The following is a 57671-nucleotide window of genomic DNA, read 5'->3' on the forward strand; positions in this document are numbered from 1 at the left end:
GGTAATCGAAGCGTGATCGAGCTGATCGAGCGTCATAAACAGTGAGCGCATTTCACGATCTAACCGTTTAAGCAAGAAACGACAGACGTCTTCCGGCATCTCAAAACCCCGCAGACGCGCGCGCAGCTGTAGCGCCTGCAGCTTATCTTCATCCGACAGCGGCTGTAGCTTGTAGATTTGCCCCCAGTCGAGGCGCGACGCCAGATCCGGCAACCCGAGATTCAGCTGGCGCGGCGGACAATCGCCGGTAATCAACAAACGCGTTTTACCCGATTCGAGGATCCGGTTATAGAGGTTGAAAATGGCCATTTCCCACGGCTCGTCGCCGGCCACGCACTCGATATTGTCAATGCAGACCAGCGAAAGCTGCTCCATCCCGTCGAGCACTTCCGGTACAAACCACGTACGCTTATCCAGTGGAACATAGCCCACCGCGTCGCCGCGCTGGGAAAGCTCCGCACAGGCGGCATGTAACAAGTGACTGCGCCCCGCCCCTTCGCGTGACCAGATATAGATGTACCCGCTATGTTCCTGCCGCAACACATTCTGTAAGGCAGCAAGAAGAGAAGGATTATCACCCGGCCAAAAACTCGCGAAAGTTTCATCATCGGGAAGATACAGTGGCAGAGAGAGCTGTGCCGGTGCGTTCAGATGGACCTCATCATAGGCTTACAGAAAAACGCGAAGAGTTTATCACGAAGTATGCCTCGAGAGAACCGGGCGGGATCGCCGCCCGGTTGCAGGATCAATGTTTTACTTCTTCACTGTCGGCCGCATCCAGCACAACCTCTTCCGGACGCAGGACGCTGATCAGTTTGAAAATCAGACTCAGACCCACGCCGACAATTGTCGCCAGCGCCATGCCTTTCAGCTCCGCCGCGCCAATGTGCACTTTCGCGCCGCTGACGCCAATGATCAGAATCACGGAGGTCAGAATCAAATTCTGCGCCTTGTTGTAGTCCACTTTCGACTCGATCAACACGCGGATACCGGATGCGCCGATCACCCCGTACAGCAGCAGAGAAACGCCGCCCATTACCGGCAGCGGGATAATCTGAATCGCCGCCGCCAGTTTACCCACGCAGGAGAGCAGAATCGCGAAGACTGCCGCCCCACCGATAACCCAGGTACTGTAGACGCGGGTGATCGCCATCACGCCGATGTTCTCGCCGTAAGTGGTGTTGGGCGTCGACCCAAAGAAGCCGGAGATCATCGTCGACAGGCCGTTCGCAAACATCGAACGATGCAGCCCGGGATCGCGGATCAGATCTTTTTTAACGATATTCGCCGTCACCACCAGGTGGCCGACGTGCTCGGCAATCACCACCAGCGCAGCAGGCAGAATGGTGAAGATAGCAAACCATTCAAAACGCGGCGTGTAGAACGTCGGCAGGGCGAACCAGTGCGCCTCGGCGATCGGCGTAGTGTCGACAACGCCCATCACGAAAGAGAGCGCGTAGCCGACCAGTACGCCGATGAGAATCGGGATAATGGCCATGAAACCGCGAAACAGCACCGAACCGAAAACCGTCACCGCCAGCGTCACCATCGAAATAATGATGGTTTTACTATCCGGCGACTGCCCGTCAGCCGGCAGCAGGCCGGCCATATTGGCAGCGACGCCCGCCAGTCCGAGGCCGATAACCGCGACAATGGCCCCCATGGCCGCCGGCGGGAACATCACGTCCAGCCAGCCGGTGCCGGCTTTTTTGACAATAAAGGAGACGATGCAGAACAGCGCGCCGCACATAATGAAGCCACCCAGCGCCACTTCATACCCCAGCGGCAACAGCAGCAGAACCGGGGAGATAAACGCGAAGCTCGATCCGAGATAGGCCGGGATTTTTCCCTTACAGATGAAAAGATACAGCAATGTCCCAATACCGTTAAACAGCAGGACGGTAGCCGGGTTGATATGAAACAGAACGGGCACCAGGACCGTTGCGCCAAACATAGCGAACAGATGCTGCAAACTCAGTGGGATAGTCTGTAAAAGCGGCGGTCTTTCACTCACCCCGATTGCGCGGCGCGTCATAGCGTTTTCCTCTAAGAGTCGTTTATTAGTTGCTGTGAGTTTGTTTTATTCAAAAAAAAGCCGACTCTTAAAGTCGGCTTCTTATTATCTATGCAATCACTTGGTACCAAAAATCTTATCGCCGGCATCGCCGAGCCCCGGAATAATGTATCCGTGCTCGTTGAGGCCCTGGTCAATGGATGCGGTATACATCTCAACATCCGGATGCGCTTTCTCCAGCGCGGCAATCCCTTCCGGCGCCGCCACCAGAACCAGCACCTTAATGCTGGAGCAGCCCGCTTTTTTCAGCAGGTCGATAGTGGCGATCATCGAACCACCGGTTGCCAGCATCGGGTCAACCACCAGCGCCATGCGTTCGTCGATATTCGACACCAGCTTCTGGAAATAAGGAACCGGCTCCAGCGTCTCTTCGTCACGATAGATCCCCACCACGCTGATACGCGCGCTCGGTACGTGCTCCAGAACCCCTTCCATCATCCCCAGACCGGCGCGCAGAATTGGCACAACGGTGATTTTCTTCCCTTTGATCTGCTCGATTTCTACCGGACCATTCCAGCCCTCGATGGTGACTTTCTCGGTCTGCAGATCGGCAGTGGCTTCATAAGTCAGCAAGCTACCTACCTCTGAGGCAAGTTCACGGAAGCGTTTGGTGCTGATGTCGTGCTCACGCATCAGGCCCAGCTTGTGTTTGACGAGCGGGTGTTTCACTTCCACAATCTTCATTCTCTTTCTCCTCTGAGGGGCAGCCACAAAAAAAATCGCGGGATTATACCGCTTTTTTCCATTTGCGCCATAGCCGATATGTTTGACCGGGATCAACCAAAATGCTTTGCGCTGCCTGAGCCAGTATAAAACAAAATAAAAAAACCCCGCGCAGGCGGGGTCGCACAAGGCTTGAGGGGAGTTTTACAGCGTTTCGCCGTTGCTGCTGATAACCTGTTGATACCAGGAGAAAGATTGCTTCCGGCTACGGTCCAGCGTCCCGTTGCCTTCGTTATCTTTATCGACGTAGATAAATCCGTAGCGTTTCTTCATTTCACCGGTACCGGCGGAAACGAGGTCGATACATCCCCATGGGGTATAGCCCATCAGGTCAACGCCGTCCTCAACCACCGCTTTTTTCATCTCGGCAATATGCGCGGAGAGATAATCGATACGGTAGCGATCGTTCACCGTGCCGTCAGCTTCGCGCACGTCAATGGCCCCAAAGCCGTTCTCAACAATAAACAGCGGCAGCTGGTAGTGATCCCAGAACCAGTTCAGGGAGTAGCGCAGACCCACCGGGTCAATCTGCCAGCCCCAGTCTGACTTCTGCACGTACGGGTTAGAGACCAGGCTTTGGGTCTCGTCATAATCCAGCAGCGGATTATCATCGGTCGCTTTAGTGGCAAACGACATATAGTAGCTAAAGCCAATATAGTCGACGCAGCCCTCGGCCAGCGCCTGACGATCTTCTGCGGTGATATCCAGCGCAAAACCGCGGCGCGCGAAGTAGTTCAGCAGATGCTGCGGGTACTTACCGCGGACGTGAACGTCGGTAAACCAGTAACGGCGATGCATGGCGTTCATTGCCATCATCATATCGTTCGGGTCGCAGGAGAACGGATAAATCGGGCACATGGCAATCATGCAACCCACCTGCAGCGATGGATTTATCTGGCGAGCGGCTTTTACCGCCAGTGCGCTGGCAACCAGTTCATAGTGCGCCGCCTGATACATCACTGGCTCGCGATCTTCATCCGGCAGATACTTCAGACCTGAGTTGGTAAACGGGGCAAAATCTTCATGGAAGTTAGCCTGGTTATTGATCTCATTAAAGGTCATCCAGTACTTCACTTTGTGCTGATAGCGATCGAACACCACTTTCGCAAAGCGGACGAAGAAATCGATCAGCTTACGGTTACGCCAGCCGCCATACTCGGTCACCAGATGGTAAGGCATCTCGAAGTGAGAGAGCGTAATCACCGGTTCAATGCCGTACTTCAGACATTCATCAAACAGGTCGTCATAGAACTGGAGCCCTGCTTCGTTAGGCTCCAGCTCATCACCCAGCGGGAAGATACGTGTCCAGGCAATCGAAGTGCGGAAGCATTTGAACCCCATTTCAGCAAACAGCTGAATGTCTTCTTTATAACGATGGTAAAAATCAATCGCCTCATGATTGGGATAATTTTTCCCCGGCAGTACGCCATCGGTGATTTCACGCGGCACGCCGTGTGCGCCGGCGGTCATCACGTCGGCCACGCTGACGCCTTTACCCCCTTCCTGCCAGCCGCCTTCCAGCTGATGCGCCGCCACCGCGCCGCCCCACAGAAAACCTTCTTTAAATCCAGACATGTTCTCTTCCTTATGAGCGATCGCCGTTAAGCGATCGGTTTTGCTGATTAAAATGGTAAACCGCCCCCATCAAACCGGCATCGTTGCCGTGGCTGACGGTGTCGAGATAGTCCGCGATACCGAACCAGGCCAGATGTTCGCGCAGCAGCGCCAAAAAGCCCGGCCGTTCCACAATGCCGCCGCCGATGAAAATGGCCTGCGGATCAAAAATGTTCACCAGGTTATACAGACCGGTACCGAGACCGTTGAAAAAGTCAGCCACCAGCCGCTGGCAAACCGCATCGCCCGCCTCGTAGCGATCGAAGATCTCTTCACCGGTTACCGCTTCCAGCGATTTACCGACATGCCCGGCATAGCGGTCGCGCAATACGCGCATCGTGCAGTTTTCATTCATTGAAGAGCGGCGCACATCGCGGGCGCCGGGGCGTTCGGTCTGCATATAGCCGAATTCGCCCGCGCGAAAACGCGCGCCATGCACCAGCTGGTTGTGACAAAAAATCGCGCCGCCGACGCCGGTGCCGATTGTCAGGACCAGAAAGTCACTCATGTCGACCGCCTTACCCTGCCAGCGCTCGGCGAGCAGGACGCAGTTAGCATCGTTTTCGATGGCGACCGGAAGCCCGGTCTGTTGTTCCAGCCAGCGCTTAATCGCAAAATTATCGAACTGACGGATTGCGCCGCCCATTTCGATAAAGCCGGTGTGCGGGTTGACATAGCCAGGCGCGCCGATCGCCACGCCTTCACACGTCGGGTGAGCAGCAATCCACGCCAGCATCGCTTGCAGTATCTGGTCGCCGTCGCTGTCAATAATCGACTGCTTACCTTTTTCAAGCAGTTCGCCCGCAGCGGTGCTGACGCCCATTTTTAACGCCGTTCCACCGATATCAAATGCGGCAATGTTCATCCCGTCTCTTCCTCCTGAATCCCCGCAGAATCAACCTTCGGCTCTCCTGAACAAAAAAAGAAACCGGTTTCAGTGGCATGATGGCTATTCCCGATGTCAGAGGCAAGTACAAGAATGTACCCGGTTTCATTTTCGTGAACCGCTTCAAATTTGTTCATATCGCAGCCGATTAACGCCGACTGCAAAGCAGGCTCGCAAACGTTTGCTTTCCCTGTTAGAATTGCGCCGATTTTTCTTGCTACCGCAAATGTGTGGAGATTTCGCAGTGACCGATAAAACCTCTCTCAGCTATAAAGATGCCGGCGTAGATATTGATGCAGGCAACGCGCTCGTCGACCGTATCAAGGGTGTGGTGAAGAAAACCCGACGCCCGGAAGTGATGGGTGGACTGGGCGGATTCGGCGCACTGTGCGCATTGCCGCAAAAATACCGCGAGCCGGTTCTGGTTTCCGGCACTGACGGCGTCGGCACCAAGCTGCGGCTGGCGATGGACCTGAAGCGCCACGATACTATCGGTATTGACCTGGTGGCGATGTGCGTCAATGACCTGGTGGTCCAGGGGGCAGAACCCCTGTTTTTCCTCGACTACTATGCAACCGGTAAACTGGATGTCGATACGGCAGCCAGCGTCATCAGCGGCATCGCAGAAGGCTGCCTGCAGTCAGGCTGTGCGCTGGTTGGCGGCGAAACGGCGGAAATGCCGGGCATGTACCACGGCGATGACTATGACGTCGCGGGCTTTTGCGTCGGCGTAGTAGAAAAATCAGAAATTATCGATGGTAGCAAAGTTGCCGATGGCGACGTGCTGGTCGCGCTGGCCTCCAGCGGTCCACATTCCAACGGCTACTCGCTGGTGCGCAAAATTATCGAAGTCAGCGGCGTCGATCCGCAGACCACCGATCTGAATGGTTCGCCGCTGGCCGACCATCTGCTGGCGCCGACCCGCATCTACGTTAAGTCGGTGCTGGACCTGATTGCTAACGTTGAAGTCCACGCGATTGCCCACCTGACCGGCGGCGGCTTCTGGGAAAACATTCCGCGCGTTCTGCCGGATAACACCCAGGCGGTCATCGACGAGTCCTCCTGGCAATGGCCAGAAGTGTTCAACTGGTTGCAGCAGGCCGGTAACGTCAGCAGCCATGAAATGTACCGTACCTTTAACTGCGGCGTCGGCATGGTTATCGCCCTGCCGGCAGACGTCGCCGACAGCGCCATCGCGCTGCTGAGCGAGAAAGGTGAAAACGCGTGGAAAATCGGCTATATCAAAGCTTCTGATTCCGAACAGCGTGTGGTCATTGAATGAAAAACATTGTGGTGCTGATTTCCGGTAACGGAAGCAATTTGCAGGCGATAATTGATGCCTGCGCCCGAAAGCAGATTAACGGCACCCTGAGAGCGGTATTCAGCAATAAGGCCGACGCGTTCGGCCTTGAACGCGCGCGTGAGGCCGGTATCCCGGCCCATGCGTTGTCGGCCAGCCAGTTTGCCAATCGCGAAGCCTTCGATCGCGAGCTGATGCATGAGATCGATGCTTATGCGCCGGATCTGGTGGTGCTGGCAGGCTACATGCGGATCCTTAGTCCGGCGTTTGTCGCCCATTATCAGGGGCGCCTGCTGAATATCCACCCGTCGTTGTTGCCAAAATACCCGGGGCTGCATACGCATCGCCAGGTACTGGAAAACGGTGATGAGGAGCACGGTACCTCGGTGCATTTCGTCACCGATGAGCTCGACGGTGGTCCGGTCATTCTGCAGGCCAAAGTGCCGGTTTTTACCGGGGATAGCGAAGACGAGATTACCGCCCGCGTGCAGACTCAGGAACATGCCATCTATCCGCTGGTGGTGAGCTGGTTTATGGACGGTCGTCTGCGCATGGAGGGGAATCAGGCCTGGCTTGATAACGCCCCTCTGCCGCCGCAGGGCCATGCGGCCGAAGAATAATCATCAGCGTCTCCGGCACTCGCCAGAGGCGCCTTTTATTGGTTCAGCGCCAGCCGCTTTCCCCCGGTTTTGTTCAAATCAGCGATGATTTTTGCCCTGTATATCTCCAGGCACGGCCTCGCTTTGCACACAATATGGGCACTCGCTCGCCATCGTTTTTATTCACAGCACATTGAAAGAAAACTGTCATACTTCTTTGACATAGTTGGACATTCAATGGCAAAGCTCGCCATAATGAAAAAGCAACATCAATCAACCGGAGTGTGAGTTGTAATGGGCCAGGAAAAGCTATATATCGAGAAAGAACTCAGCTGGTTGTCCTTTAACGAACGCGTACTTCAGGAAGCGGCGGATAAAAGCAATCCACTGATTGAGCGCATGCGCTTTTTGGGCATCTACTCCAACAACCTCGATGAATTTTATAAAGTGCGCTTCGCTGAACTTAAGCGCCGCATCATAATTAGCGAAGAACAAGGGAGTACCGCCCATTCTCGCCATTTGTTAGGCAAAATTCAGGCCCGCGTTCTGAAGGCCGATCAGGAATTTGACAGCCTGTATAATGAGCTGCTGCTGGAAATGGCGCGTAACCAGATCTTTTTGATCAATGAACGCCAGCTCTCGGTGAATCAGCAGTCCTGGCTACGCAACTATTTTAAACAGTACCTGCGTCAGCACATCACCCCGATCCTGATTAACCCTGAAACGGACCTGATCCAGTTCCTGAAAGATGATTACACCTATCTGGCGGTCGAAATCATCCGCGGGGAAACCATCAACTACGCCCTGCTGGAGATTCCGTCAGATAAAGTCCCGCGGTTCGTCAATCTGCCGCCGGAAGCACCGCGTCGCCGCAAGCCAATGATCTTGCTTGATAACATCCTGCGTTACTGCCTCGATGATATCTTTAAAGGCTTCTTTGACTACGATGCGCTGAACGCCTACTCGATGAAAATGACCCGTGACGCCGAGTACGATCTGGTGCACGAGATGGAGTCGAGCCTGATGGAGCTGATGTCTTCAAGTCTGAAACAGCGTCTGACGGCGGAACCGGTGCGTTTTGTTTATCAGCGCGATATGCCGGACACCATGGTTGAAATGCTGCGTGAGATGTTCTCCATTTCACGCTACGACTCAATGCTGCCCGGCGGGCGCTATCATAATTTTAAAGACTTTATCGGCTTCCCGAACGTCGGTAAGGCTAATCTGGTCAACAAGCCGCTGCCGCGCCTGCGCCACACCTGGTTCGATAAGTTCCGCAACGGGTTTGATGCCATTCGCGAACGCGACGTGCTGCTGTACTACCCGTATCATACCTTTGAGCACGTGCTGGAACTGCTGCGCCAGGCCTCATTCGATCCGAGCGTGCTGGCAATCAAAATCAATATTTATCGCGTTGCCAAAGATTCACGCATCATCGACTCGATGATCCACGCAGCCCATAACGGGAAAAAAGTCACCGTGGTGGTGGAGCTGCAGGCGCGTTTCGACGAAGAAGCCAACATTCATTGGGCGAAACGTCTGACCGAAGCGGGGGTACACGTTATCTTCTCCGCGCCGGGGCTGAAAATTCACGCCAAGCTGTTCCTGATCTCGCGCAAAGAGGGAGACGAAGTCGTCCGCTACGCGCATATCGGGACCGGTAACTTCAACGAAAAAACCGCCCGTCTGTACACCGACTATTCGCTGCTGACGGCAGATGCACGTATCACCAATGAAGTGCGCCGCGTCTTTAACTTTATCGAAAACCCATATCGCCCGGTGAGCTTCGATTACCTGCTGGTTTCACCGCAGAACTCGCGTCGCCTGCTGTATGAAATGATCGACAGAGAAATCGCCAACGCCCAGAACGGTCAGCCTTCTGGCATCACGCTGAAGCTGAACAACCTGGTCGATAAAGGACTGGTGGATCGACTTTATGCCGCGTCAAGCTCCGGGGTTCCCGTTAACCTGTTGATTCGTGGCATGTGCTCTTTGATTCCTGGGCTGGAAGGGATCAGCGAAAATATTCGCGTCACCAGTATCGTCGACCGCTTCCTTGAGCACGACCGCGTCTATGTTTTCGAAAACGGCGGCGACAAACAGGTTTGGCTCTCCTCTGCTGACTGGATGACGCGTAATATTGACTACCGTATTGAGGTCGCCGCGCCGCTGCTGGATCCGCGTTTGAAGCAGCGCGTACTGGATATTTTTGATCTCTTATTCAACGATACGGTCAAAGCACGCTATCTTGATAAAGAACTGAGTAATCGCTATGTGCCGCGCGGCAATCGCCGTAAAGTGCGCGCACAGCTGGCGATTTACGATTATCTCAAATCACTCGAACAACCCGACTAACCTATGCCAATAAACGAAAAAACCCCTCGTCCGCAGGAGTTCGCTGCGGTCGACCTTGGTTCAAACAGTTTTCATATGGTGATCGCTCGCGTCGTCGACGGAGCCATGCAGATCATCGGCCGCCTGAAACAGCGGGTTCACCTGGCCGATGGACTGGATGAAAATTCCGTGCTCAGCGAAGAGGCGATCGCCCGCGGGCTTAATTGCCTGTCGCTGTTTGCCGAACGCCTGCAGGGTTTTTCTCCCTCCAGTGTCTGCATCGTCGGGACACACACCTTACGCCAGGCCGCCAACGCCGCGGAATTTCTCAAGCGCGCGGAAAAGGTGATTCCCTATCCGATAGAGATAATCTCCGGTAACGAAGAGGCGCGTCTGATTTTTATGGGCGTCGAGCATACGCAGCCGGAACGGGGCCGTAAGCTGGTCATCGATATCGGCGGTGGGTCGACAGAGCTGGTGATTGGCGAGGATTTCGAACCGCGTCTGGTTGAGAGCCGTCGTATGGGCTGCGTCAGCTTCTCGCAGATCTATTTCCCCGGCGGCACCATCAACAAAGAGAATTTCCAGCGCGCGCGTCTGTCGGCCGTGCAGAAGCTGGAAACGCTGGCGTGGCAGTTCCGCATCCAGGGCTGGAATGTGGCGCTGGGCGCCTCCGGCACCATTAAAGCTGCGCAGGAAGTGCTGGTGGCGATGGGTGAGAAAGACGGTTTTATCACCCCGGAACGCCTTGAAATGCTGGTGGATGAAGTGTTGAAGTATAAAAACTTTGACGCGCTCAGCCTGCCGGGTCTGTCGGAAGAACGCAAAGCGGTGTTTGCTCCTGGGCTGGCTATCCTCTGCGGCGTTTTCGATGCGCTGGCGATCAAAGAGCTGCGCTTGTCTGATGGCGCGCTGCGTGAAGGCGTGCTGTATGAGATGGAGGGACGTTTTCGCCATCAGGATATCCGCAGCCGCACCGCGCAAAGTCTGGCAAACCAGTACAACATTGACCGCGAGCAGGCGCGTCGGGTACTGGAAACCACCACCCATATATTCGAGCAGTGGCAGGAACAGAACCCCAAACTGGACAACCCGAATCTGTCGGCGTTGTTGAAATGGGCGGTGATGCTGCACGAAGTGGGGTTGAATATTAACCACAGCGGAATGCACCGCCACTCGGCTTATATTCTGCAAAACAGCGATTTGCCGGGCTTCAATCAGGAGCAGCAAATGCTGATGGCGACGCTGGTTCGCTATCACCGTAAAGCGATCAAGCTGGATGATTTGCCCCGCTTTACGCTGTTTAAGAAAAAGCAGTTCCTGCCGCTCATTCAGCTTTTACGCCTTGGTATTTTGCTGAACAACCAGCGTCAGGCGACCACCACACCGCCCACGCTCAGGCTGAAGACCGAAGCCAATCACTGGACGCTGGTCTTCCCGCACGACTGGTTCAGCCAGAATGCGCTGGTGCTGCTCGATCTGGAAAAAGAACAGCAGTACTGGGAAGGCGTTCCTGACTGGCTATTGAAAATCGCCGAAGAAGAGCCGGACAGCAAAAACTAGTCCCGAGGCCGGGTTGCTCTCACCCGGCCCGTTTCTTCCCCGTCAACTCGCTTCAGCCGTCACCAGAGACGCCAGTGGAACCGGTTGGCCAATCTCATACCCCTGCAGATAATCAATCCCCAATGACAGCGCCGCCTGTCGAATCTCCGGCGTTTCCACATACTCCGCAACCACCTGCATATTCTTCATCCGCGCCAGATGGCAAATCGATGCCACGACCTGATAATCAAGACTGCTGGAGTGCAAATTACGAATAAAGCTGCCGTCAATCTTCAGCAGATCAACGTTCAGAGTTTTCAGGCGCGCGTAGCTGGCATAGCCGGTACCAAAGTCATCGATTGCCACTCGACACCCCAGCGCCTGCAAATGCGCCAGCGTTTGCCGTGCCTGCTCAGGGTTGCTGAGCGAATGGTTTTCCGTTAACTCAAATAGTAACTGCCACGGTTCAACATGATACTGCGCCAGCAGTCGTTCCACCTCGCCAGGGAACTGGCTCCTGCTGACGGAGGCCGGCGAAAGATTCACCGCCAGCCGCAGCCCGGGTAAAACTTTTCGGTGCTGGTTCATAAAGGCGAGCGTATTCTCCAGCACCCACAGGTCAATACGGGATGACAGGCCAAACTCATGCGCCACCGGGAGAAAATCATCCGGGTAAATGAGCTTCCCGTCATCTCCCGCCATGCGCAGCAGAACTTCATAATAGTTGTCACCGCGAATACCGACGATCGGCTGCGCCATCAGACAAAAACGATTCTGCTCCAGCGCCTGCTGGATCTGGTTCATCATCGCCACTTTATCCCGTAAGCCATGCTGAATATGCACCGCCCCGCGACGCTGCATATTTTCTGGCTGGCCGCTGGTCAGAGACAGATCTGCAATATTATTCAGCTCGCCTAAAAGCAAATAGAGGTGCTTCACCGGTGAGCGGACGCTGCAGTAACTCATCCCTACCGCAGGCTGCAGAGGTATACCATCCCAGATAAAGCGAAACTGTCGTATACGCTCATCCAGCGCGGCAATACGCGCCTTATGATCGCCGCTGTTCAGACGGAGTACCAGCTCGTGTCCTGACAGATGGTGAACGGCCTCGTTCGGCTGGAGTAAGTCGCCCAGATGTTCAGCCAGTTTTTGTTTATATTGAATGCGCAGCATAACGCCATAATGGCGCCCCAGCAGCTCCAGCTCAGGAATGCGTAAAAAGCACAGCACCGACCACATTGAACTGTCCAGCGACCGACTCAGCGCCCGTAAATTGGGCATATGGACAACCGGATCGAGAAACGCCATCCGCCGTACCCTGGCATGAATCAGACGCTGCTGGGTCGCCAGCATGGCCATATAAGTAATAATAAATGAGAACACCAGATAGCTCGAAGAGGTAATGGCCAGCTGATTGTCATATCCCGGAGAAAAAGGCAAATAGCGATAATGAAAGTGAATAATGATGATTAAAACCGGCGCCCAAATCATTGCGATACAGCGATAGCCAAAGCGCATCGCTCCCCACAACATTACCGGCATGAGTAATGACAATGTATAGTTTGTGCTAAATATCGTACTCTGACCATTCAGCGGTATTAATAACAAACCCAATAACATTAACAATGTTATCGACCATAAAACAAATTCACCACATTTTATTTTTGGATCAACCTGTAACTTCGCTTGTGAAATAAAACTACGCAGATAAAAAGGATTGCGAAGAATACGAATCAAGAAATAGCACAGCGGAACACCGGTTAAACCGCCCACCATCAAGGCCTGAAAAGTAATCAGCGAGCGTAAACTTAACGGATCAACCCCAGCCAGTTCCGTCATCCGCGGGTGCATGCCAAGATACTCGGCAACCTGAGAAAGCACGAGAAAAATGAACGAAGGCAGCAGCATCTGCCAGAACAGACGATACGGCATCAGGCTCACGTTACCATGGTAAATATGCTGCCGGCGCGGCACAAAAATCCGATAGCCGCCCCAGCACAGAACCGCCGGGATAAGAAAATGAAAAACGACCACAATGGCTTCCCACGGACTCATTCCCCGGGCCACGGTGCACAGCAGGCCGATGATAATGCCGGGCAGCGCCGCCACATCAAAAAACAGCATAAGACTCTGGACCAGCGCCAACGGCAAATAGTAAAGCGAAACTTCACTACCGCCCAGCTCAGCATAGGTATTTGCCCCTCGTGCCAGAGGCAGTAAAAGCAGGGGTAAAATCAGCGGCAGCGCCCACCATTTATCCCGATATTGTCTGTATCGTTTAATTATTTTCATTGATGCTCGACAGATAACCCAAATTCCCGCAGGGTATATTCAGGCAGGCATCCAACCTAACCATCCTAGCCGCATAAGGAATACCTACGCGGAACAGGCAAGAGATTTTAGTTATCAGCACACGCGGACTGTTGATATAAATCAATAAACCTTTTAGCTATGATTAATAAAGCTTATTTTTATGCGTCTGTTCGAATGAAAGAAAAAGGATGTGAATGTGATAATTATCTTACATAACATTAAGTAATGTTTGAGCGGCGGATTTTTACATCCTCATCAATTGACCCTGCTGCATTCCTGTGCCTTAATACCCTTATCGCCCCAGTTGTGGGTATACCTCAAGGAACCTTTTGTGAGTCAGGCACCCAGTATGCGTAAACGACATCGATTTAACCGTCGCATGACCCGTATCGTACTGCTTATCAGCTTTATCTTCTTCTTTGGACGCTTTGTCTACTCTTCTATTGGCGCCTGGTATCATCATCAGGACAAGATCGAGTCCCAGCAATCGACGCTCCCGGTTGATACCACGCCGCGGGAATAAGCCAGCACATTACGGTGCCAGCCAGTACGGCATGACATTGCTTTAAACGGTAAACTGCACCTCTCGCAGCAGGCGCAGCATTTCGCCGCTCCCTTTGCTGAGAATTTTATCCTGACGCATCACGACCCCCAACTGACGGTGGAGTACTGGCGTCAGCGATTGAACGCGTAACCCCTGCCGATCGTCATGATGCGCCACCGCCATGCGTGGAACAATGCTGTATCCCAGTCCGGCACGCACCATTCGCTTGATGGCTTCAATACTGCCCAGCTGCATCACCGGCGAAATATCGCGCCCGCTAGCACGAAACCAGCCATCAATCAGCTCCCGGGTTCCGCTTCCGGCCTCAAAGGCAATCAGCGGCAGCGCCTGCAGCACCTCCGGCGTCAGCTCCAGCGGCAGCGCATCCTGTCCGCAGGCAAAAATAAACACAAACTCCTCTTCCACCAGCGGGGCTATTGCCAGGTTGCGCCCGTGCGCCGGAAGCGTGACCAGTCCGAGATCGAGTCGGTTCTCCTCCACGGCACGCACGATATCCAGCGTATTGCCGGTCGTCACGCCTACCGTCAGCAGCGGATGCGCCTGCCGCAACTGCTGTAAGACAGGCGGTAACAGATGAATGCAGGCCGTGGCCCCCGTTCCGAGCGTTATCGCGCCGCTGATTTCGCGACTAAACTCGCTGACCGACAGCACCGCCGCGCTGACCGCTCGTTCAATATTGTCACCGTGAGCCAGCAGAGCCATACCGGCCGCCGTCGCTTTAATCCCCCGTCCGGTCCGCTCAATCAACCGGGTCTGCAGAAACTGTTCCAGCTGACGGACCTGCAGGCTGACCGCGGGCTGCGATAGCCCCAGGATATCCGCAGCAGCAGAGAAGCTCCCCCGCTGTACCACCAGTCGAAAAGTAGCCAGGTTTCCCAGATTAAGCGTCGTCATCTCAAAGTTTCTCTTATAAGGGTCATAAACGAACGAGTCTGCCTGCACAATAGCGCGCAGGTTATGCTGCCGACAACTGCATAACAGACTGAGATACGAATGAAAAATACGGAAAACAGACGCGCCGCGCCCGCCATGCTGACGCTTGCCGCTGGATGCAATCAGCTGATTAACTGGGGAATTTCATTTTATATGCCGGGCACTTTTGCCCGGGCTATCGGGCAGGACACCGGCTGGCCAGAGACACAAATCTACCTCGGCCTGACGATCGCCATGTTGATAATGGCGCTAATCTCCCCGTTTGTCGCCCGCCTGCTGGCCCGCTTTGGCGGCCAACAAATTGTGGTCAGCGGCACGCTGGCGATCGCCGCAGGCTGTTTCATGATGGCCGCTATACCTACCCTATCCGGTTGGCTGGGTGCCTGGCTACTTACCGGTATCGGAATGCGTCTGGCGCTGTATGATGCGCTGTTCGCCGCGCTGGTGAATCTGTACGGACAACAGGCAAGACGAACCCTTTCCCGCGTGACGCTGGCTGGCGGCCTGGCTTCCGCTCTGTTTTGGCCACTGGGCGCATTTTTGTTGACGATGATGAGCTGGCGGGAGGCGTTGCTGGTTTATGGCCTGCTGGGCCTGTTCAGCGCGCTGTTGCTCTGGCGAATGCCGAATGCCAGGCGACCGGCGGCGATACCCCCGAAAGCGCATCGGCCCACTTCTCACCAGCAGAGACGCGTTGGTCTGCTGTATGCGGCGCTGATCGCGCTGGTGACGTTTGTTTCTAACGGAACCTCCACCCATTTGCCGGAATTTATTGCCCACTACGGTCTGCCAGTGGCGGCGGGGATGCTCTGGGGCATTGGCCAGACCGGCGCCCGTTTTCTGGAGGTCGCCTCGGGTTCGGTGCTCACGCCGCTTCGACTTACGCTGCTGACCACGTTGCTGATGCCGGTCTGTTTCGCCCTCGGTCTGAGCGGGCCATATCTCATCTGGGCGGCCGGCGGATTTGTGCTGGGCTATGGCGCCATCAATGGGTTAACGACCGTGTTTAAGGCCACGCTACCGCTACAGCTTTTTGCCGCCGAGGATTACGCCAGCCGCACCGGTATCCTGTTGATCCCCGCCCAGCTGCTGGCCGCCGCCTCGCCGTTTGTCTACGCCTGGTTAAATCAGCAGTTCGGGGTTCAGGGGAGCTTAGGTGTTTCCGCTGCGCTGACGCTGGTGGTCGCCGGGCTGGCGCTGGCCATTGCCCGGAGCCAGTCCGGCCAGCCTCCAGAGGCGATGCCGGCAGCCATTGATTCCTGAACTTCGTGGCGATACCTGCACGCGCCTTAGCGAGGAGGTATCTCCCCGTTCTTCCGACAGACCATCGCGATAAAACGATCGCGGACGGCGTCCACTACCTGTGGATTCCAGGCAACGCCAACCTGCCATTGCGCGCCCTCCCCCGTCACGGTAACGAGCGTTATGCCCGCCGGCAGGAGATGACATGCGCCGGCGGGAAGCAGCGCAACACCATTTCCGGCGGCAACCAGCGCCAGCAGCGTATGAATATCGTCAGCATCCGCCACAATGTCAGCGGTCAGGCGGTTGATTTGCAGGAAATGCGCCGTTTGCTGTGCCAACCCACGGCCGCGCCTTGGGTTAATTTGCAGCAGCGGGAACTGTCGGAGCACCGAGGCGATATCCGGGAGCGCCTGCGTTGCGCCAGCGGGCACGGCAAGCACCAGGCTCTCTTCCATCAGCGCCTGGGCCTCCAGCGCGTCCGGAACGGGCATCCGCACGAACCCGGCATGCAGCTGCCCCTCCAGCAGCATTCGATACTGCTCGTGGGAAGCGATATCGTTGAGGGAGACGTCAATATCGGGAAACTGCTGGCGAAAGGCTTTAACTTGCGCCGGGGCCAACTGGAAGGTTGAGATGCCGAATCCCAGCGCCAGCGTGCCGACGTTTCCGCGCCGGACCTGCTCCGTCCAGGCACAAAACTGGTCATGCTGCGCCACAAAATGGCAGGCCTGAGAATAGATAGCCTCCCCCGCCGCGGTTAGCTGTGCTCCCTGCCGACCCCGCTGAAAAAGGGTCATGCCCGTCAGATGCTCCAGGGTCTGGATTTGTTTCGTCAGCGCCGGTTGGGTCAAACAAAGCCGCTCCGCCGCCGCATGGTAGCGCCGCTGCTGGGCCAGGGTGACGAACGCCCGTATTAATCTGATGTCCATTCCAGTCCCTTATCAAACGCGGAGAAAGCGTGATTATACATCCTGTGTCTCTGCTGGCGTAATGCGCTCAGTTTTTAGCAACGAGAAGAGACCTATGAACAACGAACTTCAGGTAGCTACGGTACAGTTCTGCCACCGCGCTAATGATAAGTCCTATAACCTGGGCATTATGGAACGCTTTATTCATCAGGCAGCCGGCGAAGGTACCCGCATTCTGGCCTTTCCCGAAATGTGCATTACCGGCTACTGGCACGTTATCGATCTCAGCGCCGAAGAGGTGGGGTCGCTCGCCGAGCCCATTGACGACAGTCCTTCCCTGGCGAGAATTGCCCGCCTGGCACAAAGTTACCAGATGGCCATTGGCGTGGGGCTGATTGAAAGAGCGAGTGACGATCGCCTGTATAACACCTACGTCGTTTGTATGCCGGATGGCCAGAGACATATCCACCGCAAGCTGCACGCCTTTGAACATCCGGCGATAGACCAGGGGGATAGCTTCACCGTCTTCGATACGCCGTGGGGAGTGAAAGTTGGCGTTCTGATCTGCTGGGACAATAATCTGACGGAAAATGCACGAGCTACCGCGCTGCTGGGCGCGGATATCCTGCTGGCCCCTCATCAAACCGGCGGTACGAACTCCCGCAGCCCGTTCGGGATGAAGCCCGTACCCGTAGCCCTTTGGGAGAACCGGTATCAGGATCCTGACGCGCTGAAAGCCGCGTTCCAGGGCCGTAACGGTCGGGAATGGTTGCTCCGCTGGCTGCCCTCAAGAGCGCATGATAACGGGATGTTTATCTTATTCAGCAATGGCGTCGGGCTCGACAACGGGGAGGTGCGTACCGGCAATGCGATGATTATCGATCCCTATGGCCGCATTATTGCAGAAACCGATGCGTTTGAAGACACCCTGGTCTGCGCCACGCTGGATTTAAGCCTGCTGACCATGTCCACGGGCCGACGCTGGATTCACGGCAGACGGCCCGAGCTCTATCCGATTCTGAGCCAGAATCAGGGTTATGAACGCGATGCTCGCAGCGCGCGTTTCTCAACGGAAGTGCCCCAGTTCAGCGATAAAACTCAGCATTAATCCGGCGGCAGAAAAGAAAAAGCCCCCTGTAAAAACAGAGGGCTTCGTTTAACAACGCCGGGGAGTTATTCCCACTCGATCGTTGCCGGCGGCTTGCCGCTGATGTCATAGACGACGCGGGAAATGCCGTTGACTTCGTTGATGATGCGGTTGGAGACGCGGCCAAGGAAGTCATAGGGCAGGTGCGCCCAGTGCGCGGTCATAAAGTCGATGGTTTCGACCGCACGCAGGGAAACGACCCAGTCGTACTTACGGCCATCGCCCATGACGCCTACAGAGCGGACCGGCAGGAACACGGTGAACGCCTGGCTCACTTTGTTGTAGAGGTCGGCTTTATGCAGCTCTTCGATGAAGATAGCATCCGCCCGACGCAGCAGGTCGCAGTACTCTTTCTTCACTTCGCCCAGTACGCGAACGCCGAGACCCGGCCCCGGGAACGGATGACGGTACAGCATGTCGTACGGCAGGCCCAGCTCCAGACCAATCTTACGCACTTCGTCTTTGAACAGCTCACGCAGCGGTTCAACCAGCCCCATCTTCATCTCTTTCGGCAGGCCGCCCACGTTGTGGTGAGATTTGATGACGTGCGCTTTACCGGTTGCAGACGCAGCGGATTCGATGACATCCGGGTAGATGGTACCCTGCGCCAGCCATTTAACGTCTTCCAGCTTCAACGCTTCTTCGTCGAACACTTCGACGAACACGCGACCGATGATTTTGCGTTTGGCTTCCGGATCGTTCTCGCCTTTCAGCGCGTCCAGGAAACGCTTCTCGCCTTCCACGTGAACGATGTTCAGACCGAAGTGGTCACCGAACATGTCCATAACCTGCTGGGCTTCGTTCAGACGCAGCAGACCATTGTCCACGAATACGCAGGTCAGGTTTTTACCGATAGCGCGGTGCAGCAGCATTGCGGTCACGGAGGAGTCCACGCCGCCGGAGAGGCCGAGGATCACTTTGTCATTGCCAACCTGCTGGCGGATACGCTCAACGGCATCGTCGATGATTTTTGCCGGCGTCCACAGAGCTTCACACTGGCAGATGTCGCGCACGAAGCGCTCCAGCATACGCATACCCTGGCGGGTGTGGGTCACTTCCGGGTGGAACTGCACGCCGTAGAAGCGTTTTTCTTCGTTCGCCATAATGGCAAACGGGCAGGTTTCAGTGCTGGCAACGGTAACAAAGTCAGACGGGATCGCGGTAACTTTGTCGCCGTGGCTCATCCAGACGTCGAGCAGCGGCTTGCCTTCAGCGGTCAGGGAGTCTTCAATACCGCGCACCAGCGCGCTATCGGTAACAACTTCAACCTGCGCATAGCCGAACTCGCGCTCATTAGAACTTTCTACATGGCCGCCCAGCTGCATTGCCATGGTCTGCATACCGTAGCAAACGCCAAACACCGGTACACCGGCTTCGAACACATACTGCGGCGCGCGCGGGCTGTTATGTTCAGTGGTGCTTTCCGGGCCGCCGGAAAGAATGATGCCGCTAGGATTGAACTCACGAATCTGAGCTTCCGTTACGTCCCAGGCCCACAGCTCGCAATAAACCCCTAATTCACGTACGCGACGCGCAACCAACTGGGTGTACTGAGAACCGAAGTCCAGGATTAGAATGCGATGTTTATGAATGTTATCCGTCATTGACGTTTATTCCAGAGCAGTAGCGATTAAATAAAATCGCCCGGCGCATGACCGGGCGATGAAAATCAGGAGCCCATGCGGTAGTTCGGGGATTCCTTGGTGATCGTCACGTCGTGAACGTGACTTTCCTGGATGCCAGCACCGCTGATACGCACGAATTCCGCTTTGGTACGCAGGGTGTCGATGGTACCACAACCGGTCAGTCCCATACAGGAGCGCAGGCCCCCCATCTGCTGGTGAATGATCTCTTTCAGGCGACCTTTATAGGCAACGCGGCCTTCGATACCTTCCGGTACCAGTTTGTCCGCAGCGTTGTCGCTCTGGAAGTAACGGTCAGAGGAGCCTTTGGACATCGCACCCAGAGAACCCATACCGCGATAAGATTTGTAAGAACGCCCCTGGTAGAGCTCGATTTCACCCGGGGACTCTTCGGTACCCGCCAGCATGGAGCCGACCATCACGGCAGCAGCGCCAGCAGCGATTGCTTTCGCGATATCGCCGGAGAAACGGATACCGCCATCGGCGATAACCGGAATGCCGGTACCTTCCAGCGCTTCTACCGCGTCGGAGACGGCGGTAATCTGCGGGACACCAACGCCGGTGACGATACGGGTAGTACAGATAGAACCAGGGCCAATACCTACTTTCACCGCGCTCACGCCCGCTTCAGCCAGGGCACGTGCGCCGGCACCGGTGGCCACGTTGCCGCCGATGATTTGCAGGTCAGGATATTTAGCACGGGTTTCACGAATGCGCTGCAGAACGCCTTCAGAATGGCCGTGGGAGGAGTCGATCAGCAGAACGTCAACGCCTGCAGCAACCAGCGCATCTACGCGCTCTTCGTTGCCTGCGCCTGCGCCAACCGCTGCGCCGACGCGCAGACGACCATGCTCATCTTTACACGCATTCGGTTTACGTTCCGCTTTCTGGAAATCTTTAACGGTAATCATGCCGCGCAGATGGAAGCCATCATCAACAACCAGCGCTTTTTCAACGCGTTTTTCGTGCATTTTGGCAAACACGACTTCGCGGCTTTCGCCTTCGCGCACGGTAACCAGACGCTCTTTCGGCGTCATGTAAACGCTGACAGGCTGGTTCAGGTCGGTCACGAAGCGGACGTCGCGACCGGTGATGATACCGACCAGTTCGTTGTCTTCGGTCACCACCGGATAACCAGCAAAGCCGTTACGCTCGGTCAGCACTTTTACTTCACGCAGGGTGGTGGTAGGCAGTACGGTCTGCGGGTCGGAAACCACGCCGGACTCATGTTTCTTCACGCGGCGAACTTCTTCCGCCTGACGCTCGATGGACATGTTTTTGTGAATAAAGCCGATGCCGCCTTCCTGTGCCAGGGCAATTGCCAGGCGCGCTTCTGTTACGGTATCCATGGCTGCGGAGAGCATAGGAATATTCAGACGAATGGTCTTCGTCAGCTGGGTGCTGAGATCGGCAGTATTCGGCAGAACGGTAGAATGAGCGGGAACGAGGAGGACGTCGTCAAACGTCAGAGCTTCTTTAGCGATACGTAGCATGGGCAATATCTCGACCAGGGTGGATAAATATTGCCGTGGCATTATACAGAGCGTAACCGATTGCATCTACCCTTTTTTGAAAATAATACTTGCGATCGTCCATCATCAGGTTACTATCGACTGAATAACCTGCTGATTTAAAATTTGATCTTGCTCACATGTTGCCATCTCAATCCCCTGCAATTTTCACGGTCAGCCGCCTAAACCAGACGGTTCGCCTGCTGCTGGAACAGGAAATGGGCCAGGTCTGGATCAGCGGCGAGATCTCAAACTTCAGCCAGCCCTCTTCCGGCCACTGGTACTTCACCTTAAAAGACGATAACGCCCAGGTGCGCTGCGCGATGTTCCGCAATAGCAACCGTCGGGTTACTTTTCGCCCGCAGCACGGACAGCAGGTACTGGTACGCGCCAATATCACGCTGTATGAGCCGCGCGGCGACTATCAGATTATCGTCGAGAGCATGCAGCCTGCCGGCGAAGGGCTGTTACAGCAAAAGTATGAACAGCTAAAAGCGCTGCTGGCGGCGGAAGGTCTTTTCGATCAGCAGCATAAGCAAGCGCTCCCCTCCCCTGCGCGCTGCGTAGGCGTCATCACCTCGAAAAGCGGCGCGGCGCTACACGACATTCTGCAGGTGCTGAAAAGACGCGATCCGTCGCTGCCGGTGGTTATCTACCCAACGTCGGTTCAGGGCGACGATGCGCCAGGGCAAATCGTTCGCGCCATACAATTAGCCAACCTTCGCGAAGAGTGTGATGTGCTGATCGTTGGCCGCGGCGGCGGTTCTCTGGAAGATTTATGGAGCTTCAACGATGAACGGGTAGCGCGGGCGATTTTTGCCAGCCGCATTCCGGTCGTCAGCGCCGTCGGCCATGAAACCGACGTCACCATCGCCGATTTTGTCTCCGACCTGCGGGCGCCAACTCCTTCAGCCGCTGCAGAGATTGTCAGCCGCAATCAGCAGGAGCTGCTGCGCCAGCTGCAGTCCGGCCAGCAACGTCTGGAAATGGCGATGGACTATTTTATCGCCAACCGTCACCGTCGTTTTACCCAGCTGTTCCATCGTCTTCAGCAGCAGCATCCGCAGCTGCGATTAGTACGCCAGCAAACGGCGCTGGAAAGGCTACGCGAGCGGATGCGCCTTGCGCTTGAAACGCAGATGAAACGCGCCGATCAGCGTCAACAGCGCGTCATTCAGCGGCTGAACATGCAAAACCCGCAGCCGCGCATCCACCGTATTCAGTCACGCATTCAGCAACTCGAGTACCGCCTCGCCGAGAGCATCCGCTCGCGTTTAAGCGAGCGCCGCGAGCGCTTCGGCAACGCGGTTACCCATCTGGAGGCCGTGAGCCCTCTGGCAACGCTGGCCCGCGGCTATAGCGTAACCTCCGCCAGCGACGGCAAAGTGCTGAAGCAAACCAAACAGGTGAAGACAGGCGATCTGCTGACCACTCGTTTAAATGACGGCTGGGTCGAAAGCGAAGTCAGAACGATTACGCCGGTGAAGAAAACCCGGGCGAAGAAAAAGTAACACCGGTTATTCTACCGCCGCCCACTCCACGCGTTTTTTCGAAATCAGCCCGTGCCCGTTCTGGCAAAAATAATCCACTGCGCCACACGCTTTTAAAACCTCCAGCGGCTTGTGGCAATCCGGACAGCGGGCTTCCAGGGCAAAGTCTTTCGCACAGTGCTGACAGTGTGCATTGTGATCCTGTCGTGCCAGCGGCGCGCGACAGATGGGGCATGCGAGTTCCATGATGATTCCTTACCGAATGTTCGTCTATCCAGTTTACCACGGCGGCGGTTCAGTGTGGCCCACGCAATTGTTGCTGTAATTCAAGCAATAGCGCCACTTCGCCGATCCGTCGCTGCGTTAACCGGGACACTTCCTCGGGAGCGCGAACAAACAGGCTGTCTTTCCCCAGAATATGCTCGCCCAGGCAATGCTCATAGATAGCGCCCGGCCGCCGCCAGCGCTCAATACGATCGCCATCAATCAGCTCCACCACTTCGCAATTATCGCGCCGGTCCTGATTGATAATGCGTCCATCGCGTAACCAGATGCGCACTCCTTTTTGTCCTCCCGCCGGTCCGGCATATTTGTTTAGCCAGATATTGAGCGGGATACCGCTGAGTTCCCCCTGCAGATGGGCATTGCCTTCCGCGGTTTGCGTATCTCCACGGGCAATGGCATGACCCAGCCGATCGCTGGCCTGCCGGATTTCAAGGTGCATCTCATCCGTCCCACCACAGTAGCGGATTGTTTCGCGCAACATCGCCAGCACATGCGTACCAATATCAAGAATCACGCCGTCAGGATGGCGCAACTGGCGCGTATCCGGCTCACCGGTGGCAAAATTGAGCGCCACGGGTTCGCCCTGGTCGTTAAATCCGCTGGGCTCCTGCAAAAAGCCGTCAATACGCACGATATCCTGGATTGACGACAGCAGAGGCCGACGGGACTGCAGCTCATCTTCCCCCTGCCAGCGATCGTCCAGCTCACCCAATGCCCGCTTCAGCGCGCCGTCCCGCGCCATCCAGTGATCGAGCGCCAGTACCCGCCGCGCATGCTGCGGCTCGCTCAGCAGCTCACGCAGACGGGTCATTTGTTCAAGGGTCGCCACAACCGGTTTTTCCACCACAATGCGCGGACAGGCTGATGCCAGCGCCGCCTCCAGCACCGGAAGATGCTGCAACGACGCGGTGGTGATAAATAGCAGATCTAACGGTTTTCCGAGCAGTGCCGCTAATGACTCACAGCGGGTTATCCCCGCTAATCTCCTGGCAGGATTCGCATCGAAGCCCCAGCATTCGTTCATGGGGCACCCCAGATGCCTCAGCGCGGGAAGATAAGCGGTTTCGACTACCGCGCCCAGCCCAACAAATCCAGTCTGCATAGTGTCCTGCCAGTAAATTGGTGGAAATAATAGGGGTATTATACACATCGAACGGGCGGCAAACGTGATTCACCAATATCACGGGTTGTTGAGAGATAAAAAAACCCGCCAGCGGCGGGTTTCTCTTATTTGCTTTTCTTGATGTGTTTAATCAAGCGCTTACGCTTACGCATCTGGTTCGGCGTCAGGGTATTGCGTTTGTTGGCAAACGGGTTTTCCCCTTCTTTGAACTGGATACGAATCGGCGTCCCCATGACGTCCAGCGACTTGCGGAAGTAGTTCATCAGGTAACGCTTATAGGAGTCCGGCAGGTCTTTTACCTGGTTACCGTGGATGACCACAATCGGCGGGTTATAACCACCGGCATGGGCGTATTTCAGCTTCACGCGACGGCCGCGCACCAGCGGCGGCTGATGATCTTCTGCCGCCATGGTCATGATACGGGTCAGCATCGCCGTCCCGACGCGACGGGTTGCGCTGTCATACGCTTCGCGTACGGATTCGAACAGGTTACCGACGCCGCTGCCGTGCAGTGCGGAGATAAAGTGAATCCGTGCAAAGTCAATGAAGCCCAGACGGAAGTCCAGCGTCTCTTTAACCTGCTCTCTCACTTCCTGGCTCAGGCCATCCCACTTATTGACCACAATCACCAGCGAGCGGCCGCTGTTGAGGATAAAACCGAGCAGAGAAAGATCCTGGTCGGAAATCCCTTCACGCGCATCGATAACCAGCATCACCACGTTGGCATCTTCAATGGCCTGCAGCGTTTTGATGACCGAGAATTTTTCGACCACGTCGGTAATTTTACCGCGCTTACGCACGCCCGCGGTGTCGATGAGCACGTATTCACGTTCGTCGCGCTGCATCGGAATGTAGATACTGTCGCGCGTCGTCCCCGGCATGTCGTAGACCACCACGCGGTCTTCGCCGAGGATACGGTTGGTCAGCGTGGATTTACCCACGTTCGGACGGCCGACAATCGCCAGCTTAATCGGCAAATCTTGCGGGTTGAAGTCGTCTTCTGGCTCTTCCGCTTCTTCACCGTTCTGTTCCGCTTCAAACTGCGCCCAGTACGCCGCATCTTCATCGACCTCTTCCGACGGGTCGATCTCTTCGGCCCACGGCAGCAGGACGTGCTCCAGCAGGCTGGTCACGCCGCGACCGTGAGACGCAGCGATCGGATGGATATCGCCGAGGCCCAGTGACCAGAAGTCGGCAATCGCCTGATCGGCATCAATGCCGTCGGTTTTGTTCGCCACCAGGAAAGTCGGCTTTTCACGGGAGCGAAGATGTTTGGCGATCGCGGTATCAGCAGGCATCAGGCCCGCACGCGCATCGACCATAAACAGCACGACGTCCGCCTCTTCAATCGCCAACAGCGACTGTTCCGCCATTCGGGTTTCAACGCCATCTTCTGTGCCATCGATACCGCCGGTATCGATACAGATAAATTCACGACCTTCAACTTCAGCACGACCGTACTTACGGTCACGAGTCAGCCCCGGGAAATCCGCGACCAACGCATCACGAGTGCGCGTCAAACGGTTGAAAAGCGTGGATTTTCCAACATTAGGGCGCCCGACAAGCGCGACCACAGGTATCATGTTAAATGCCTCTTACAAATTGCTATGCAACATCGATTTAACGACGTTTTTAAAAAAGTCAAAACGGCCCCTGTCTGCCAGGAGCCGTTTCTCAATTCGCACTATACCCGTTGTCTCTCAGTGAACTTCGCTGCCGGCTGCATTGCCGGCCGCCGCGAAGAAACTCAAGAGCCGCGGGGTAAGCCGCCACGACTAACGCGTAATAGAATACAGCGTGCCGTCTGTTGCCTGGATCAGCAGTCGACCATCGGCTACCACCGCGTCGGTACGGAAGCCGGAGCTATCCACTTTCTGCTGAGCCACAAAGTGACCATCTTCCGGGTTCACCCAGTGCATATAGCCTTCGCTATCACCGACCACCAGGTTGCCATTATACAACACCGGCGCAGTCAACAGGCGATGCAATAGATCGCTTTGCGTCCACAGCGTCACGCCACCTTCGGTGGAGAGCGCCAGGATGCGGTCATTCTGATCGACCAGGTAGATACGGTTGCCGTCAACGATAAAGTCGTTCACGGAACCCAGCTCACGCTTCCACATGATCTGGCCGCTGCGCAGATCCAGCGCGGTCAGGTTGCCATTATACGCCAGCGTGTATACCACACCGTTGACGATAACCGGGGTCGTATCGACATCATTCAGACGATCGATTTCCGTCGGTCCGGTCGCCTGGGAGATACGCTGTTGCCAGATAATCTGCCCTTGTTGCATCAGCACGGCGCTCACGCGGCCGTTATCGCCGCCAACGATGGCTGCGCCATAGGCGGTCGCCGGTGCCGATTCACCGCGCAGAGACAGCGCCGGCATATCCAGGTTAACGGTCCACTTCACCGCCCCATCCGCTTCATTCAGCGCCTGCAGCTGACCGTTGCTGGTGTGAACCAGAACCATGCCGTCGCTGACTACCGGACGAGAAATCGCTTCGCCCGCAACGCGAGCCTGCCACGCCACGGTACCATCGCTGGTATTCAGGGCGAACAGCTGCGCTTTTTCGCTGCCGATATAGACATGACCGCCGGAAACGGTGATGCCGCCAGAGAGCAGCGCAGGCGTGCGAGAGAACCAGCCGTCTTTTTCAGCCAGGTTAACCGACCACACCTCTTTACCGTCATCAGCGTTCAGCGCTTTGACGGTGCCCTTACGATCGGCCGCATAGACGACGCCGTCGGCGAAAGCCGGGTGCAGGTTAGAATAGAAATCGCCGATACCATCGCCAACAGAGGTGCTCCAGGACGTGGACGGCGTAAACTGATTTTCCACCGTCGGCAGCGGTGACATTTTCACCACATCTTCTTCGCTGTTAAACAACGAACAACCGCTTAATAAGGTAACGGAAAGCAGCCCTGGCAAAAGTAATTTACGCAATTGCATCGAGTCCCTCTCAGATGGACAGATTATTTATTTTCATACGCATCATTTCGCTGAGCGCAGGTGAAGCATCGCTTTTCACGCCAGCTTCCCAGGCTGCGCGAGCGCCTTGCTTATCGCCTTTGTTAAGCAGAATCTCACCACGGAGATCGGCGACAATAGCGGCCCAGCCTTCACCTTTAATACCCTCAAGGGTTTTCAGCGCTTCATCAGGTTTCTTCAGCTGCAGCTGCACACGCGCAAGACGCATATTGATAACCGACTTCAGGTTATCATCCGGCGCGGCGGCCAGGCCCTGCTGAAGCTGCTTTTCGGCATTTTGCAGATCGTTCTTATCGACAAAACGCTGGGCCAGCTCCAGAGAAGCAAACGCGCCATAGCTGTTTTTGCTATCGGCGGCAAATTTTTCCGCCGAACCGATCGCTTCCGGCTTGTCTGATTTGAGCGCGGAAATGGCGTTTTCATAGGCTAAAGAGGATTCTCTCGCCGTATCCTGCTGATGAGAACTCCAGTAGCGCCAGCCAACCAACGCGCCAATCCCTAAAATCACACCAACGGCCAGCGCTTTGCCATTTTCGGCAAAGAAACGCTTGAGCGCATCGACCTGATCGTTTTCGTTGTTATACGTTTCCACGCAGTCCTTCTCCTGACTAATGATTCCCGGGAGATTAACCCAGAAGTGCGCGCAAATGCGCAGCAACGCTATCCTGCGTTACGGTAGTTTGCTCACCTGAGCGTAAATCCTTCACTACCACGTTTCCGTCAGCAATTTCTGATTCACCGACCACCAGAGCAACGCGAGCGCCCCATTTATCCGCGCGGGCAAACTGTTTCTTAAAGTTGCCGCCGCCGTGGTTGGTCATCAGCTTAGCGCCGGGCAGCTCATCGCGAACCCGCTCAGCCAGACGCATCGCTGCAGACTGGGTATCGGTTCCGGAAGCCACCAGGTATATATCGACAACAGGATCGGCTTTAAATTCCGGATTTACTGCCTGAACCAGTAAAACAAGACGCTCCAGCCCCATAGCGAAGCCTACGGCCGGCGTTGCACGCCCGCCCAGCTGCTCTACCAGACCATCATAACGACCGCCGGCACAGACCGTTCCCTGGGAACCGAGGCTGGTGGTGACCCACTCAAACACGGTACGGTTATAATAATCCAGACCGCGCACCAGACGCTGATTGACGGTATAGCGAATACCGGCATCGTCCAGCAGGGCACACAGGCCCGCGAAATGCGCTTTGGAGTCTTCATCCAGATAGTCGCCCAGCGCAGGTGCGTCGTTGAGCAGCGCCTGCACCTGCGGATTTTTGGAATCCAGGACACGCAGCGGGTTGGTATACATGCGGCGTTTGCAGTCTTCGTCGAGCTTATCTTTAAACTGCTCAAGATAGGCAACCAGCGCATCGCGATAGGTTGCACGCGCTTCCAGCGAACCGATGGAGTTCAGCTCCAGCGCAACGTGGTCAGCGATGCCCAGCTCACGCCACCAGCGAGCGGTCAGCATGATCAGCTCAGCATCGATATCCGGGCCCTGCAGGCCAAAGACTTCAACGCCCATCTGGTGGAACTGGCGATAGCGCCCTTTCTGCGGACGTTCGTGGCGGAACATCGGCCCGACGTACCACAGGCGCTGTTCTTGATTGTACAGGAGACCATGTTCGATGCCGGCACGTACGCAGCCCGCCGTCCCTTCCGGACGCAGCGTCAGGCTATCGCCATTGCGGTCCTCAAAGGTGTACATCTCTTTTTCAACCACGTCGGTTACTTCACCGATCGCGCGTTTGAATAACGGGGTCTGCTCTACAATCGGCAAACGGATTTCGCTGTAACCGTAGCTGCCGAGCACCTGTTTCAGTGAGCCTTCAATGCGCTGCCAGAGAGCGGTCTCGCCCGGCAGATAATCGTTCATGCCACGGATGGCTTGAATGTTCTTTGCCACGTTTATTCTCTTTATCTATATACAAAAATGAACCCCGACGCCGCGCGTCTGCGGGTTCAATCATACACGGGAAGTGATACACCGCCCCGGATTATTTCTCTTCGACCTGCTGAACATTGATGCGACGCGCTTCATCGAGCATCGAGGCTTTCGCACGGATCCGCGCTTCCAGCTGATCGATCATATCGTCGTTGTCCAGCCTGTCTCTACGCACGCCATCTTCATAGAGGCCGCTTTTTTTATTGCCGCCGGTCACGCCAAGCGTCGAAACCAGCGCTTCGCCCGGACCGTTCACCACGCAGCCGATAATCGAAATATCCATCGGCGTAATAATGTCTTCCAGACGCTGTTCCAGCGCGTTAACGGTGCCGATAACGTCGAACTCCTGACGCGAACAGGTCGGGCAAGCGATGAAGTTGATCCCGCGAGCGCGGATGCGCAGGGATTTCAGTATGTCGAAACCGACCTTGATCTCTTCAACCGGATCCGCCGCCAGGGAAACGCGCAGGGTGTCGCCGATCCCTTCTGACAGCAGCAGCCCCAGGCCGATCGCCGACTTCACCGCGCCGCTACGCGCGCCGCCGGCTTCAGTGATCCCAAGGTGCAGCGGCTGATCGATCTGTTTCGCCAGCAGACGATACGATTCTACCGCCAGGAAAACATCGGAGGCCTTCACACTGACTTTAAACTGATCAAAATTGAGACGATCGAGATGATCGACATGGCGCATAGCTGATTCCAGCAGCGCCTGCGGCGTTGGTTCGCCGTACTTTTCCTGCAGATCTTTTTCCAGCGAACCGGCGTTGACGCCGATACGGATAGGAATGTTTTTATCGCGGGCGCAATCAACCACCATACGGATACGTTCTTCGTTACCGATGTTGCCCGGGTTGATACGCAGACAGTCCACACCGTACTCCGCCACTTTCAGGGCGATACGGTAGTCAAAGTGGATATCGGCGACCAGCGGGACGTTGACCTGCTGCTTGATAAGCCTGAACGCTTCCGCTGCATCCATCGTCGGAACGGAGACGCGGACGATATCCGCGCCTACGCGCTCTAAGGCTTTGATTTGGTTTACCGTCGCAGCCACATCGGTGGTGCGAGTATTGGTCATCGACTGTACGGCGATGGGAGCACCATCGCCAATCGGCACATTCCCAACGTAAATACGTTTTGATTTTCTACGTTGAATCGGAGCCTGGTTATGCATGAAAAATCTCCCGCGTTACCCGTCTGTTACTGCGCCGGTGATGTTTCGGCATTAAGGGTCAGACGCGCAACCTGGTTAGTTCTGATAAAACGACTTAAATCGACGGGTTTACCCAGATACTGAATCTGTACCGCTGCCGGTGCGCCAATTTTCAGTTTATAAGGCGCCTGACCGCTCAGGTTCAGATTACCGCCCTTACGTTGCAAACCGCTGAACAGTTTCTTGCCGGTTGCATCGCTCACTTCCAGCCAGCAGTCGGCAGAGAAGTTCAGAACCAAATCCTGGGCCGCAGCGGCCGTAGCGGCTGCATTAGCCGGGGCGGTTGGCAGTGGAGAAGCCGGCGCCGCGGCAGCCGGTGCGCTATCGACATTGGCCTGAGACGGCGCCACAACGGCGTTATTATCAACCGGTGCCTGGGTAGAGGCCGTCGGTGCAGGGGGGGTATCAACCGGCGCGCTGTTGGCAGTGCTATCCGGCGCCGTATTGCTGGCGCCGGTATCCAACGGAATACTCTGGCTGCTGTCGCCCGCATTCAGTTCAGCGGTTGACTGGTCGGCCATTGAGGTAATTTCTTCCTGCTGGGCCTTATGGTCTTGCCACCACCAGGCGCCGCTGAGGCCAATGACCACAAACAGTACCAGCCAGGTGAAGCTCATCAGCCAGCCGTCACGCTTTTTACGGCGTTTTCCCAGGGAGAAGCTCTGCATCGGCGCAACTTTCGCGGCACGAATCGGGGCCTGTTTTGCCATCATTGGCAGCAGTTCATCTTCCGGAATGTGCACAAGGCGCGCATAGGAGCGGATGTAGCCGCGCAGGAAGGTAGAGGCCAGGTCGGCCGGCGCCTTGTCGTCTTCAATATCACGAACCGTGGAAACTTTCAGGCATAAGCGCTCCGCCACCGCTTGCTGGCTGAGTCCGAGTTGTTCACGGGCATGACGTAGACGCGTGCCCGTCGTATTTGCTTCTTGATGGTCTTGAGTGGCTTCAGTGTTCATTCGACAACTACTGGTACGTGAATTTAAAGTTCAGCGCCGGTTTACCCCGCGCCGCGAAACATCTGCTAAACGTCACACGAAGAGTATAAGTCCGTATGACCCACTATCACAGATACTTATCAATATTGAATGCTAAGCGGTTGTAGTGCCGCTACATACTGCCTCAAAGTCGACAAAAACGCACCGTAATTATTGCCCGAATCAGCGTATTTCGCCTGGCGATTAGGCATAAATCCGCAGCGCATGCTTCATGGCGTGCGCTGCGTCATTTATCAGACCGTCTTCACATCAATGGCTTCGCCCTGCATGCGTTTACGCAGCGTACGTTTGGTCCGGTCGATAACGTCGCCGGCCAGCTGTCCACAGGCGGCGTCAATGTCATCGCCGCGCGTTTTACGCACGATAGTGGTAAAGCCATATTCCATCAGCACCTTGGAGAAACGGTCGATACGGCTGTTTGAACTACGGCCGTAAGGCGCGCCCGGGAACGGGTTCCAGGGAATGAGGTTGATCTTGCACGGCGTATCTTTCAACAGCGCCGCCAGCTCATGGGCATGTTCGGTACCATCATTGACGTGATCCAGCATGACGTACTCAATGGTGACGCGACCCTGGTTAGCATTGGACTTCGAAATATAGCCGCGGACCGAGTTCAGGAAGGTCTCAATGTTATATTTCTTGTTGATCGGCACGATCTCATCACGAATGGTATCGTTGGGCGCGTGCAGAGAAATCGCCAGCGCCACGTCAATCATATCGCCGAGCTTATCCAGCGCCGGGACCACGCCTGAAGTAGAAAGCGTCACGCGACGTTTCGACAGGCCAAAACCGAAATCGTCCAGCATGATTTCCATCGCCGGGACGACGTTAGTCAGGTTCAGCAGCGGTTCGCCCATCCCCATCATCACCACGTTGGTGATCGGACGCTGGCCGGTAATTTTGGCCGCACCGACGATTTTCGCCGCGCGCCATACCTGGCCGATAATTTCTGAAACCCGCAGATTACGGTTAAAGCCCTGCTGCGCCGTCGAGCAGAATTTACACTCTAAAGCGCACCCAACCTGCGACGAAACGCACAGCGTCGCACGATCGTCTTCCGGAATATAAACCGTTTCCACACGCTGATCGCCGACGGCAATCGCCCATTTAATGGTACCGTCGCTGGAGCGTTGCTCCTCAACGACTTCCGGCGCGCGAATCTCCGCGACTTCCTTCAGCTTGTTGCGCAGCACCTTGTTGATATCGGTCATATCATCAAAGTTGTCGCTGCAGTAGTGATACATCCATTTCATCACCTGATCGGCGCGGAAGGGTTTTTCACCCATGTTTTTGAAAAACTCGCGCATCTGCTGACGGTTCAGGTCCAGCAGGTTGATTTTGGCATCTTTGTTCGGCACCGTCAGAGCGGCGGTATCAGGTGTGACAATATGTTCAGACATAATCTATTCCGGCCTCGTTGTTACACGTTATGGCCCCAGGAGGGTTGAAAAAAGAAACGCCCCTATGAACGAGTGCTCGTCCAGGGGCGCTGCATTGTACAAATTCTGCTGCATCAATACCACGTTTGCACGCGGCAATGATGAAAAAATCTGTTACTGCGTACTTGAGCCTCTATGGCTTTTCGATTGTCGAAAAGATGAGGCTCTGAATCTCCAAAATATTTCACGTCACGGCGAAGCGACAAGTTCGCAAATCCCCGGGAGCATAGATAGCTATGTGGCCGGGGGGCGCGAATGAAGCCAACAAAGCGGTGGCGTGAAAGACGCAGGGGATTAACGAGTGCGCGGGCAAACCTCGCCTTCAGCGAAGAAGAACGCGATTTCGCGAGCGGCAGATTCAACGGAGTCGGAACCGTGGGTGCCGTTCTCGGTGAAGCTGTCGGCGTAGTCTGCGCGCAGAGTGCCTGCCAGCGCGTTGTCCGGGTTGGTTGCGCCCAGCAGGTCACGGTGACGCTGAACGGCGTTTTCGCCTTCCAGAACGGAGACCACGATCGGGCCGGAAGTCATGAACTCAACCAGACCGTCAAAGAACGGGCGACCTTCGTGCTCAGCGTAGAAACCGCGAGCCTGTTCAACGGTCAGGTGCAGCATTTTGGTGCCGACGATTTTGAACCCTGCAGCTTCAAAGCGAGAAAAGATGCTGCCAATAACGTTTTTTGCCACCGCGTTTGGTTTGATGATGGAAAAAGTACGTTCAATAGCCATGATTACCTCTAATAAAGTGTTCTGTTGTTGCGCATACGATCGTATGGCCTGGCGCGCATTATAATGAGCAACACCGACGCTGCCTATGGATGAAGGTAACATTTTGTTAAAATAAGACGAGTTTTAGCAACACATAAAACAGGGGAATTGGGCATCTGCCGCTATTGCAGCGTAAAATTCGCCGTCACCACCTGGCCACTCTCGTCCATAACCACCAGTTGATAACGATCGGGTCGCGCCAGCGGAAGCGTCGCACTGGCGCCGCCGGCGGTCTGAGGCTCACCATTAAGAAACCACCAACGCCGCCCTTCGCCACCGGTTGTCTGCAACGCCAGCATGACCCGCGTCGTTCCCGGTAAACGTTTAATCACCGCCCCCTCGCGCACGCCCGACAGCACCAGCGGCGCCACGTCCGTCGCCTGCGGCGGCGGACAGTCCGGTGAAACCGCGCCTGAGCGGGCAGCCCGCCGCTCCGCAGGAGGCAGCCAGGGCTCCAGCGGCAGCGGCCAGACATCGACGACCTTCCGCACCGCGCCAGGGCAATCCGCCGCCACCCGCCGTCCCTGTTCATCTAACCAGACAGGGAAGCGAATACCTCGGCCCTCTTCCTGGCCCGGTAACAGCAGCGTAGGCGGCTGGCTGTCATCCAGCAGCCATGTCGCCAGTCGACGTCGACAGTTGCTATCGCCTGGCGCCAGGCTCTGCCCGCCAGGCCAGCAGATCGTTGCCGCGCTGACCGTCTGCGGACGCGGGTCGGTGGGCAGGCCGCCGCGCCCCATAGCCGGTCGCGCCAGCAGCATATTATTGACCTGATTCAGCAGAGGCACCGCGCTGGCGAAACCAAACTGCCCCACCACCGGGGTGCCATCCGGCCGTCCGGTCCAGATCCCGATCAGGTAGCGGGCATTGACGCCAACGGCCCAGGCATCGCGGTAGCCGTAGCTGGTCCCGGTTTTCCACGCCAGCGGAACCACCTGCACCAACGAAGCGTCCGGCACCGGCTGGGCTTCGCCAGCCAGAATTCGCCGGATTATCCATGCCGCGCCCGGCGACAACAGCGGTCTTTCCACCAGCGGGTCGTCCGGCGTCATCCGCAATCGCGCGACCTTGCCATGGCGGGCGAAGGCGCTATATCCGGCCACGATATCTTCCAGTTTTGTTCCCGTCCCGCCGAGGATCAGCGACAGGTTGGGTTCCGCACCGGCCGGTAATGTCAGCGGCAAACCGGCATTGCGTAGGGTGGCGGCGAAGCGCTTCGGCCCGTAGGCTTCAAGCACCTGAACCGCCGGAAGGTTCAGCGAGCGCACCAGCGCTTCGCTGGCGCTGACCGGCCCATGAAAACCGCTATCAAAATTTCCGGGACGGTAATCGCTAAAGCGGCGCGGCACATCCTGTAATAAAGATGCCGGATGAATCAGCCCGTCATCCAGCGCCATACCGTACACAAACGGTTTTAAGACCGAACCCGGCGAACGCAGCGCCGAGACCATATCGATATGCCCGAAGCGGCTATCGTCGGAAATATCCGCCGAACCGACCCAGCCCCGCACTTTCATATTGGTGTGGTCGACGACCACCATCGCCAGCGAACTGCGCGGCGGCAGGCGCGCCTTCCAGTTGAGCGCCAGGTCTTCCAGCTGACGCTGGAGCCCGGCATCCAGCGTCGTCACCACTTTCTCTTTACGGCTGCTCGCCAGTACCCGACGGGAAAACAGCGGGGCCAGCTGCGGCATCTGTCGTGGAAACAGCCATACCGGTTCTTCAATCGCCTCTTGTACCGCCTTATCGGACCAGACGCCCTGACTGCGCATCCGCGCCAGGACTTTATCGCGCGCGGCCTGAGCCCGCAGCGGCCAACGGTCCGGACGTAAACGACTCGGCGCCTGCGGCAGCACCGCCAGCAGGGCCGCTTCGCCATAGCTCAGCTGCGCGGGGGGTTTACCGAGATAGGCCCAGCTGGCAGCGCCAATCCCCTGCAGCGTCCCGCCAAAGGGGGCGCGGTTAAGATACAGCGTCAGGATCTCGCTTTTTGATAAATGCCATTCCAGCTGCAGCGCGCGCCAGAGCTGACGCAGCTTGCCGCCGAAGGTACGGGGATGGGGATCGAGCAGCCTCGCGACCTGCATGGTCAACGTGCTGCCACCGGAGACGACTCGCCCGGCGGTCAGGTCTTGCCAGGCCGCGCGAATAACCGCAAACGGGTTCACGCCCGGATGCCGCCAGAACCAGCGATCTTCATACTGGATCAGCGCCTGCAGATAGCGCGGTGACACATCATCGAGAGCGACCGGATAGCGCCAGACCCCCTGCTTATCCGCAAAGCGCCACAGCGGCGTGCCATCTTCCGCTACCACCACCCGGGCCGGAGCCACTTCATGCAGCGGTAACGGCCACAGACGATCGGCCGCCAACACCGCCAGCCATAGCATAACGACCAACGCCGCCAGCCAGCGCCATCGGCGTTTTACCTGTCGCAGCGGCCGCATTTACGGGGTAACAGTCAGCGGGCCGCTGGCCGTGCCGGTCGCCCGCCACTGCGGAATATACATCGACTCTACCTGCGGCTGCGGAACCTGATATGTTCCCGGCGTGACCGCGCGCGCCAGATACACCAGCGTCACCGGCTGCCCTTCGTTAATCGCCACGGCGGCGACGAAGCGATCGTCGCGGAACTCGATGTGCTGAATATCCGCCTGCTGCATCTGGTTAAGCAGGTTCTGTACCGAGTCGCCGTTCTCCTGCAGGCTGGCGCTGCTGTTCGCCAGGTTCTGGTTTTCCAGCTCGAGTCCCGCCGGTAGCAGGTCCACCACCAGCGCATCCGGAACGTTGCGTTTGGCGGTGACTTCCAGCTTCACCAGCACCAGCTCGCCGCTACGCAGCGAGGTCAGGGACTTCTGCTGACCGCGGGTATCAAAGATTTGGCGTTCAATGCCCAGTACGTTTCCCGTGGCCTGCGGCGCAGTGAGCGGGTATCCGCTGCTATCGAGACGCAACCAGAGCGGGCGATCGCCGGTGTTGCTGACCTGCAGGGTCGCCAGCTGTTCAGCGCTCAGAGTGCGGGTCTGCGCTTTATCCGCCGAGAGCGGCTGCGCCTGTAGCGACGTTTGCGCCTGCCAGCTGCCGGGTAAGTCCTGTAATGTCCGGCCGGCCAGGAACAGCGCATTGGTCTCCTGGGTTGAGAGCCAGCGCTGACCGTAGGCCTCTTCCGCAAGGTTGCTCAGTAAGGTGTTCTGCGCATCCGGCAGCAGTTGATTCTCCTCCAGCAGGGCCAGCTTCAGCGCATCATCGCGCAGCGCGCTGCCATAATCACCCAGCCAGCGGTCCGTATCCTGACGCGGCGTACTCATCGCCAGCGTCAACGCCTGCTCAGCGCGCGGCGCATCGCCCATCGCTTTGAGGGCGATCCCCAGCTGCAGCAGAGGCAGGCCAGAACGCGCCTGCTCATGACGGCTCCAGATTTCGCGAAGGGCGCCAAGGGGCGCTTTTTGCTGGCGGGCCAGCACCAGGGCGGCATAGGCCTGCGCGGCGAAACGGCTGGCCGCCGCGTCATCGCTGTAGCGAACGGTCATCAGTCCCGGTTCCTGCAGATAGCGCAGCAGACGCTGGTTACCGTTATTCATCGCCTGAGCCGGTACGCTATAGCCCTGCTCACCTGCTCTCACGAGGAAATCCATGGCATAGGCGGTCAGCCAGTACTCTTCCGGCCCCTCTTTGTCCCACAGAGCAAATCCGCCATCGTCACGCTGCATATGCAGCAGTCGGGAAATACCGATGTCCACCGCCGCACGGCGTTTTTCATCGCTGTCGCCGGCGATGCCCAATGCTTTGAGCTGCGCGGCGTTGGTGTAAAGCGACGGGAACAGACCGCTGGCGGTCTGTTCCAGGCAGCCATACGGATAGGCTTTCAGGTCGCGAATATAGCGGGCGAGATTCAACGGCGGCTTACCGCTGAACACCAGTTGCCCCTGCAGCGTCGCCGGTGAGAAGCCCTGCGTCTGCCCGGCTGGCACCTGCCAGCGTTCCCCCGGTTGCAGCACCGCGCCGCTATTCACGGTTTGCGCCGGGTAGGCCGGACGCACGCCAATTTTCCACTGTTTCTGCATCGGGGTGAAGGTCTCACCCGGCAGAGCCACGCCGGTAATCGTGGCGTTCACCTGACCATCGCCAAAACCATCGCGGGCGCTCACCGGGACAAACAGCGTACTGCGCGCGCCGGGCGCCAGCTGTAGCGGAGGAATGGCCGCGCCATCGAGCTGCAGCAAACCGCTGGCGCTCAGCGCCACGTTCAGCGTTTGCGGCCTGTCGGTGAGATTACGCAGATCCAGCGCCAGCCGGGTTGCATCGCCGCTGGCAAGGAAGCGCGGCGTATTCAGCTCGGCAATCACCGGCGCGGCCACCACCACTTTCTCGTCGCTGCTGCCAAAATCATCGGCGGTCCACGCCTGCGCCATCACCCTCAGCTCGCCGTTGAAATCGCCAATCGGCAGCGTCACAACCCCTTCACCACGCTCATCCAGGACCACCGGCTGCGCCTGTTGGGCAATAATCGTGACGTGGTTAACCGGCGGTTTACCTCCGCGTTTGAGTTCATCGCCGTCGCCGCCGAAACGCAGGCTGGCGAGACGCCCCTGCCCTTCAATCACCTGACCGTAGATATCATAAATATCCGCGCCGTAACGCTTCTGACCAAAGAAAGCCTTCCACGGATCCGGAGTGGCGTAATCGGTGATATTCAGCACGCCGCTGTCCACGGCGGAGAGCAGCACATTGACCTGTTTTGGTACTTCCCCCTGCGCCACGCTGGCTTTGATTTTCACCGTCAGCGGCTGATTCGGACGTATTTTTTCTGGTGCATCCAGCGCAAGCGTCAGGCGACGGTTTTCATCGCCCAGCGGCAGGTGCAGCAGACCCACCGCCCGTTTCGGCGTCGCCGAGCGAGATTTATCTCCGGGGCGAATCACCAGGGTGCTGAGGTAAAGATCGTGACGGTTCCAGGCTTTATCGACCGGAATCGATAGCGCCATGCCCTCCGCCGGGACGTCAATTTCCTGCCACCACAGCGGCCCTTCGCTGGATTCGACCATCGCATAGCCTTTCCCCGCCGCAGGCGCCGCGATGTGCAGTTTGATAGTGTCGCCCGGTTTATAGGCCGCTTTGTCCAGTTTCATGGTGACCCGATCCGGACGCGCAGCCCCTGTGCCATCACTGTTATCCTGCCAGCTGTAGCCCGCCCAGAAACGCACGCTGCTGATGACGTCATCGGGGCCTTTCACTTCCAGGCGGTAGGATCCCCACTCCACCGGGAAACTCACTTTCGCCGTTTGCCCGGCCTGCAGATCGAGAGATTGTTCGCCTTCCTGCAGATCTTTTTGATCGAACTGCGACTGCCAGCCTTCGCTGTCAGACCAGTTCCAGTAGTAGTCGCGGCGCTCGCGAATCAGCCGCACCTGTAGCCCAGAGACCGCTTTTTTCTCGCCTTTGGCATCGGCATAGACAATCTCAAACGCCGCGCTGCTGTTTTCTTCTACCACCGGCTGTTTCACCGTACTGTCGGTGCGGTAGTCGTAGACCTCTTTAAGGGCAAATTCAGGGCGGATCCCCGGCAGCGTATCGGCCGGCCAGATCGGCTGCTGTACGGTACGGGTAACCGGGCGGCCACCTGACTCCAGCAGGCTGGCCTGTAAAACCACCTGCAGCGGCGAATGGCTATCCTGCCACTGGCTGGCGGTAGTCACGTCGGCATGGCCTTTTTCATCCAGCGTCGTCTGGACTTCATCCAGGCTGCGGGAGAGGTTTTCTTCGGCAATATCACCAAACTGGAAGCCCGGCAGCGCCGTAACCGCATCGCGCAGCGGGCGCAGGAACAGTTTCCCCTGCAGCTGATTGCCGCTGGCCGGGGCGCCATACAGATAGGCGCCGGCAACGTTAAAGTGCACATCGGCATCCATGGCCAGCGGTCTATTTTGCGGCGTCAGATTCAGCGCCATACGCTCAGGCATAAAATCTTCAACGTGGAAATCCCACTCGCGCGGCTGATTGTCGCCGGTGCTGGCGCGGATATGCCACATACCGGTCGCCGCCCCACTATCAAGCGGCCAGGTAAACTGATACAGACCGTTGAGCGGTTTGCTGACCAGCGAGCGGATCACCTGACCGTCCGGCTGCACCACCTCGAACTTCACCGGCTGCTCGGCCAGCGGTTTGCCGTCGCCGTCACGGAGCAGCGCGTTAAGGATCACCGTTTCTCCCGGACGATAAAGATCGCGCGGACCAAACATAAAGAGCTGCTTGCTGAATCCCGGAGCGCCGGCAATCGAGAACTCGGCCAAATCCAGTGCGGGAAGTTTGAGATCCAGCAGGGTGGTCTGCCCGTCTTTTCGCGCCAGCAGCAGCGCCGCGTCTTTATCATCGTTTCGCAGGGTAACGTGCCCCTGGGCGTCGCTTTTCGCCTCGGCGAGGGTTTGCCCTTTCGTATTCAGCAACTGCACATCGATACCCGATTGCGCCGCACCGTCTTCGAGGCTCTGGGTAAAGACATCCAGCCGGTTGCGATAACGGTGCGCCGACACGCCGATATCGCTCAGCGTAAACAGCGTTGCGGCGTTGCTATAGCTGTAGCGTCCCGCCGGATTCATCACCGCTACGTAAACACCCGGCTGCTGCAACGGCTTAATATCCGCCAGCGGCAGCAGCAGTTTCTCCCGCGTGTTGCGCGCCGGATTGAGATCGAAACGCCCGGTATAGACCAGATCGGCCATTTTCAACAGCTCGTCAGACTCCCAGTTACTCAATGAGTTACGGTATTCCCATTGGCTGACGAAAGCCGACAGCGACTCCGGCTTGATACGGAAAAAGTTTACGTCGACGTTATCGACGTTCAGCGCCATCACCGGCAGCCCGGCGACCACTTTGCCCGGCAGCAGCGAACCGCGGCTGGCGAAGCCAATACTCGGGGCAATGTCGCGGGTCGCGATGGTTTTTTCAAAATGGGTGTCAAAGGTGGCGGCGTTCAGCGCGCTCAGCGTCGGGTCAACGGAGACAATCAGTTCGCGTTTCGGCTCAAGATGGCGCAAGCGTAGCTCTTTCAGATTCGGCGCCAGTTCCCATGCGCCGTCAACCTTGCCGCTTTTTTTGTCGACAAGATGCACGCTGCGGGAGAAATCCTGATCGGGATTAAGCGGCACAGAGAAGGTGAGCACCATCGCCGCCGCGCCGTCCAGCTGGATTTCCGAGGCATCAAGCAGCGTCAGCGCCTTGCCTTTGCTTTTTTCCGCCAGCGCCGCCAGTTGGGCGCTATCGAGCTTTGCCCCGCCTTTGTCTGCAGAGGAAGAGGCGGCCGGTGCGACGGCCTGCGGTTTACCGCTGTCATCACAGGCGGTCAGCGATAGTGCAGTCAGTAGCGCCAGAGACAATGCCGCTAAACGAAATGGTTTCATCCTTTAACCCCTCGGCCGAAAGACCGGATACCAACAGTGAACACAGTATTATGCGCCAACGACGGAATTACCAATAGCCACCATAATAGAATCTGGCTAAGCCTATTTTAAGGAACGTCGCGGCGTCGCAACTCCGGTGCTCTGAGCTTGTCAGCCGTCGGGAAAACGTCGACAATTCATTGAATGATGGATAATAAAACGGAGGCCCCCCATGTCCACCTCGTTTTTTGTCGCCGCCGACTGGCTGGCGGAACATATTGATGACCCGGAAATTCAGATTATCGATGCGCGAATGGCGCCGGCAGGTCAGGAAGCCCTGCGTGATATGGATGCGGAGTATCGCGCGGGTCATATTCCCAACGCCGTATTTTTCGATATCGAAGCCCTGTCGGATCACACCAGCCCGCTGCCGCATATGATGCCGCGCGCGGAGGCTTTTGCCGTGGCGATGCGCGAACTGGGGGTCAGCAGCGATAAACATCTGGTGGTTTACGATGAAGGCAATCTCTTCTCAGCCCCGCGCGCCTGGTGGATGCTGCGCACATTTGGCGTCGAAAATGTCTCGATTCTCGCCGGCGGCCTGGCCGGCTGGCAGCGCGATGAACTACCGCTTGAGCAGGGAGTTCCCGAGATTCCGGAAGGCGAATTTGACGGACGCTTCGATCCGGAAGTGATCAAACGGCTGACCGATGTGCTGCTGGTTAGCCATGAGGGATCGGCGCAGATCGTCGATGCGCGTCCGGCCGGGCGTTTTAATGGCCTGGTGGATGAGCCTCGTCCGGGGCTGCGTCGTGGCCATATTCCCGGCGCGCTCAACGTACCGTGGACCGATCTGGTGATTAACGGCGAACTGAAAACCGTTGATGAGCTGAATGAGATTTTCATTCGCCAGGGCGTGGATTTCGAGCGACCGATTATCGCCAGCTGCGGCTCCGGCGTCACGGCGGCGGTGGTGGTGCTGGCGCTGACGACGCTGGGCGTCAACGGCGTCTGCCTGTATGACGGCTCGTGGAGCGAATGGGGCGCACGTAGCGACCTGCCGATCGAACCGGCGCAATAAGAACAACAGCGGGGGCCTCGGCCCCCGCGGCTTTAGATAATGCGGTTCTGTTTGAAATCGCGCAGGAAACTGCCCCAGCGCTTTTCATAGAATGGCGTGATATGGGCCATCATAAAATGACTGATCCCCTTTTCACCTTCAACCACCTGACAGATATCAATCGGCTCATCACCCGGTAACGTATCGGTCGCCACGCTGCCTGCCGCCTGGATCACCTCTTCGATATCGCCTTCTGCTTCAATCCCGATCAGCAGGTTTGCCGGCGCATCAGCGCTATCTTTAATTGAGCACAGAAACGCCCGTCTGACGGTCTTCATCGTTTTAAACAGCGTCGTCAGCGAATCAATCATCTGCGCCGGTGGCTCGGCGACTTCAGACAACAACAAAGATTCGCCGCCTTCGAGCACGGTTTGGGTGCTGAGCGGGCTGCCCTCTTCCCCCAGCAGATGGCGGATCTCATTGGGCATAAACTCTTTACCGGTTGCCAGCTTCGCATTGAGGAACAGCGTTTCGCCGAGCGTCATCGCAAACAGCGTCCGGGCCGGCATCACCACAAACGATTGTTCATCTTCCACCGCCTGCTGCAGCGCTTCCAGAGAAGTGAAAAACGGTATCACCGAGGCGCCATCGTCTTTCTCCCAGTGCTGCAGATCGACGGCGCTCTCTTCGACAATCTGTTCGCCTTCCGCCGCCGCCCCCGGAACCCACACGGTGGATTCCAGCAGCGTACGGAAAAATGCGGGGCGGTGGCCCGGCTCGGTCGCCGCCTTTTCCAGCAGAGTTTCTAATTCATTTTTAGTTTCGGACATAGTTTGGCTACTTCACAATTGCCCGCTTGCGCGGGCCTACGGGTTCTGTAGGCCGGGTAAGCGTAGCGCCACCCGGCAAAAAAGATTACTCAGCCGTCAGCAGGTTCGCTATGGTACGTACGCCGAGGCCGGTGGCGCCGGCAGACCACTGCTCAACCGCCGCTTTGCGGTAGGTCGCCGAGCAGTCGATGTGCAGCCAGCCCTGATGATAATTTTCAACGAAATGCGACAGGAAACCGGCTGCGGTGCTGGCGCCAGCCGGATAGGCTGCGCTGCCGGTGTTGTTCAGCTCGGCGAAGTTAGACGGCAATTGACCACGGTGGAACTCGGCCAGCGGCAGGCGCCAGAAGGCTTCATTTTCCGCCTGCGCGCTCGCCAGCAGACGGTTAGCCAGCGGGTCATCAAAGCTGAACAGCGCGTGGTAGTCATTACCGAGCGCGGTTTTCGCCGCCCCGGTCAGGGTCGCGGCATCGATGATCAGCTCAGGTTTCTGCGCCGAGGCATCAATCAGACCATCCGCCAGCACCAGACGGCCTTCAGCGTCGGTGTTCATGATTTCCACGGTCTTGCCATTGCGGTAGCGAATGATGTCGCCCAGTTTAAAGGCGTTACCGCTGATCAGGTTGTCCGCACAGCACAGATACAGCTTCACGCGTTTGTTCAGGCCGCGGGTAATCGCGAACGCCAGCGCGCCGGTAACCGTTGCCGCGCCGCCCATATCGGACTTCATCGAATCCATAAACGCGCTTTGTTTGATGCTGTAGCCGCCGGAATCGAAAGTGATCCCTTTGCCGACCAGGCAGGCATACACCGGGGCTTCTTTATCACCGGTTGGGTTGTAATCCAGCGCCAGCAGTACCGGCGGACGCTCGGAGCCGCGGCCAACGGTATGCAGGCCAAGGTAGCCCTGCTCGCGCAGGTCTTCACCTTTCGTGATACGGTAAGTCACGTTGTCGCAGGCGACGCTGCACAGCAGATCGACGGCGCGCTGAGCCAGCTGTTCCGGACCGAGCTCTTCCGCCGGCGCGTTAATGGTATCCCGCACCCAGTCAATAATCGTCAGGCGATTGTCCAGCTCGCTTTTCTGCACGTCGTCCAGCGCCGGCCATTCCACCTTGCGGCTGCCTTTCGGCCCTTTGTAGCCGGCCCAGAATGCCCACGCGCGGTCGGTATCCCAGCCTTCGCCGCTCAGCGCAACGTGTTTGATCCCCATCCCGTCGACTTTACGCGCCGCCCGCTGAATCAAACCGAGATCGTCTTTACCGTTCAGATGCAGGGTGATGCCGTCATTATTAATGCTGTAAGCCGCTTTTTCTCCCCAGCGCGCGTCAGCGGGTTGGGTCGTCAGCGTAATCCTCATGGCTTCGGTCATTTTATCTTTATCCTTATTTGGCAAAAGGGCCGCCAAAAGGCAGCCCATATTATTTTTCCGATGTTTCACGCTGCAGGAGAAGGCGGTCAGCCGCTCATTCGCCGGGCCCACAGATGACTGTGCGGCGGGAGTGAGCAAACATGACCCACGCATCTGCAGCGTGAAGCATGTTGCGGAAATTATTCTGCTTCATCTAACCAGACTAGCAGAATCGCCTCCAGAATTTTTTCATTGGATGCGGTCGGATTGTCATCAAAATCTTCCAGCTCGCAAATCCACTGATGCATATCGGTGAAGCGAACGGTTTTCGGGTCGAGATCCGGGAAGGCGTCATACAGCGCTTCGCCAATTTCACGACTATCGGTCCATTTCAGTCCCATATTAATGCTCGCGTGCGTGGTTGATAGTATAACGCGGGATCTCGACGACCAGATCATCGTGGGTCACGCGCGCCTGGCAGCTCAGACGGCTGTCGGGCTCCAGCCCCCAGGCCTTATCCAGCATATCATCTTCATCTTCGGTACTTTCGGCCAGCGAGTCAAAACCTTCACGCACGATGCAGTGGCAGGTGGTGCAGGCACAGGATTTTTCGCAGGCGTGTTCAATCTCAATGCCGCTACGCAGAGCAGCATCCAGAATGGTCTCACCGATCTCAGCTTCCACAACTACGCCATCCGGGCACAGGTCCTGATGGGGCAGAAAAACAATCTTTGGCATATTAAACCTCGTCCACGGATTGGCCTTTCAGCGCAGTACGGACCGACTGGTCCATGCGGCGTGCGGCAAATTCTTGGGTTTGTGTGTCTGTATTTTTAATCGCATCTTTAATCGCGTCGGCGTCATCGCCTGCGGCAACCGCACGCAGCTGCGCCGTTGCTTCATCGATAGCCTGACGTTCTGCGGCGCTTAGCAGCGCGGCATCGGCGGCCAGCGCACTTTCCAGGCTCTCAAGAACGCGCGCGGCTTCCACTTTTTGCTCGGCCAGCATACGCGCCTTGATATCCTGTTCGGCGTGACTCATCGAATCTTTAATCATGGTGGCGATTTCGCCGTCGGTCAGACCGTAGGAGGGCTTGACCTGAATGGAGGCTTCGACGCCGGTCGATTTCTCCATCGCGGTCACGCTCAACAGGCCATCGGCGTCCACCTGGAAGGTGACGCGAATGTGCGCCCCGCCCGCCGGTAACGCCGGAATACCACGCAGCGCAAAACGCGCCAGCGAACGGCAGTCCTGCACCAGTTCGCGCTCACCCTGCATGACGTGGATAGACATCGCCGTCTGACCATCTTTAAAGGTGGTGAACTCCTGCGCACGCGCCACCGGAATCGTGGTGTTGCGCGGAATCACTTTCTCCACCAGGCCGCCCATCGTCTCCAGCCCTAAAGAGAGCGGAATAACGTCGAGCAACAGAAGTTCGCTATCGGGTTTGTTGCCCACCAGGATATCGGCCTGAATCGCGGCGCCAATGGCCACCACTTTGTCCGGATCGATAGTGGTCAGCGGCGTGCGGCCAAAGAACTCACCGACGCGCTCACGAACCAGCGGCACGCGGGTTGAACCGCCGACCATGACCACTTCCAGTACCTCTTCCGCCGCCACGCCCGCATCTTTCAGCGCGCGACGGCAGGCTAACAGCGTGCGTTTCACCAGCGGCGCAATCAGCTCGTTAAACTGCTCACGGGTAATAGCGCCTTGCCAGCCGCCGACGTTAACGCTGACGGAATCGGCATCGCTGAGGGCAATTTTCGCCGCGATGGCCGCATCCAGGAGTTCACGCTGCAGGCGGTTGTCGCTACGATCGCTCAGCCCGGCCAGTTCACGGAGATAATCCGCCAGCAGATGGTCAAAGTCATCGCCGCCCAGCGCGGAATCCCCGCCGGTGGCCAGCACTTCAAATACGCCGCGGCTTAAGCGCAGCACCGAAATATCAAAGGTGCCGCCGCCGAGATCGTAAACCGCGATCACCCCTTCCTGACCGGAGTCCAGGCCGTAGGCAATGGCCGCAGCGGTCGGTTCGTTCAACAGGCGCAATACGTGCAGACCGGCCAGACGCGCGGCGTCTTTGGTGCCCTGGCGCTGAGCATCGTCAAAATAGGCCGGGACGGTAATCACTACGCCGTCGAGTTCGCCGGACAGCGCTTCCGTTGCCCGGGCGGCCAGCGCTTTCAGGATGTCGGCGGAGACGCGAACCGGGTTGAGCAGACCGCCGGTGGTCTGAATCATCGGCAGACCATTTTCGCTGGCCTGCAGTTGGTAAGGCAGATGGGGATAACGAGTCTGGATATCGGCCAGCGAGCGCCCCATCATCCGTTTCACGGAACTGATGGTATTAACCGGGTCGAGGGCCGCATTGTGTCGGGCATCGTAACCGACGCTCAGGCCAGATTCATGGTAGTTCACCACGGAAGGCAGCAGGTAGCGCCCCTGATGGTCGGGCAGAGTTTCGGCCTGACCGCTACGCACGGTAGCGACCAGAGAATTGGTGGTGCCCAGGTCAATACCCGCCGCCAGACGACGCTGGTGCGGCGCGGCACTCAGACCAGGCTCACTAATTTGTAATAAGGCCATAATTGCTTCCGAAAATTAAAAATCGAGCAGCTTTTCTTCGAGTTGTTCTGCAACGCTCTGAAGTTTATCGAGAAAACGCAGTTTACGCACGGTATCCGCCGCCGCGTCCCACGTCTCGCTATTTAATTGTTCGACAACCTGCTGATGACGAACGTCGTACATCCCCTTCACGCGTTTGATAAATGCCGCCAGACGTTCTTCATCCTGCGATTTTTCAATCTCATCCAGCTCTTCACGCAGCTCCAGCTGTTCCATCAGAAAGGCGGTATCGCGCACGGTGTGCTGTTCGCTGGCTAAGTCATAGCCATGGAGCGAAAGGAGATATTCGGCGCGGGTCAGCGGATGACGGAGCGTTTGCCACGCCTGATTGATCGTTGCGGATTGCTGCACGGAGGCGAGCTGTTCGGCCGCGCTCGCGCTGGCGAACTTGTCGGGATGATACTGGCGCTGCAAATCCTGGTACCGGACAGCCAGCTGTTCTTGCGAAAGGGTATAACTGACCGGTAACCCGAAGAGGGTGAAATAGTCCATAGTAACCTCAGGGTTAACGAGATAAAGCAAACCCCACTCACGATTCACCGCGGTGGGGTCCTCTACCCGTGCACATCGGGCCGCCTCTGCGTGGGCTGTCGTCGCTTACCCGCTGGGCCGACTGCTGTCAGCCTCCGGGATTCACGCGTTTACCGCCCTGATGCGGCCGGAAATACGTCGGATAGTGTCGGGATTATACGTTAAAGCTTTCGCCGCAACCGCACTCATCTTTCACATTCGGGTTGGTGAATTTAAACCCTTCGTTCAGGCCTTCTTTGACGAAGTCCAGCTGAGTGCCGTCGAGGAACTGCAGGCTTTTGCCGTCGATCACTACCTTGACGCCTTTATCTTCAAACACGGTGTCTTCTGCCGCCGGCTCGTCAACAAATTCCAGCACGTAGGCCATACCTGAGCAGCCGGAAGTGCGGACACCTAAGCGCAGACCGAAGCCTTTGCCACGGTTGGCCAGGAAGGAATTAACTCGCGACGCTGCGCTGTCGCTAAGAGTAATCGACATACAATAACCTCTTAATTATTTCGCTTCACGTTTGCTTTTATAATCCGCAATCGCGGCTTTAATCGCGTCTTCCGCCAGGATGGAGCAGTGAATTTTCACCGGCGGCAGTTCCAGCTCATCGGCGATATCGGTGTTCTTGATAGCCTGAGCTTCGTCCAGAGATTTCCCTTTCACCCATTCGGTAACCAGGGAGCTGGAGGCGATAGCAGAACCGCAACCATAGGTCTTGAAGCGCGCGTCTTCAATGATACCTTCATTGTTGACTTTAATCTGCAACTTCATCACGTCGCCGCACGCCGGTGCGCCAACCATGCCGCTGCCGACGCTGTCGTCGCTGTTGTCAAAAGAGCCGACGTTGCGCGGATTCTCGTAATGATCGATAACTTTTTCGCTGTATGCCATGATGAATTCTCCTTATACCCTACCGATTAATGATGTGACCATTCGATGCTGTTCAGATCTACGCCCTGTTTGAACATATCCCACAGCGGAGAAAGGTCGCGCAGACGGCCGATGGATTTACGAACCAGATCAATGGTGTAGTCAATCTCTTCTTCGGTAGTGAAGCGACCTAAAGAGAAACGGATAGAACTGTGTGCCAGTTCGTCAGTCATGCCCAGTGCGCGAAGCACATAGGACGGCTCAAGGCTTGCGGAGGTGCAAGCAGAACCGGAGGAAACGGCCAGGTCTTTCAGCGCCATAATCAGCGACTCGCCTTCAACATAGTTGAAGCTGACGTTGAGAATGTTCGGTGCGCCCTGCTCGAGGTCACCGTTGAGGTAAACCTCTTCCATATCTTTTACGCCGTCCCACAGACGGTTACGCAGACCGCGCAGACGCGCCATCTCGGTTTCCATCTCTTCTTTCGCGATACGGTAAGCTTCACCCATACCGACGATCTGGTGGACTGGCAGAGTACCGGAACGCATGCCGCGCTCGTGACCGCCGCCGTGCATCTGCGCTTCAATGCGGATACGCGGTTTGCGACGAACGTACAGTGCGCCAATACCTTTAGGACCATAAATTTTGTGACCCGAGAAGGACATCAGGTCAACTTTCAGCTGGCTCAGATCGATAGGCAGTTTGCCCACGCTCTGGGTGGCGTCAACGTGGTAGATGATACCACGCGCGCGGCACAGTTCGCCGATGGTGGCGATATCCTGCACAACGCCGATTTCGTTGTTCACGTGCATGATGGAGACCAGGATGGTGTCGTCACGCATCGCGGCTTCCAGTTCTTTCAGATCGATAATCCCGTTGCGCTGCGGCGCCAGGTAGGTGACGTCGAAACCTTCACGCTCCAGCTGGCGACAGGTATCCAGAACCGCTTTATGCTCGGTTTTGCTGGTGATAATGTGCTTGCCTTTTTTCTGATAAAAGTTGGCTGCACCTTTAATCGCCAGGTTGTCGGATTCCGTTGCACCGGAGGTAAAGACGATTTCACGCGGATCGGCACCGACCAGTTCAGCAATCTGATTCCGGGCGATATCTACCGCCTCTTCAGCCTGCCAACCGAAACGGTGTGAACGAGAGGCCGGGTTACCAAAGGTCCCGTCCAGGGTCAGGAACTGCATCATTTTCTCGGCAACACGCGGGTCCACCGGCGTTGTTGCGGAGTAATCGAGGTAAATCGGTAATTTCATTGCTCTTTAACTCCGTACATCACTCAATGCAAGGAACCAGGCAACCGGCTTGATGTACGACCGGGGACACGGGATGTCGCAACACCCCGGCCTGATTCTGAAATCTCTTTTTTATCGTTTTTACTCTGACTATTTCAGCCTGCCGCAGCGGAGCCGCAAGCTGAAACAAGACGAGTATTATGCACGCAGCTTGACGTCAATTGCGTCCTGAGTGCGGGTATTGCGCTGGGATTCATGGCTATGCTGACGACCTGAAACATCGAGGATTTCCTGGTTATTCACCAGTTCACCCAGGGTGATATTGTTCAGGAAGCCGGTCAGACGTTCGCTCAGGTCGCGCCACAGCGCGTGGGTCAGGCATTTATCGCCGCCCTGGCAGCCGCCTTTACCCTGACAGCGGGTCGCGTCAACCGATTCGTCTACTGCGCTGATCACTTCGCCTACGGCGATGCTGCCAGCTTCTTTACCTAACAAATAACCGCCGCCTGGGCCACGAACGCTGGATACCAGACCATTTTTACGCAGGCGGGAAAACAGCTGTTCCAGATAGGACAGCGAGATTCCCTGACGTTCAGAAATATCAGCCAACGGAACCGGGCCCGATTCAGAGTTGAGCGCAACGTCCAGCATCGCGGTCACAGCATAACGCCCTTTAGATGTCAGTCTCATGTCTTACTTAACCTCAAACTCGCCCCTGCCCGGGCTTTTTATTAATATGGGTATTGCATAGCAGGGCCAAGTCTGACATTCCCGAGTAATTTGGTCAACTATTTACTTGACTGTTTTAGTCAGGTATTTAACCATCCGTGCGGTCTGTATTTGCCCGGCGGCGCTACGCTTGCGCGGGCCTGTGGCAATGCAGGCCAGGTAAGCCAGAGCCGCCCCCGTCAAGGGATGCAGGCGCTTACTTCTCTTTCTTTAACTGATCGATAGACGCCAGCATACCACGCAGGATATTCAGCTCCTGGCTTTCCGGACGCGCGCGGGTAAACAGACGGCGCAGTTTGTTCATCACCTGTCCCGGGTGGCTGGCGCGAATAAAACCGGTAGCAAGCAGGGTTTGCTCGAGGTGGCCATAGAAACGTTCTAAATCATCAACCAGCGGATACGGCGTCTCTTCGTGCTCTGCTGCCGGTTCGTCCTGTTCCTGGGTGGCCAGCCACGCCATACGTACTTCGTAGGCGATAACCTGCACCGCCATTGCCAGGTTCAGCGAGCTGTATTCCGGGTTTGCGGCAATAGCCACGTGATAGTGACATTTCTGCAGTTCATCGTTGGTCAGCCCAACGCGTTCGCGGCCAAAGACCAGTGCGACCGGCGCATGCTGCCCTTCCGCCACGCTCTTCAGACCGCACTCGCGCGGGTCAAGCATCGGCCACGGCAGAGTACGTGAACGGGCACTGGTCCCCACCACCAGGCTGCAGCCGGCCAGGGCTTCATCCAGGGTATCAACGATCTGCGCGTTACCAATCACATCACTGGCGCCAGCGGCCAGCGCGATAGCCTGAGAGTCAGGTTTAACCAGCGGATTAACCAGCCACAGGTTGGTTAATCCCATGGTTTTCATTGCCCGGGCGACGGAGCCCATGTTTCCGGTATGTGATGTTTCTACCAGTACAATTCGAATATTTTGTAGCATTATGGTTCTTCGGCTAAAGATTATTCACGCATGCTATCATAAAACGGAGACATAGGCAGATTTCACTGTTACTATGTGCGCCGTTTTTTCCCGTTCTTTAACATCCAGTGAGAGAGACCGATGCATCCGATGCTGAACATCGCCGTGCGCGCAGCGCGCAAGGCGGGTAATTTAATTGCCAAGCACTACGAAACCCCAGACTCCGTAGAAACGAGCCAGAAAGGCAGCAATGATTTTGTGACCAACGTCGATAAAGCAGCTGAAGCGCTGATTATTGAAACCATTCGCAAATCTTACCCGCAGCACACCATTATCACCGAAGAAAGCGGTGAACACGCAGGTGAAGATCAGGATGTTCAATGGGTTATCGATCCACTGGATGGCACCACCAACTTCGTCAAACGTCTGCCGCACTTCTCCGTTTCCATCGCCGTACGCATCAAAGGCCGTACTGAAGTCGCGGTGGTTTACGATCCAATGCGTAACGAACTGTTCACGGCTACCCGTGGTCAGGGCGCACAGCTGAACGGTTACCGTCTGCGCGGTAGCAACGCTCGCGACCTGGATGGCACGATTCTGGCGACCGGCTTCCCGTTCAAAGCAAAACAGCACGCGACGGCGTACATGAATATTCTCGGTAAGCTGTTTACCGAGTGTGCTGATTTCCGCCGCACCGGTTCTGCTGCTCTGGATCTGGCTTACGTGGCCGCAGGCCGCGTTGACGGTTATTTTGAAATCGCGCTGAAACCATGGGATTTTGCGGCAGGCGAGCTGATTGCTCGTGAAGCAGGCGCGCTGGTCTGCGATTTCACCGGCGGCCACAACTACATGCATACCGGCAACATCGTTGCCGGTAATCCGCGTGTCGTTAAAGCTATGCTGGCGAATATGCGTGACGAACTGAGTGAAGCGCTGAAGCGTTAATCATTCTCCCCTCCCCCGGTTCACGGGGGAGGGGATTCTTCAAAATGGTCGTAAGCCCCCACCAACAGGCGCCGCACTGCTCCACATCACCAGCGCCGCAACCAATAAAATCACACCGCCCGCCAATGCCAGCGTCGCCCAACCAACGTGTTGCCACAGCGGTGGCGTCTTATTGCCGCTGAGCTTAACGGCCAGCTGCCGGAAACCATGAACCAGCAGCGCCAGCGCGCTAATGGTCAACGACGTGCCTGCCGCCATCGCCAGCGCCGCCGCCATTCCCCAGTTAAATACGCCAATCACTTTACTAAACAGCAGGACCATAATCGCCCCGGAACAGGGTCGCATCCCCATCGAGAGGATAATGACCAGCCGCGCGCGCCAGTCATCGCCGCCCTGTAGCTGTTCCGGTGCGGGCATATGCTGATGTCCGCATCCGCACTGCGCATGATGAACGTGGTGCGGCGTAAATGCGATAAACGTCGGTCGTCGCAGTACCGAGCGTAGCTTTTTTACCGCCCGCCAGCACAACAGCAGGCCCAGCGCCCCCACCAGCAGATAGCTGCCTTTCTCCAGCCAGAAGCTGCTGAGGTGCAGCTGTCTGGCCGGTAGCTGCAGGAGGGTTAACACCACCACGACCAGCGCAATCGCCACTACGCCCTGCAGGAGCGAGGCCGCCAGGGTCAGCATGATACTGGATTTAAGTTTTGCCGGATGTGTTGCCAGCCAGGTGGTAATCACGATCTTGCCATGCCCAGGCCCCAGGGCGTGCAGCACACCGTAGATAAAACTGAACGCCAGCAGCGATAATCCCGCCGCTGAGGGGTTGTCCGCAACCGCTTTCAGCAGACGGCTGAGCTCAAGATTCAACGCCCGCTGCCAGACGGCGCTTTGCAGTAAAACCTGCGGCCAGGCCTGCCACAGCCAGATCCCCGCCGCGGTTGCCAGCAGCAAAAAAAGCGCCAGCGGCCACATCTGGCGCAGACGCGAAGTGCGTGCGGTGTGAGAGAAAATTACGGACATGTCAGCGTCACCTTCTGCGCAAAGTAGGTTCCCAGCGCCATATCTTCCGGCGGCGCGTCGGCTTTATCGAGGGACTGGGCAAAAGCCGCCATTTTTTCATTCGGTTCCGGCGTGACCACCTTAACCTTGCACGTCGTGCTCAAGGCGGCGGGCAACGTGACATCGCTCGCGTTGTCATAGTGCATATCGACATAATAGGTCGGGTCAAATGTCGATAACGTCAGCGTTTGTCCGGCCAGCGGCTGAGGCTTTGCCAGCGGCAGGGTAAACGTCAGCACCGCCTGGTGCCCCTCGCGTTCGAGACCATAGCCATCAGGTCGATTATCAAACTTCACCCGCTGGCCGTTATGCCATAGCTCGCTGAAATAATGCTGGCCGAGCACATTGGCCATCACTTCCGCCGCCAGTTTTTTCCACACCTCATCCCCTGGCTTTGCTTTCCCCGCATCGTAGAGCAAGTCTGCCGAAGTGATTTCATCCATCGTCCAGCGCATTTTAAAACCGGTGAGCAGCCCGTTGTCCGCCACGACTTCCGTTTTCAGGCTAATGAAGCTATGCGGTTGCGCTAGCACACTAAATGATAAAACCATGAAAAATGCCGCACTGGTGCATTGTTTCACTCTCTTCATCCGATCCTCACGTGAAAAATTCTGTGAACTTAGCCAGCAATCCTGACGTAAAGGCGCCGAACTGCCCTGATCTCCATTCATCCATTAGCTATTCTTAGCAAAAACCCTAACTGGAACTCACCAGATGATGACCGTCATTGAACCACCATCTGCGCTTTCCAGTCCACAGCGCCGTAGCCAGGTACTGCTGATGTTTTATCTGCCCGGGCAACCGGTGACGCCAGAACGGCTTAGCCACATCAACCAGGTTGATGAGTCAACGGCCCGGCAGGATATCGCAGAGACCGCACGCGAAATTCAGCGTTACCACCGACTGACCCTTTCGTCACAGGTGGACGGCAGCTACCGGATTGAAGGTGCTGTCATCGATCAACGTCTGTGTCTGCTGCACGGTCTGCGGCGGGCATTACGTCTATGCCCGCATTTTATCGCCCACCATTTTACGCCGGCATTAAAAACGCAGCTTAAACTACAGGGCATTGCGCGGACGCTGTATGACGACACCAACCTGCAGGCGCTGGTCAACCGCTGCTCGCGGATGCTCAACCGGCAGTTTGACTGTCGCGATGTTCATTTCCTGCGTCTGTATCTGCAATATTGCCTGCTGCAGCATCATCTTGGACTCACCCCGGATTTTACCTATGAGCAGCAGCGCTGGACGCAACAAGCGGTGGAGTTCACTCTCGCCCAGGAGATCGTTCGCCACTGGCAACGCCGGGTCGCCAGCACGCCGCACGCGGGCGAACAGCTGTTCCTGACGCTGCTCTTTATGTTGTTGAAAACGCCCGATCCCATCCGCGACGGCCATCACCAGGATCGGCGGCTACACCTGGCAATCGACCGCTTGATTCATCGTTTCCAGGATCTGGCAGGCCGGCCGTTCAGTGATGACCAGGGACTTAGCGATCAGCTTTATATTCATTTGTCGCAGGCGCTCAACCGCAGCGTTTTCGCTATCGGTATTGATAACGCGCTGCCGGAAGAGATTAGCCGTCTCTACCCGCGGCTGATGCGCACGACCCAGGCCGCGCTCAGCGAGTTTGAAGCGACGTACGAGATTACGTTTAATCAGGAAGAGGTGGGACTGATCGCGGTGATTTTTGGCGCATGGCTGATGCAGAAAAGCGATCTGCATGAAAAGCAGGTCGTGCTGCTCACCCATGATAATCCCGTTCTTGAACAGGCGCTTGAACTCCAGCTGCGCGAACTGACGCTGCTGCCGCTGAATATCAAATATCAAAGCGTGCAGGCTTTTGAGAAGGAAGGCGCGCCCAAAGGCGTGACGCTGGTCGTCACACCTTACGCCACCGCGTTACCGCTGTTTTCACCGCCGCTGTTTCACACTGAAGAGATGTTCAGCGATCACCAGCGGCAGCATATTTGCAAAATGCTGGAGGATTAGGCAACCGCTTTTGGCCGCAGCACCAGCGCCGGGAGGGCCACCAGCGCCATCACCCAGAAGACCCCCTGATGCAGGTGCTGATAGAGGAAGCCAGCGAAAACCGTCATGACCGCAATGCTGCCGCCCATCGCCACGGCAGAATAGACCGCCTGCAGGCGTATCACTTCGCTGCCCTGGCGCGCGGAGATATAGCGCATCGCCGCCAGGTGGCAGACCGTAAAGGTGCCGCAGTGCAAAATCTGCGTGACGATAAGCCACGGAAGAGCCGTGGTCGCGCCCATCAGCGTCCAGCGAATCAGACCGCACACTGCCGAAAGCAGCAGCAGCTCCCGGGCACTGAAGCGACTGAATACTTTTTTACTCAGTGCAAAGATAACCACTTCCGCCACCACGCCCAATGACCATAAATAGCCCACGGCAGAGGCAGAGTAACCGGCTTCCTGCCAGTAAATCGCGCTGAAGCCGTAGTAGGCGGCATGCGCCCCCTGAAGCAGACAGACGCAGGCGAGAAAACGCCAGCTTTGTCGTATCAGCGACAGCCAGGCCGCCACCCCCGCCGCTTCCTGATGACGAGACTCCCCTTGCGGCATCACCGAGGGTTTCAGCAGCATCCCCAGCAGCATAGAAGCAACGCCGAGGCTGAGCAGCAGCAGAATCGCCCGATAGTCAAACAGGCTGACCAGCTTACCGGTAAGCGCCGAACCGATAACAAACGCCACCGACCCCCACAGACGCACGCGCCCGTAGTCCATGGTTATCTGTTTTTGCCAGGTGTTGGCCAACGCATCGGTCAACGGCACCAGCGGAGAGAAAAAGAGGTTGAACCCCACGATCACCACCGCCAGCCAGGCTACGTGGTTCCCGGCCCAAAAGGCCAGGGCAAACAAGAGCACCAGTAACGCGAGGATCCGCAGGGCGGAAATCAGCCGGGAGGGATCGCTGACCCGCGGCGCGATAAGCAGGCTTCCCAGGAAACGGGCCACCAGCCCGGCGCCCAACAGCATGCCGATGGTTTCCGGCGTTAAGCCTGTTCCCGCCAGCCAGACGCTCCAGAAAGGCAAGAAAATACCGTAGCTGAAAAAATAGGTGAAGTAACTAAGCGCCAACCAGCGCGTGGAGTGCAAGACCATGATTCCCTCCCGAATGGAGTCGATAGTCTGGCGATAAAGCGCCACGGGCGCAAGACGGGGATTTATCTATCTCCCAGCAATGAGTACCTGATTTACCGCTATTTTCAGCGACCATGAAACGGTATCTCCCGGCCCTAAGACCACCAGACCGGGCTGCCCTTCCATGTTATGTGCGTCAACCGGATGGCTCTGCGGCTCCAGGCAAATAAAAGGTTTACCCGGCATCCGGAAAAGCATCAACCAAGGAGTTTGCGACGAAATCGTGACAGACATCACATCTCGTTGAATGCTTGCGACGCCGCCCCAGCCGGAATAACAAACGTTTAACCAGCTATCTTCACCGTAAGTCGCCTGTGAGAAATCACCTCCTGCTGGCAGGTCTCCGCGCCAGCTTAGCGGTAAATGCAAATCACCTTCCGGCCAGTGTCCGCTCGCCTGAAACTGTACCAGGCTGTGCCTGTCGAAGGCGAAGAATGGGTGAAAACCGCCACCGTACAGCATCGGCGCATCCCCACAGTGAACGAGCGTCATAGTGGCGACAAGAGTCTCTTGCTGCAGTTCGTAACGTATTAGCGCCAGATAATCGAATCCGCAGGAATGTTTCTGACGCAATTGCAGTACACAATGACAGGAAGATTGCGCTTTGACTTCCCACGGTTGTAACCAGCCATCGCCATGCAAGAAGAAACGTGCATCCGCATGATGGCTGGGCAACCTGACTTCTCGTCCACGAAAAAGAAAACGATTATCTGATACGCGGTTCGCCATCGGTATCATCGGGAACATGCCGCCAGCAGGATTATCATATAAAACCGGAATCTGGCATTGACGGGAAAACAAGCTTTGTACCTTGCCGCCCAGTGAGTTGACGCGCATCTGAAGATGCGCGTTTTCCAGAATAAAGCTATCCACCATTAGCGTATCCGATCCTGTTTCATCGTCTGCCTACCGGTATGGCGCTGCGCCAGTTGCTCTTCAAGCGCTTCCAGAGTCACACCTTTGGTTTCCGGAACATTGCGCAAAATGTAGAGATAACCTGCTGCACAAATCACACCATACAGAATGAAGCTACCCGATGCTCCCAGCCCGGCATTGAGTAGCGGGAAGGTATAGGTTAGCAGGAAGCAAGCAATCCATAGTGCCAGCGTCCCGAGTGACATGGCCAGGCCACGTACGCGATTAGGGAAAATTTCCGACAGCAGCACCCAGGTGACCGGGGCGAGCGTTAATGCATATATAGCAATCGCCGCCAGCACCAGAATAAGTACAGGTAATCCCAAAATTCCCAGACCGTAGGCTGCACCGATTAATGCATAAATAATAGTCAGCCCAGCCGCACCCAGCAGCATCAGTTTGCGCCGGCCAATTTTATCGACCAGCGGTAAGGCCGCGATGGTAAATACCAGGTTGATAAGTCCGGTAGCAACAATTGATTTCAACGTACTGTTA

At 56.7% G+C, this 57671-nt stretch carries 48 protein-coding genes and 1 pseudogene (2 of these 49 running past the window's edge); 11 read left to right on the forward strand and 38 right to left on the reverse strand.

Annotated features, from left to right (window positions below):
• The 5 genes from MC50_RS01605 to bglK all read right to left on the reverse strand — a co-directional run.
• On the reverse strand, window positions 1-651 hold the 5' portion of the coding sequence (locus tag MC50_RS01605) for a DnaA inactivator Hda (protein WP_071824600.1). Its footprint begins 51 nt before the window's first position; 651 of the gene's 702 nt are visible here — the first part of the coding sequence; the start codon lies at window positions 649-651; the stop codon falls past the left edge of the window.
• Window positions 652-745: 94 nt separating this feature from the next.
• Window positions 746-2035, reverse strand: coding sequence for a uracil permease (gene uraA / locus MC50_RS01610; RefSeq protein ID WP_047663368.1), 1290 nt, complete (start codon window positions 2033-2035; stop codon window positions 746-748).
• A 96-nt stretch (window positions 2036-2131) separates the two neighbouring features.
• Window positions 2132-2758, reverse strand: a complete 627-nt coding sequence (gene upp / locus MC50_RS01615) for a uracil phosphoribosyltransferase (protein ID WP_032686523.1) — start codon at window positions 2756-2758, stop codon at window positions 2132-2134.
• Window positions 2759-2941: 183 nt separating this feature from the next.
• A complete protein-coding gene (locus MC50_RS01620; RefSeq protein ID WP_046851974.1) occupies window positions 2942-4372 on the reverse strand; it encodes a 6-phospho-beta-glucosidase in 1431 nt (476 codons plus the stop codon).
• Window positions 4373-4382: 10 nt separating this feature from the next.
• The gene (gene bglK, locus MC50_RS01625) at window positions 4383-5276 is read right to left on the reverse strand and encodes a beta-glucoside kinase BglK (protein ID WP_032686520.1); all 894 of its coding nucleotides are present in this window, start codon (window positions 5274-5276) and stop codon (window positions 4383-4385) included.
• 265 nt (window positions 5277-5541) lie between these two features.
• On the opposite strand from bglK, the gene purM reads away from it, so the two are divergent.
• From purM to ppx, 4 genes are all read left to right on the forward strand, one after another.
• A complete protein-coding gene (gene purM / locus MC50_RS01635; RefSeq protein ID WP_047663369.1) occupies window positions 5542-6579 on the forward strand; it encodes a phosphoribosylformylglycinamidine cyclo-ligase in 1038 nt (345 codons plus the stop codon).
• Window positions 6576-7217, forward strand: coding sequence for a phosphoribosylglycinamide formyltransferase (gene purN / locus MC50_RS01640; RefSeq protein WP_047663370.1), 642 nt, complete (start codon window positions 6576-6578; stop codon window positions 7215-7217). The genes purM and purN overlap by 4 nt, the downstream gene beginning before the upstream one ends.
• A 273-nt stretch (window positions 7218-7490) precedes the next feature.
• Window positions 7491-9551: a polyphosphate kinase 1 gene (ppk1, locus tag MC50_RS01645; RefSeq protein WP_032686518.1), complete on the forward strand. Its 2061-nt coding sequence runs from the start codon at window positions 7491-7493 to the stop codon at window positions 9549-9551.
• Window positions 9552-9554: 3 nt separating this feature from the next.
• Window positions 9555-11093, forward strand: coding sequence for an exopolyphosphatase (gene ppx / locus MC50_RS01650; protein ID WP_032686517.1), 1539 nt, complete (start codon window positions 9555-9557; stop codon window positions 11091-11093).
• A gap of 42 nt (window positions 11094-11135) precedes the next feature.
• Here ppx and MC50_RS01655 read toward each other — a convergent pair whose 3' ends face one another.
• A complete protein-coding gene (locus MC50_RS01655) occupies window positions 11136-13364 on the reverse strand; it encodes a sensor domain-containing phosphodiesterase (RefSeq protein WP_047663371.1) in 2229 nt (742 codons plus the stop codon).
• A gap of 352 nt (window positions 13365-13716) precedes the next feature.
• On the opposite strand from MC50_RS01655, the gene MC50_RS01660 reads away from it, so the two are divergent.
• Window positions 13717-13908 (forward strand): YfgG family protein, encoded by a 192-nt coding sequence (locus tag MC50_RS01660; RefSeq protein WP_049268412.1) that lies wholly within the window; start codon window positions 13717-13719, stop codon window positions 13906-13908.
• A 42-nt stretch (window positions 13909-13950) separates the two neighbouring features.
• Here the strand turns inward: MC50_RS01660 and MC50_RS01665 are convergent.
• Window positions 13951-14870: pseudogene (locus MC50_RS01665) on the reverse strand (LysR family transcriptional regulator).
• A 73-nt stretch (window positions 14871-14943) separates the two neighbouring features.
• Between MC50_RS01665 and MC50_RS01670 the strand changes: the two are divergent.
• Window positions 14944-16146 (forward strand): MFS transporter, encoded by a 1203-nt coding sequence (locus tag MC50_RS01670; protein WP_047663373.1) that lies wholly within the window; start codon window positions 14944-14946, stop codon window positions 16144-16146.
• 26 nt (window positions 16147-16172) lie between these two features.
• Here MC50_RS01670 and MC50_RS01675 read toward each other — a convergent pair whose 3' ends face one another.
• Window positions 16173-17057 (reverse strand): LysR family transcriptional regulator, encoded by an 885-nt coding sequence (locus MC50_RS01675; RefSeq protein ID WP_032686511.1) that lies wholly within the window; start codon window positions 17055-17057, stop codon window positions 16173-16175.
• Between the two features lie 94 nt (window positions 17058-17151).
• On the opposite strand from MC50_RS01675, the gene MC50_RS01680 reads away from it, so the two are divergent.
• Entirely contained in the window at window positions 17152-18144 is a 993-nt protein-coding gene (locus tag MC50_RS01680; protein ID WP_047663374.1) for a nitrilase family protein, read from the forward strand.
• A 65-nt stretch (window positions 18145-18209) separates the two neighbouring features.
• Here MC50_RS01680 and guaA read toward each other — a convergent pair whose 3' ends face one another.
• Window positions 18210-19787, reverse strand: a complete 1578-nt coding sequence (gene guaA / locus MC50_RS01685) for a glutamine-hydrolyzing GMP synthase (protein WP_032686509.1) — start codon at window positions 19785-19787, stop codon at window positions 18210-18212.
• A gap of 65 nt (window positions 19788-19852) precedes the next feature.
• Window positions 19853-21319, reverse strand: coding sequence for an IMP dehydrogenase (guaB, locus tag MC50_RS01690; RefSeq protein ID WP_032686508.1), 1467 nt, complete (start codon window positions 21317-21319; stop codon window positions 19853-19855).
• A 158-nt stretch (window positions 21320-21477) separates the two neighbouring features.
• Here guaB and xseA point away from each other — a divergent pair, with 158 nt between their 5' ends.
• Entirely contained in the window at window positions 21478-22848 is a 1371-nt protein-coding gene (gene xseA, locus MC50_RS01695) for an exodeoxyribonuclease VII large subunit (protein WP_032695547.1), read from the forward strand.
• Window positions 22849-22854: 6 nt separating this feature from the next.
• On the opposite strand, the gene MC50_RS01700 is transcribed toward xseA, so the two are convergent.
• The 12 genes from MC50_RS01700 to MC50_RS01755 all read right to left on the reverse strand — a co-directional run bounded on the left by MC50_RS01700 (window position 22855) and on the right by MC50_RS01755 (window position 40977).
• Window positions 22855-23073 (reverse strand): zinc ribbon domain-containing protein, encoded by a 219-nt coding sequence (locus MC50_RS01700; RefSeq protein WP_032686505.1) that lies wholly within the window; start codon window positions 23071-23073, stop codon window positions 22855-22857.
• Window positions 23074-23122: 49 nt separating this feature from the next.
• Entirely contained in the window at window positions 23123-24214 is a 1092-nt protein-coding gene (locus MC50_RS01705; RefSeq protein WP_047663375.1) for a Gfo/Idh/MocA family oxidoreductase, read from the reverse strand.
• 125 nt (window positions 24215-24339) lie between these two features.
• Window positions 24340-25818: a ribosome biogenesis GTPase Der gene (gene der / locus MC50_RS01710; RefSeq protein ID WP_004866324.1), complete on the reverse strand. Its 1479-nt coding sequence runs from the start codon at window positions 25816-25818 to the stop codon at window positions 24340-24342.
• A gap of 192 nt (window positions 25819-26010) precedes the next feature.
• Complete coding sequence (gene bamB, locus MC50_RS01715; RefSeq protein WP_004866328.1) at window positions 26011-27189, reverse strand: outer membrane protein assembly factor BamB; 1179 nt, start codon at window positions 27187-27189, stop codon at window positions 26011-26013.
• Window positions 27190-27199: 10 nt separating this feature from the next.
• A complete protein-coding gene (locus MC50_RS01720; RefSeq protein WP_032686503.1) occupies window positions 27200-27820 on the reverse strand; it encodes a YfgM family protein in 621 nt (206 codons plus the stop codon).
• A gap of 34 nt (window positions 27821-27854) precedes the next feature.
• The gene (hisS, locus tag MC50_RS01725; RefSeq protein ID WP_032695549.1) at window positions 27855-29129 is read right to left on the reverse strand and encodes a histidine--tRNA ligase; all 1275 of its coding nucleotides are present in this window, start codon (window positions 29127-29129) and stop codon (window positions 27855-27857) included.
• 91 nt (window positions 29130-29220) lie between these two features.
• Window positions 29221-30342, reverse strand: coding sequence for a flavodoxin-dependent (E)-4-hydroxy-3-methylbut-2-enyl-diphosphate synthase (gene ispG / locus MC50_RS01730; protein WP_032695550.1), 1122 nt, complete (start codon window positions 30340-30342; stop codon window positions 29221-29223).
• A gap of 26 nt (window positions 30343-30368) precedes the next feature.
• Window positions 30369-31337: a cytoskeleton protein RodZ gene (gene rodZ, locus MC50_RS01735; protein WP_047663376.1), complete on the reverse strand. Its 969-nt coding sequence runs from the start codon at window positions 31335-31337 to the stop codon at window positions 30369-30371.
• Window positions 31338-31609: 272 nt separating this feature from the next.
• On the reverse strand, window positions 31610-32776 hold the full coding sequence (locus MC50_RS01740; RefSeq protein WP_004866345.1) for a bifunctional tRNA (adenosine(37)-C2)-methyltransferase TrmG/ribosomal RNA large subunit methyltransferase RlmN: 1167 nt from the start codon (window positions 32774-32776) through the stop codon (window positions 31610-31612).
• 333 nt (window positions 32777-33109) lie between these two features.
• Window positions 33110-33541 carry a nucleoside-diphosphate kinase gene (gene ndk, locus MC50_RS01745; protein WP_004866348.1) on the reverse strand — a complete coding sequence of 144 codons (432 nt, stop codon included), beginning with the start codon at window positions 33539-33541 and terminating at the stop codon, window positions 33110-33112.
• Window positions 33542-33702: 161 nt separating this feature from the next.
• Window positions 33703-36027 carry a peptidoglycan glycosyltransferase PbpC gene (gene pbpC / locus MC50_RS01750; RefSeq protein ID WP_047663377.1) on the reverse strand — a complete coding sequence of 775 codons (2325 nt, stop codon included), beginning with the start codon at window positions 36025-36027 and terminating at the stop codon, window positions 33703-33705.
• Window positions 36028-40977 carry an alpha-2-macroglobulin family protein gene (locus MC50_RS01755; protein ID WP_047663378.1) on the reverse strand — a complete coding sequence of 1650 codons (4950 nt, stop codon included), beginning with the start codon at window positions 40975-40977 and terminating at the stop codon, window positions 36028-36030. It lies immediately after the preceding gene.
• 211 nt (window positions 40978-41188) lie between these two features.
• Between MC50_RS01755 and sseA the strand changes: the two genes are divergently transcribed.
• Window positions 41189-42037, forward strand: a complete 849-nt coding sequence (gene sseA / locus MC50_RS01760; RefSeq protein ID WP_032695554.1) for a 3-mercaptopyruvate sulfurtransferase — start codon at window positions 41189-41191, stop codon at window positions 42035-42037.
• Between the two features lie 32 nt (window positions 42038-42069).
• On the opposite strand, the gene sseB is transcribed toward sseA, so the two are convergent.
• The 11 genes from sseB to trmJ all read right to left on the reverse strand — a co-directional run bounded on the left by sseB (window position 42070) and on the right by trmJ (window position 51117).
• Entirely contained in the window at window positions 42070-42846 is a 777-nt protein-coding gene (gene sseB, locus MC50_RS01765; RefSeq protein ID WP_032686493.1) for an enhanced serine sensitivity protein SseB, read from the reverse strand.
• A gap of 85 nt (window positions 42847-42931) precedes the next feature.
• Window positions 42932-44218 (reverse strand): aminopeptidase PepB, encoded by a 1287-nt coding sequence (pepB, locus tag MC50_RS01770; RefSeq protein ID WP_032686562.1) that lies wholly within the window; start codon window positions 44216-44218, stop codon window positions 42932-42934.
• A gap of 179 nt (window positions 44219-44397) precedes the next feature.
• A complete protein-coding gene (gene iscX, locus MC50_RS01775) occupies window positions 44398-44598 on the reverse strand; it encodes a Fe-S cluster assembly protein IscX (RefSeq protein ID WP_004866369.1) in 201 nt (66 codons plus the stop codon).
• 1 nt (window position 44599) lies between these two features.
• Complete coding sequence (gene fdx / locus MC50_RS01780; RefSeq protein WP_004866372.1) at window positions 44600-44935, reverse strand: ISC system 2Fe-2S type ferredoxin; 336 nt, start codon at window positions 44933-44935, stop codon at window positions 44600-44602.
• A gap of 1 nt (window position 44936) precedes the next feature.
• Complete coding sequence (hscA, locus tag MC50_RS01785; protein ID WP_047663379.1) at window positions 44937-46787, reverse strand: Fe-S protein assembly chaperone HscA; 1851 nt, start codon at window positions 46785-46787, stop codon at window positions 44937-44939.
• 15 nt (window positions 46788-46802) lie between these two features.
• Window positions 46803-47318 (reverse strand): co-chaperone HscB, encoded by a 516-nt coding sequence (gene hscB / locus MC50_RS01790; protein ID WP_032686491.1) that lies wholly within the window; start codon window positions 47316-47318, stop codon window positions 46803-46805.
• Between the two features lie 193 nt (window positions 47319-47511).
• The gene (gene iscA / locus MC50_RS01795) at window positions 47512-47835 is read right to left on the reverse strand and encodes an iron-sulfur cluster assembly protein IscA (RefSeq protein ID WP_004866380.1); all 324 of its coding nucleotides are present in this window, start codon (window positions 47833-47835) and stop codon (window positions 47512-47514) included.
• 15 nt (window positions 47836-47850) lie between these two features.
• A complete protein-coding gene (gene iscU, locus MC50_RS01800; RefSeq protein ID WP_004866383.1) occupies window positions 47851-48237 on the reverse strand; it encodes a Fe-S cluster assembly scaffold IscU in 387 nt (128 codons plus the stop codon).
• Window positions 48238-48263: 26 nt separating this feature from the next.
• A complete protein-coding gene (gene iscS, locus MC50_RS01805; protein WP_047663380.1) occupies window positions 48264-49478 on the reverse strand; it encodes a cysteine desulfurase in 1215 nt (404 codons plus the stop codon).
• Between the two features lie 177 nt (window positions 49479-49655).
• Window positions 49656-50147, reverse strand: a complete 492-nt coding sequence (gene iscR, locus MC50_RS01810) for a Fe-S cluster assembly transcriptional regulator IscR (RefSeq protein ID WP_004866388.1) — start codon at window positions 50145-50147, stop codon at window positions 49656-49658.
• Between the two features lie 235 nt (window positions 50148-50382).
• Entirely contained in the window at window positions 50383-51117 is a 735-nt protein-coding gene (trmJ, locus tag MC50_RS01815) for a tRNA (cytosine(32)/uridine(32)-2'-O)-methyltransferase TrmJ (RefSeq protein WP_032686489.1), read from the reverse strand.
• Window positions 51118-51237: 120 nt separating this feature from the next.
• Here trmJ and suhB point away from each other — a divergent pair, with 120 nt between their 5' ends.
• A complete protein-coding gene (suhB, locus tag MC50_RS01820; protein WP_004866394.1) occupies window positions 51238-52041 on the forward strand; it encodes an inositol-1-monophosphatase in 804 nt (267 codons plus the stop codon).
• Between the two features lie 39 nt (window positions 52042-52080).
• On the opposite strand, the gene MC50_RS01825 is transcribed toward suhB, so the two are convergent.
• Window positions 52081-53061 (reverse strand): nickel/cobalt transporter, encoded by a 981-nt coding sequence (locus MC50_RS01825; RefSeq protein ID WP_032695556.1) that lies wholly within the window; start codon window positions 53059-53061, stop codon window positions 52081-52083.
• Window positions 53052-53690 (reverse strand): DUF1007 family protein, encoded by a 639-nt coding sequence (locus MC50_RS01830; RefSeq protein WP_047663381.1) that lies wholly within the window; start codon window positions 53688-53690, stop codon window positions 53052-53054. The genes MC50_RS01825 and MC50_RS01830 overlap by 10 nt, the downstream gene beginning before the upstream one ends.
• A 124-nt stretch (window positions 53691-53814) precedes the next feature.
• Between MC50_RS01830 and csiE the strand changes: the two genes are divergently transcribed.
• Window positions 53815-55092, forward strand: a complete 1278-nt coding sequence (csiE, locus tag MC50_RS01835; RefSeq protein WP_047663382.1) for a stationary phase inducible protein CsiE — start codon at window positions 53815-53817, stop codon at window positions 55090-55092.
• On the opposite strand, the gene MC50_RS01840 is transcribed toward csiE, so the two are convergent.
• The 3 genes from MC50_RS01840 to MC50_RS01850 all read right to left on the reverse strand — a co-directional run.
• A complete protein-coding gene (locus tag MC50_RS01840; RefSeq protein ID WP_032699023.1) occupies window positions 55089-56222 on the reverse strand; it encodes a 3-phenylpropionate MFS transporter in 1134 nt (377 codons plus the stop codon). The genes csiE and MC50_RS01840 overlap by 4 nt on opposite strands.
• Before the next feature lie 66 nt (window positions 56223-56288).
• Window positions 56289-57137, reverse strand: coding sequence for an aldose 1-epimerase (locus MC50_RS01845; protein ID WP_047663383.1), 849 nt, complete (start codon window positions 57135-57137; stop codon window positions 56289-56291).
• A protein-coding gene (locus MC50_RS01850) for a sugar porter family MFS transporter (RefSeq protein WP_047663384.1) crosses the window boundary here: on the reverse strand, window positions 57137-57671 show its end. Its footprint extends 902 nt past the window's final position; 535 of the gene's 1437 nt are visible here — the last part of the coding sequence; its start codon lies beyond the right edge, outside the window; it ends in the stop codon at window positions 57137-57139. Before MC50_RS01850 ends, MC50_RS01845 begins: the two co-directional genes overlap by 1 nt.

Origin of the sequence: Klebsiella planticola, from assembly GCF_000783935.2 — a bacterium.
GTDB lineage: Bacteria > Pseudomonadota > Gammaproteobacteria > Enterobacterales > Enterobacteriaceae > Klebsiella > Klebsiella planticola.

Coding starts and splice junctions, on each gene's coding strand:
- sseA (WP_032695554.1), top strand. CDS start 41,189: ATGTCCACCTCGTTTTTTGTCGCCGCCGACTGGCTGGCGGAACATATT.
- pbpC (WP_047663377.1), bottom strand. CDS start 36,027: ATGCGGCCGCTGCGACAGGTAAAACGCCGATGGCGCTGGCTGGCGGCG.
- MC50_RS01825 (WP_032695556.1), bottom strand. CDS start 53,061: ATGTCCGTAATTTTCTCTCACACCGCACGCACTTCGCGTCTGCGCCAG.
- suhB (WP_004866394.1), top strand. CDS start 51,238: ATGCATCCGATGCTGAACATCGCCGTGCGCGCAGCGCGCAAGGCGGGT.
- trmJ (WP_032686489.1), bottom strand. CDS start 51,117: ATGCTACAAAATATTCGAATTGTACTGGTAGAAACATCACATACCGGA.
- MC50_RS01845 (WP_047663383.1), bottom strand. CDS start 57,137: ATGGTGGATAGCTTTATTCTGGAAAACGCGCATCTTCAGATGCGCGTC.
- MC50_RS01840 (WP_032699023.1), bottom strand. CDS start 56,222: ATGGTCTTGCACTCCACGCGCTGGTTGGCGCTTAGTTACTTCACCTAT.
- iscR (WP_004866388.1), bottom strand. CDS start 50,147: ATGAGACTGACATCTAAAGGGCGTTATGCTGTGACCGCGATGCTGGAC.
- MC50_RS01675 (WP_032686511.1), bottom strand. CDS start 17,057: ATGGACATCAGATTAATACGGGCGTTCGTCACCCTGGCCCAGCAGCGG.
- MC50_RS01700 (WP_032686505.1), bottom strand. CDS start 23,073: ATGGAACTCGCATGCCCCATCTGTCGCGCGCCGCTGGCACGACAGGAT.
- MC50_RS01655 (WP_047663371.1), bottom strand. CDS start 13,364: ATGAAAATAATTAAACGATACAGACAATATCGGGATAAATGGTGGGCG.
- uraA (WP_047663368.1), bottom strand. CDS start 2,035: ATGACGCGCCGCGCAATCGGGGTGAGTGAAAGACCGCCGCTTTTACAG.
- xseA (WP_032695547.1), top strand. CDS start 21,478: ATGTTGCCATCTCAATCCCCTGCAATTTTCACGGTCAGCCGCCTAAAC.
- rodZ (WP_047663376.1), bottom strand. CDS start 31,337: ATGAACACTGAAGCCACTCAAGACCATCAAGAAGCAAATACGACGGGC.
- iscS (WP_047663380.1), bottom strand. CDS start 49,478: ATGAAATTACCGATTTACCTCGATTACTCCGCAACAACGCCGGTGGAC.
- iscX (WP_004866369.1), bottom strand. CDS start 44,598: ATGGGACTGAAATGGACCGATAGTCGTGAAATTGGCGAAGCGCTGTAT.
- pepB (WP_032686562.1), bottom strand. CDS start 44,218: ATGACCGAAGCCATGAGGATTACGCTGACGACCCAACCCGCTGACGCG.
- sseB (WP_032686493.1), bottom strand. CDS start 42,846: ATGTCCGAAACTAAAAATGAATTAGAAACTCTGCTGGAAAAGGCGGCG.
- ppk1 (WP_032686518.1), top strand. CDS start 7,491: ATGGGCCAGGAAAAGCTATATATCGAGAAAGAACTCAGCTGGTTGTCC.
- hscA (WP_047663379.1), bottom strand. CDS start 46,787: ATGGCCTTATTACAAATTAGTGAGCCTGGTCTGAGTGCCGCGCCGCAC.
- MC50_RS01670 (WP_047663373.1), top strand. CDS start 14,944: ATGAAAAATACGGAAAACAGACGCGCCGCGCCCGCCATGCTGACGCTT.
- upp (WP_032686523.1), bottom strand. CDS start 2,758: ATGAAGATTGTGGAAGTGAAACACCCGCTCGTCAAACACAAGCTGGGC.
- ppx (WP_032686517.1), top strand. CDS start 9,555: ATGCCAATAAACGAAAAAACCCCTCGTCCGCAGGAGTTCGCTGCGGTC.
- bamB (WP_004866328.1), bottom strand. CDS start 27,189: ATGCAATTGCGTAAATTACTTTTGCCAGGGCTGCTTTCCGTTACCTTA.
- ispG (WP_032695550.1), bottom strand. CDS start 30,342: ATGCATAACCAGGCTCCGATTCAACGTAGAAAATCAAAACGTATTTAC.
- bglK (WP_032686520.1), bottom strand. CDS start 5,276: ATGAACATTGCCGCATTTGATATCGGTGGAACGGCGTTAAAAATGGGC.
- hscB (WP_032686491.1), bottom strand. CDS start 47,318: ATGGACTATTTCACCCTCTTCGGGTTACCGGTCAGTTATACCCTTTCG.
- MC50_RS01830 (WP_047663381.1), bottom strand. CDS start 53,690: ATGAAGAGAGTGAAACAATGCACCAGTGCGGCATTTTTCATGGTTTTA.
- csiE (WP_047663382.1), top strand. CDS start 53,815: ATGATGACCGTCATTGAACCACCATCTGCGCTTTCCAGTCCACAGCGC.
- iscU (WP_004866383.1), bottom strand. CDS start 48,237: ATGGCATACAGCGAAAAAGTTATCGATCATTACGAGAATCCGCGCAAC.
- guaB (WP_032686508.1), bottom strand. CDS start 21,319: ATGCTACGTATCGCTAAAGAAGCTCTGACGTTTGACGACGTCCTCCTC.
- MC50_RS01740 (WP_004866345.1), bottom strand. CDS start 32,776: ATGTCTGAACATATTGTCACACCTGATACCGCCGCTCTGACGGTGCCG.
- MC50_RS01680 (WP_047663374.1), top strand. CDS start 17,152: ATGAACAACGAACTTCAGGTAGCTACGGTACAGTTCTGCCACCGCGCT.
- MC50_RS01620 (WP_046851974.1), bottom strand. CDS start 4,372: ATGTCTGGATTTAAAGAAGGTTTTCTGTGGGGCGGCGCGGTGGCGGCG.
- ndk (WP_004866348.1), bottom strand. CDS start 33,541: ATGGCTATTGAACGTACTTTTTCCATCATCAAACCAAACGCGGTGGCA.
- purN (WP_047663370.1), top strand. CDS start 6,576: ATGAAAAACATTGTGGTGCTGATTTCCGGTAACGGAAGCAATTTGCAG.
- fdx (WP_004866372.1), bottom strand. CDS start 44,935: ATGCCAAAGATTGTTTTTCTGCCCCATCAGGACCTGTGCCCGGATGGC.
- MC50_RS01705 (WP_047663375.1), bottom strand. CDS start 24,214: ATGCAGACTGGATTTGTTGGGCTGGGCGCGGTAGTCGAAACCGCTTAT.
- iscA (WP_004866380.1), bottom strand. CDS start 47,835: ATGTCGATTACTCTTAGCGACAGCGCAGCGTCGCGAGTTAATTCCTTC.
- guaA (WP_032686509.1), bottom strand. CDS start 19,787: ATGACGGATAACATTCATAAACATCGCATTCTAATCCTGGACTTCGGT.
- MC50_RS01755 (WP_047663378.1), bottom strand. CDS start 40,977: ATGAAACCATTTCGTTTAGCGGCATTGTCTCTGGCGCTACTGACTGCA.
- der (WP_004866324.1), bottom strand. CDS start 25,818: ATGATACCTGTGGTCGCGCTTGTCGGGCGCCCTAATGTTGGAAAATCC.